The sequence below is a fragment of the Brevundimonas sp. MEB006b genome (assembly GCF_030209705.1).
GTDB lineage: Bacteria > Pseudomonadota > Alphaproteobacteria > Caulobacterales > Caulobacteraceae > Brevundimonas.
Map to the genome: position 1 here is coordinate 55,951 of NZ_JARVRL010000004.1, position 55,938 is coordinate 111,888.

Annotated in this window: 57 protein-coding genes (1 of these 57 only partly in view); 23 read left to right on the forward strand and 34 right to left on the reverse strand. The window is 67.6% G+C overall.

Annotation, left to right across the window (positions count from 1 at the left end):
• Positions 1-9 precede the first annotated feature (9 nt).
• From QRN13_RS05700 to dnaG, 3 genes are all read right to left on the reverse strand, one after another.
• Positions 10-189, reverse strand: coding sequence for a DUF2256 domain-containing protein (locus tag QRN13_RS05700; protein ID WP_055752848.1), 180 nt, complete (start codon positions 187-189; stop codon positions 10-12).
• 50 nt (positions 190-239) lie between these two features.
• Entirely contained in the window at positions 240-2,186 is a 1,947-nt protein-coding gene (rpoD, locus tag QRN13_RS05705) for an RNA polymerase sigma factor RpoD (RefSeq protein WP_284877181.1), read from the reverse strand.
• Between the two features lie 74 nt (positions 2,187-2,260).
• Complete coding sequence (gene dnaG / locus QRN13_RS05710; protein WP_284877182.1) at positions 2,261-4,120, reverse strand: DNA primase; 1,860 nt, start codon at positions 4,118-4,120, stop codon at positions 2,261-2,263.
• A gap of 110 nt (positions 4,121-4,230) precedes the next feature.
• Between dnaG and QRN13_RS05715 the strand changes: the two genes are divergently transcribed.
• Entirely contained in the window at positions 4,231-4,884 is a 654-nt protein-coding gene (locus QRN13_RS05715) for a hypothetical protein (protein ID WP_284877183.1), read from the forward strand.
• A 50-nt stretch (positions 4,885-4,934) separates the two neighbouring features.
• Entirely contained in the window at positions 4,935-5,156 is a 222-nt protein-coding gene (locus QRN13_RS05720) for a transcriptional regulator (RefSeq protein WP_335621854.1), read from the forward strand.
• Positions 5,157-5,378: 222 nt separating this feature from the next.
• Here the strand turns inward: QRN13_RS05720 and QRN13_RS05725 are convergent, their stop codons facing one another.
• Positions 5,379-6,215, reverse strand: coding sequence for an LD-carboxypeptidase (locus tag QRN13_RS05725; RefSeq protein ID WP_284877184.1), 837 nt, complete (start codon positions 6,213-6,215; stop codon positions 5,379-5,381).
• A 69-nt stretch (positions 6,216-6,284) separates the two neighbouring features.
• Between QRN13_RS05725 and QRN13_RS05730 the strand changes: the two genes are divergently transcribed.
• Positions 6,285-7,682, forward strand: a complete 1,398-nt coding sequence (locus tag QRN13_RS05730) for a UDP-N-acetylmuramate--L-alanine ligase (protein WP_284877185.1) — start codon at positions 6,285-6,287, stop codon at positions 7,680-7,682.
• Between the two features lie 21 nt (positions 7,683-7,703).
• On the opposite strand, the gene QRN13_RS05735 is transcribed toward QRN13_RS05730, so the two are convergent.
• From QRN13_RS05735 to QRN13_RS05790, 12 genes are all read right to left on the reverse strand, one after another.
• Complete coding sequence (locus QRN13_RS05735) at positions 7,704-9,068, reverse strand: sulfite reductase subunit alpha (protein WP_284877186.1); 1,365 nt, start codon at positions 9,066-9,068, stop codon at positions 7,704-7,706.
• Positions 9,065-10,171, reverse strand: a complete 1,107-nt coding sequence (locus tag QRN13_RS05740) for an FAD:protein FMN transferase (protein WP_284877187.1) — start codon at positions 10,169-10,171, stop codon at positions 9,065-9,067. Before QRN13_RS05740 ends, QRN13_RS05735 begins: the two co-directional genes overlap by 4 nt.
• Positions 10,172-10,181: 10 nt before the next feature.
• Positions 10,182-10,982: a DUF4198 domain-containing protein gene (locus QRN13_RS05745; protein WP_284877188.1), complete on the reverse strand. Its 801-nt coding sequence runs from the start codon at positions 10,980-10,982 to the stop codon at positions 10,182-10,184.
• Between the two features lie 11 nt (positions 10,983-10,993).
• Entirely contained in the window at positions 10,994-11,506 is a 513-nt protein-coding gene (locus tag QRN13_RS05750; protein WP_055752840.1) for a DUF2271 domain-containing protein, read from the reverse strand.
• An 11-nt stretch (positions 11,507-11,517) separates the two neighbouring features.
• Positions 11,518-12,195, reverse strand: a complete 678-nt coding sequence (locus tag QRN13_RS05755) for a PepSY-associated TM helix domain-containing protein (RefSeq protein WP_284877189.1) — start codon at positions 12,193-12,195, stop codon at positions 11,518-11,520.
• 67 nt (positions 12,196-12,262) lie between these two features.
• Positions 12,263-12,949, reverse strand: coding sequence for a Fe2+-dependent dioxygenase (locus tag QRN13_RS05760; protein ID WP_284877190.1), 687 nt, complete (start codon positions 12,947-12,949; stop codon positions 12,263-12,265).
• A gap of 75 nt (positions 12,950-13,024) precedes the next feature.
• Positions 13,025-15,385, reverse strand: a complete 2,361-nt coding sequence (locus QRN13_RS05765) for a TonB-dependent receptor (protein ID WP_284877191.1) — start codon at positions 15,383-15,385, stop codon at positions 13,025-13,027.
• 95 nt (positions 15,386-15,480) lie between these two features.
• Positions 15,481-16,266: a proteasome-type protease gene (locus QRN13_RS05770; RefSeq protein ID WP_055752837.1), complete on the reverse strand. Its 786-nt coding sequence runs from the start codon at positions 16,264-16,266 to the stop codon at positions 15,481-15,483.
• Between the two features lie 61 nt (positions 16,267-16,327).
• Positions 16,328-17,170 (reverse strand): transglutaminase family protein, encoded by an 843-nt coding sequence (locus tag QRN13_RS05775; RefSeq protein WP_284877192.1) that lies wholly within the window; start codon positions 17,168-17,170, stop codon positions 16,328-16,330.
• A gap of 2 nt (positions 17,171-17,172) precedes the next feature.
• Positions 17,173-18,111, reverse strand: a complete 939-nt coding sequence (locus tag QRN13_RS05780) for an alpha-E domain-containing protein (RefSeq protein WP_112863549.1) — start codon at positions 18,109-18,111, stop codon at positions 17,173-17,175.
• Complete coding sequence (locus QRN13_RS05785) at positions 18,111-19,532, reverse strand: circularly permuted type 2 ATP-grasp protein (RefSeq protein WP_017504409.1); 1,422 nt, start codon at positions 19,530-19,532, stop codon at positions 18,111-18,113. Before QRN13_RS05785 ends, QRN13_RS05780 begins: the two co-directional genes overlap by 1 nt.
• Positions 19,533-19,612: 80 nt before the next feature.
• Complete coding sequence (locus tag QRN13_RS05790; RefSeq protein WP_284877193.1) at positions 19,613-20,821, reverse strand: NAD(P)/FAD-dependent oxidoreductase; 1,209 nt, start codon at positions 20,819-20,821, stop codon at positions 19,613-19,615.
• Between the two features lie 80 nt (positions 20,822-20,901).
• Between QRN13_RS05790 and QRN13_RS05795 the strand changes: the two genes are divergently transcribed.
• The 13 genes from QRN13_RS05795 (at position 20,902) to QRN13_RS05855 (ending at position 33,044) form a co-directional block, all read left to right on the forward strand.
• Positions 20,902-21,192, forward strand: a complete 291-nt coding sequence (locus QRN13_RS05795) for a YerC/YecD family TrpR-related protein (RefSeq protein ID WP_284877194.1) — start codon at positions 20,902-20,904, stop codon at positions 21,190-21,192.
• Between the two features lie 10 nt (positions 21,193-21,202).
• The gene (hisG, locus tag QRN13_RS05800; protein ID WP_284877195.1) at positions 21,203-22,084 is read left to right on the forward strand and encodes an ATP phosphoribosyltransferase; all 882 of its coding nucleotides are present in this window, start codon (positions 21,203-21,205) and stop codon (positions 22,082-22,084) included.
• Positions 22,084-23,391: a histidinol dehydrogenase gene (gene hisD, locus QRN13_RS05805; protein WP_284877196.1), complete on the forward strand. Its 1,308-nt coding sequence runs from the start codon at positions 22,084-22,086 to the stop codon at positions 23,389-23,391. The genes hisG and hisD overlap by 1 nt, the downstream gene beginning before the upstream one ends.
• On the forward strand, positions 23,388-24,824 hold the full coding sequence (gene hisB / locus QRN13_RS05810) for an imidazoleglycerol-phosphate dehydratase HisB (protein WP_284877197.1): 1,437 nt from the start codon (positions 23,388-23,390) through the stop codon (positions 24,822-24,824). Before hisD ends, hisB begins: the two co-directional genes overlap by 4 nt.
• Positions 24,821-25,423, forward strand: coding sequence for an imidazole glycerol phosphate synthase subunit HisH (gene hisH / locus QRN13_RS05815; protein ID WP_284877198.1), 603 nt, complete (start codon positions 24,821-24,823; stop codon positions 25,421-25,423). Before hisB ends, hisH begins: the two co-directional genes overlap by 4 nt.
• Positions 25,417-26,154, forward strand: a complete 738-nt coding sequence (hisA, locus tag QRN13_RS05820; protein WP_284877199.1) for a 1-(5-phosphoribosyl)-5-[(5-phosphoribosylamino)methylideneamino]imidazole-4-carboxamide isomerase — start codon at positions 25,417-25,419, stop codon at positions 26,152-26,154. Before hisH ends, hisA begins: the two co-directional genes overlap by 7 nt.
• Complete coding sequence (gene hisF, locus QRN13_RS05825; protein ID WP_284877200.1) at positions 26,151-26,918, forward strand: imidazole glycerol phosphate synthase subunit HisF; 768 nt, start codon at positions 26,151-26,153, stop codon at positions 26,916-26,918. The genes hisA and hisF overlap by 4 nt, the downstream gene beginning before the upstream one ends.
• Entirely contained in the window at positions 26,915-27,538 is a 624-nt protein-coding gene (hisIE, locus tag QRN13_RS05830; RefSeq protein ID WP_066623899.1) for a bifunctional phosphoribosyl-AMP cyclohydrolase/phosphoribosyl-ATP diphosphatase HisIE, read from the forward strand. Before hisF ends, hisIE begins: the two co-directional genes overlap by 4 nt.
• Positions 27,539-27,586: 48 nt before the next feature.
• A complete protein-coding gene (zwf, locus tag QRN13_RS05835) occupies positions 27,587-29,047 on the forward strand; it encodes a glucose-6-phosphate dehydrogenase (RefSeq protein WP_165115448.1) in 1,461 nt (486 codons plus the stop codon).
• Positions 29,040-29,756: a 6-phosphogluconolactonase gene (pgl, locus tag QRN13_RS05840; protein ID WP_284877201.1), complete on the forward strand. Its 717-nt coding sequence runs from the start codon at positions 29,040-29,042 to the stop codon at positions 29,754-29,756. The genes zwf and pgl overlap by 8 nt, the downstream gene beginning before the upstream one ends.
• Before the next feature lies 1 nt (position 29,757).
• Positions 29,758-31,647: a phosphogluconate dehydratase gene (gene edd / locus QRN13_RS05845; RefSeq protein ID WP_284877202.1), complete on the forward strand. Its 1,890-nt coding sequence runs from the start codon at positions 29,758-29,760 to the stop codon at positions 31,645-31,647.
• Positions 31,648-31,677: 30 nt separating this feature from the next.
• Positions 31,678-32,649 carry a glucokinase gene (gene glk / locus QRN13_RS05850; RefSeq protein WP_284877203.1) on the forward strand — a complete coding sequence of 324 codons (972 nt, stop codon included), beginning with the start codon at positions 31,678-31,680 and terminating at the stop codon, positions 32,647-32,649.
• Positions 32,650-32,738: 89 nt separating this feature from the next.
• The gene (locus QRN13_RS05855; protein WP_055752822.1) at positions 32,739-33,044 is read left to right on the forward strand and encodes a hypothetical protein; all 306 of its coding nucleotides are present in this window, start codon (positions 32,739-32,741) and stop codon (positions 33,042-33,044) included.
• An 80-nt stretch (positions 33,045-33,124) separates the two neighbouring features.
• On the opposite strand, the gene QRN13_RS05860 is transcribed toward QRN13_RS05855, so the two are convergent.
• Together QRN13_RS05860 and hmgA are read right to left on the reverse strand one after the other, a co-directional pair.
• Complete coding sequence (locus QRN13_RS05860; protein ID WP_055803365.1) at positions 33,125-33,487, reverse strand: hypothetical protein; 363 nt, start codon at positions 33,485-33,487, stop codon at positions 33,125-33,127.
• Positions 33,484-34,779, reverse strand: coding sequence for a homogentisate 1,2-dioxygenase (gene hmgA, locus QRN13_RS05865; protein WP_284877204.1), 1,296 nt, complete (start codon positions 34,777-34,779; stop codon positions 33,484-33,486). Before hmgA ends, QRN13_RS05860 begins: the two co-directional genes overlap by 4 nt.
• A gap of 114 nt (positions 34,780-34,893) precedes the next feature.
• Here hmgA and QRN13_RS05870 point away from each other — a divergent pair, with 114 nt between their 5' ends.
• A complete protein-coding gene (locus QRN13_RS05870) occupies positions 34,894-35,397 on the forward strand; it encodes a hypothetical protein (protein ID WP_045811869.1) in 504 nt (167 codons plus the stop codon).
• Here QRN13_RS05870 and QRN13_RS05875 read toward each other — a convergent pair.
• Positions 35,394-35,651 (reverse strand): Lrp/AsnC ligand binding domain-containing protein, encoded by a 258-nt coding sequence (locus tag QRN13_RS05875; RefSeq protein WP_039244189.1) that lies wholly within the window; start codon positions 35,649-35,651, stop codon positions 35,394-35,396. The genes QRN13_RS05870 and QRN13_RS05875 overlap by 4 nt on opposite strands.
• Between QRN13_RS05875 and QRN13_RS05880 the strand changes: the two genes are divergently transcribed.
• Complete coding sequence (locus tag QRN13_RS05880; RefSeq protein ID WP_284877205.1) at positions 35,638-36,504, forward strand: alpha/beta hydrolase; 867 nt, start codon at positions 35,638-35,640, stop codon at positions 36,502-36,504. The two genes, QRN13_RS05875 and QRN13_RS05880, sit on opposite strands and share 14 nt — an antisense overlap.
• Before the next feature lie 101 nt (positions 36,505-36,605).
• Here the strand turns inward: QRN13_RS05880 and QRN13_RS05885 are convergent, their stop codons facing one another.
• Positions 36,606-36,962, reverse strand: a complete 357-nt coding sequence (locus QRN13_RS05885) for a hypothetical protein (protein WP_284877206.1) — start codon at positions 36,960-36,962, stop codon at positions 36,606-36,608.
• Between the two features lie 148 nt (positions 36,963-37,110).
• Between QRN13_RS05885 and QRN13_RS05890 the strand changes: the two genes are divergently transcribed.
• Positions 37,111-37,791 (forward strand): bifunctional 4-hydroxy-2-oxoglutarate aldolase/2-dehydro-3-deoxy-phosphogluconate aldolase, encoded by a 681-nt coding sequence (locus QRN13_RS05890; protein WP_055752818.1) that lies wholly within the window; start codon positions 37,111-37,113, stop codon positions 37,789-37,791.
• 14 nt (positions 37,792-37,805) lie between these two features.
• Here QRN13_RS05890 and QRN13_RS05895 read toward each other — a convergent pair whose 3' ends face one another.
• The 14 genes from QRN13_RS05895 to QRN13_RS05960 all read right to left on the reverse strand — a co-directional run bounded on the left by QRN13_RS05895 (position 37,806) and on the right by QRN13_RS05960 (position 52,550).
• On the reverse strand, positions 37,806-38,318 hold the full coding sequence (locus QRN13_RS05895; RefSeq protein WP_284877207.1) for a periplasmic heavy metal sensor: 513 nt from the start codon (positions 38,316-38,318) through the stop codon (positions 37,806-37,808).
• Positions 38,315-38,716, reverse strand: coding sequence for a hypothetical protein (locus QRN13_RS05900; RefSeq protein WP_112863530.1), 402 nt, complete (start codon positions 38,714-38,716; stop codon positions 38,315-38,317). Before QRN13_RS05900 ends, QRN13_RS05895 begins: the two co-directional genes overlap by 4 nt.
• Entirely contained in the window at positions 38,713-39,285 is a 573-nt protein-coding gene (locus QRN13_RS05905) for an RNA polymerase sigma factor (RefSeq protein ID WP_284877208.1), read from the reverse strand. Before QRN13_RS05905 ends, QRN13_RS05900 begins: the two co-directional genes overlap by 4 nt.
• Before the next feature lie 65 nt (positions 39,286-39,350).
• Positions 39,351-39,980 carry an EF-hand domain-containing protein gene (locus QRN13_RS05910; RefSeq protein ID WP_284877209.1) on the reverse strand — a complete coding sequence of 210 codons (630 nt, stop codon included), beginning with the start codon at positions 39,978-39,980 and terminating at the stop codon, positions 39,351-39,353.
• Between the two features lie 47 nt (positions 39,981-40,027).
• Positions 40,028-42,952, reverse strand: a complete 2,925-nt coding sequence (locus QRN13_RS05915; protein WP_284877210.1) for a bifunctional [glutamine synthetase] adenylyltransferase/[glutamine synthetase]-adenylyl-L-tyrosine phosphorylase — start codon at positions 42,950-42,952, stop codon at positions 40,028-40,030.
• A gap of 4 nt (positions 42,953-42,956) precedes the next feature.
• On the reverse strand, positions 42,957-44,384 hold the full coding sequence (locus QRN13_RS05920) for a sensor histidine kinase (RefSeq protein WP_284877211.1): 1,428 nt from the start codon (positions 44,382-44,384) through the stop codon (positions 42,957-42,959).
• A gap of 3 nt (positions 44,385-44,387) precedes the next feature.
• Positions 44,388-44,792: an endonuclease domain-containing protein gene (locus QRN13_RS05925; protein WP_174086556.1), complete on the reverse strand. Its 405-nt coding sequence runs from the start codon at positions 44,790-44,792 to the stop codon at positions 44,388-44,390.
• 74 nt (positions 44,793-44,866) lie between these two features.
• Entirely contained in the window at positions 44,867-45,538 is a 672-nt protein-coding gene (locus QRN13_RS05930) for a response regulator transcription factor (protein WP_017504381.1), read from the reverse strand.
• An 84-nt stretch (positions 45,539-45,622) separates the two neighbouring features.
• Positions 45,623-47,158, reverse strand: a complete 1,536-nt coding sequence (locus QRN13_RS05935; protein ID WP_284877212.1) for a Do family serine endopeptidase — start codon at positions 47,156-47,158, stop codon at positions 45,623-45,625.
• A 108-nt stretch (positions 47,159-47,266) separates the two neighbouring features.
• On the reverse strand, positions 47,267-47,773 hold the full coding sequence (locus QRN13_RS05940; protein WP_284877214.1) for a cytochrome c-type biogenesis protein: 507 nt from the start codon (positions 47,771-47,773) through the stop codon (positions 47,267-47,269).
• Positions 47,770-49,758, reverse strand: a complete 1,989-nt coding sequence (locus tag QRN13_RS05945) for a heme lyase CcmF/NrfE family subunit (protein WP_284877215.1) — start codon at positions 49,756-49,758, stop codon at positions 47,770-47,772. Before QRN13_RS05945 ends, QRN13_RS05940 begins: the two co-directional genes overlap by 4 nt.
• The gene (ccmE, locus tag QRN13_RS05950; protein ID WP_284877216.1) at positions 49,755-50,261 is read right to left on the reverse strand and encodes a cytochrome c maturation protein CcmE; all 507 of its coding nucleotides are present in this window, start codon (positions 50,259-50,261) and stop codon (positions 49,755-49,757) included. Before ccmE ends, QRN13_RS05945 begins: the two co-directional genes overlap by 4 nt.
• Positions 50,262-50,331: 70 nt before the next feature.
• Positions 50,332-51,150 carry a c-type cytochrome biogenesis protein CcmI gene (ccmI, locus tag QRN13_RS05955; protein WP_284877217.1) on the reverse strand — a complete coding sequence of 273 codons (819 nt, stop codon included), beginning with the start codon at positions 51,148-51,150 and terminating at the stop codon, positions 50,332-50,334.
• Between the two features lie 44 nt (positions 51,151-51,194).
• Entirely contained in the window at positions 51,195-52,550 is a 1,356-nt protein-coding gene (locus QRN13_RS05960) for a hypothetical protein (RefSeq protein ID WP_284877218.1), read from the reverse strand.
• 164 nt (positions 52,551-52,714) lie between these two features.
• Between QRN13_RS05960 and QRN13_RS05965 the strand changes: the two genes are divergently transcribed.
• The 4 genes in view from QRN13_RS05965 to tldD are tightly spaced (at most 60 nt apart) and all read left to right on the forward strand, a layout consistent with a single transcriptional unit that may run on beyond the window.
• A complete protein-coding gene (locus QRN13_RS05965; protein WP_284877219.1) occupies positions 52,715-53,647 on the forward strand; it encodes an ABC transporter ATP-binding protein in 933 nt (310 codons plus the stop codon).
• Positions 53,644-54,411: an ABC transporter permease gene (locus QRN13_RS05970; protein ID WP_284877221.1), complete on the forward strand. Its 768-nt coding sequence runs from the start codon at positions 53,644-53,646 to the stop codon at positions 54,409-54,411. The genes QRN13_RS05965 and QRN13_RS05970 overlap by 4 nt, the downstream gene beginning before the upstream one ends.
• A gap of 42 nt (positions 54,412-54,453) precedes the next feature.
• Positions 54,454-55,515 carry a hypothetical protein gene (locus QRN13_RS05975; RefSeq protein WP_284877223.1) on the forward strand — a complete coding sequence of 354 codons (1,062 nt, stop codon included), beginning with the start codon at positions 54,454-54,456 and terminating at the stop codon, positions 55,513-55,515.
• A 60-nt stretch (positions 55,516-55,575) separates the two neighbouring features.
• Positions 55,576-55,938, forward strand: partial view of a metalloprotease TldD gene (gene tldD, locus QRN13_RS05980; RefSeq protein WP_284877224.1) — the 5' end (the start) only. 1,068 nt of this gene lie beyond the right edge of the window; 363 of the gene's 1,431 nt are visible here — the first part of the coding sequence; its start codon is at positions 55,576-55,578; its stop codon lies beyond the right edge, outside the window.

Sequence of the window (55,938 nt, forward strand, 5' to 3'; positions counted from 1 at the left end):
GAGAGCCGTCTATCGGCGCTCTTCGGACGCGCCTTTGGCCCGGCACCGATCCGAACAGAACCGCACCTGATCCCAATCCCGCGCCCATTTCTTGCGCCAGGCGAACGGCAGGCCGCAGGCGGCGCAGAACTTTTGCGGCAGGTCGGACTTGGCCGGCGCCGTGCCGAGATTGACGTGCTTTCGGGCCATGTCGCCTGCCAAGAAAAAAGGGCGGCCCGTCAGAGCCGCCCTTGATCGTATCAGCTGTCCAGGAAGGACCGCAGTTTGCGCGACCGCGACGGATGCTTCAGCTTGCGCAGCGCCTTGGCCTCGATCTGACGGATGCGTTCGCGGGTCACCGAGAACTGCTGGCCGACTTCTTCCAGCGTGTGGTCGGTGTTCATGCCGATGCCGAAACGCATCCGCAGCACCCGCTCTTCACGCGGCGTCAGCGACGCCAGAACGCGGGTGGTCGTCTCACGCAGGTTCGACTGGATGGCGGCGTCGATCGGCAAGACGGCGTTCTTGTCCTCGATGAAGTCGCCCAGATGGCTGTCTTCCTCGTCACCGATCGGGGTTTCCAGCGAGATCGGCTCCTTGGCGATCTTCAGGACCTTGCGCACCTTCTCCAGCGGCATGGCCAGCTTTTCGGCCAGCTCTTCCGGCGTCGGCTCGCGGCCGATCTCATGCAGCATCTGGCGGCTGGTGCGGACGATCTTGTTGATCGTCTCGATCATGTGCACCGGGATACGGATGGTGCGCGCCTGGTCGGCGATCGAGCGGGTGATCGCCTGACGGATCCACCAAGTGGCGTAGGTCGAGAACTTGTAGCCGCGGCGGTACTCGAACTTGTCGACCGCCTTCATCAGGCCGATGTTGCCCTCTTGGATCAGGTCCAGGAACTGCAGGCCGCGGTTGGTGTATTTCTTGGCGATCGAGATCACGAGGCGCAGGTTGGCCTCGACCATTTCCTTCTTGGCCTGACGGGCTTCGCGCTCGCCCTTCTGCACCGTCTGGACGATGCGGCGATAGTCGTCGATCGGCAGACCGGCTTCCAGCGCCACGGCGGCGACGTCAGAACGGATAGTCGCGATCTGGCTGGCTTCGTTCTCGCTGAACTTGGTCCAGCGCACGCCCTGATCCTTGATCCGGTCCGTCCAGGTGGGGTCGAGCTCCGAGCCGAAATAGGCCTTGAGGAACTCGGGCCGCGAAATGCCGTAGCTGTCGGCCAGGCGCAGCAGACGGCCTTCCAGACCGATCAGGCGCTTGTTGATCGCATAGAGCTGCTCGACCAGCGCCTCGATGCGGTTGTTGTTCAGCTTCATCGTCTTCAGACGGTCCGAGATGGACGTCGTCAGCGCCTGATAGGCCTTCTCATCCTTGGCGCTCAGCACCTCGCCCTTCAGGCGGGCCTGAACCAGCTTGTCCTGCAGGGCGCGGAATGCGCCGAAGTCCGCAGCGATGGCGTTCAGGACGTCCATCACCCCGTCGCGCAGCTCGGCTTCCAGCGCCGAGATCGACATGCCGCCGCCATCGTCGAAGTCGTCGTCGTCGTCGTCGTCGGATTCAGGCTTGTCCTCGGCGGCCGCCTTGTCCTCGGCCTCGTCTTCCTCTTCGCCTTCAGGCTGGGCGGCGCCCGGCAGGGACGAAGGGTTCAGCACGCCATATGTAGCGTCCAGGTCGATGACCTCACGCAGCAGGATGCGGTTGTTTTCCAGCTCGTCGCGCCACACCATGATGGCCTCGAAGGTCAGGGCGCTTTCGCAAAGACCCGAGATCATTGCGTCGCGGCCGGCCTCGATCCGCTTTGCGATGGCGATTTCGCCCTCGCGGCTCAGCAGTTCGACCGAACCCATCTCGCGCAGATACATGCGCACGGGGTCGTCGGTGCGGTCATAGGCGGATTTGGCGGGCGTTTCGGCCACGGCGGTGCCGGCGGCGGCGGCGACGTCGGTGGACTGCTGCTCCTGCGCGTCCTCCTCGGCCTCCACGACGTTGACGCCCATTTCGGACAGCATCGCCAGGGTGTCTTCAATGGCGTCGGGCGTGACTTCTTCGGACGGCAGGACCTTGTTCAGCTCCTCCATCGTCACATAGCCGCGCGCCTTGGCTTGCTTGATGAACTTCTTGACGCCGGCGTCCGTCAGATCGAGCAGGGGCCCATCGGTCGAAACCTCGGTGTCCTGCGTCTCGGTCTGTGCGTTCATAGTCAGTCTGTCTCCGGCCGAGAGGGTGATCAGTCCGCCCCGGCGAAAAATACAATGCTTGGCGTGCCGTAAGGTTACGTGCCCGCGCTGTCTTCCCAAATCGTCCCGGCTTTGATCGCACGGCGAAGCGCATCCCGCTCGGCCTTCAGCCGGCGGAACGCCTCATCCTGCCCAGGCACATCACGTGCATGGGCCAAGGCGTCCTCCAACGCGGCGACCCGCGTCGAAGCGTCGAACGCCTGCGACCATCGGACCCTTGCCTCGGCGAGGGGCGCATTTGCGGCCAGGAATGGCGCGCCGGACTTTGCCGCCGCCTTCTCGACCTCGCGCACTAAGGCATCATGACCCGATTGCGCCAGATGGCGTCGCAGGGCGGCGGAGTCAAGGCTATGTCCCGACAGACGCAGGCGAACCAGCTCCTGCGCCAGTCCATCCAGCCCCTTGTCGCCGAATCCGTGGGCGGCGATCTCTTCCAGATGGTCGTCCATCCGTTCGGGGTCGTCGATGGCGCCGTGGGCCAGGGCGGCCGGCACGGGCTCGATGGCGCGAAACAGCGACTGCATCGCCTGGGCGCCCTCGGCCGTCTGGCCCAGTTTGGGCGGCGGGCCGAAACCGCGTTTGCCCTGCCCCGGCGTCCAGGGCGCGCGTTGGGGGCTGCGCGGGAACAGGGCGTCGAAACGGTCGAACAGGTCGCGGCGGTATTGTTCGGCCAGATCCTTGTCCTGGATGGCCGAGGCGGTGTTCCTCAGCCGCGCCTTGAAGCCGGCCTTGCGCTCCGGCGTGTCCAGCGGCTCCAGATCCTGTTCGCGGCGGAACAGCACCTCGGCGAACCCATGGGTTTCGGCCAGGGCCTGGCGCAGCGCGGGCGCGCCCTTGTCGCGAAGGATGTCGTCGGGATCCTGCCCGGCGCCGAGCAGCGCGAAGCGGAACGAGCGCCCTGGCTTCAGCAGCGGCAGGGAGCGTTCGATGGCGCGATAGGCGGCGCGCAGTCCGGCCGCATCGCCGTCGAAGCACAGGATCGGCTCGTGCGACACGCGCCACAGCCGTTCCATCTGCTCCTCAGTGAGAGCCGTGCCCATCGGCGCCACGGCCGGCAGGCCCGCGCGCTGGCAGGCGATGACGTCCATATAGCCTTCGACCACGATGATGGCTTGGTCGTTCTTGGATTCCGCCCCCAGGATGCGCCGCGCTTCGGGCAGGCCGTAGAGGGTCGCGCCCTTATGAAAAAGCGGGCTTTCCGGACCGTTCAGATATTTGGCGCGGTCGTCGGGGTTCATGGCCCGGCCGCCGAAGCTGACGATCCGGCCGCGCGCATCCAAGATCGGGAACATCAGACGGTCGCGGAACCGATCATAGGGCTGGCCGCCGCTTTCGGGCGAGATCAGCAGCCCGGCCTCGACCAGTTCGGCGGGCTTGGCGCCGCGCTGGACCAAGGCTTGCTTCAGCCCCTCGCGATCGTTGGGCGCATAGCCCAGGCCGAACCGCTCCCACTGATCCTCGGGCAGGCCGCGCTTGTCCAGATATTCGCGCGCCGCCTTGCCCGGCGTGCGGCGCAGGTTTGCGGCGAACCATTTCTGGGCCAAGTCCATCCAGTCCGACAGCCCTGCCCGCTTCTGCTCGCGCTCGGCCTCCTTGGGGTCTTCGGCGGGAAGCTGCATCCCCGCCTCGCCGGCCAAGCGCTGCACCGCCTCGACGAAGCTGAGCCGCTCGGTCTCCTGCAGGAAGGAAATGACGTCGCCATGCTTGCCGGACGAGAAGTCGTGGAAGAAGCCCTTGTCGTCATTGACAAAGAAGGACGGCGACTTCTCCTTCGAGAAGGGCGACAGACCGACGTATTCGCGGCCCTGACGTTTCAGCTTCACCGTCCGCCCGATCACGTCGGACGGCCGAAGGCGGGCCTTCAGTTCATCGATGAATCTCTCGTCGAAACGCACCCGCGATCCTTAAGCCCTGCGGCCCTCACAAGCGAATCGAATGAGCGCAAAACCCTCATTGACTTGACAAGTTTATATTTTAAAGTAGTCATATTGCAGGAGAGCCAAGAATGACCGATTCTTCTTCATCAGGGGACGAAGCCGACCTGGCCTACCTCAAACGATTGGCGGTAGCGGGACGCGGGCAGCCCGCCCCTTTCCTGCTCTTGATCGCCGTGTTCGGGGGCGCCTATGGCTTTGCACTGTTGGCCATCCTGATGGCCTTCGTGATCGAAGGATTCCCGCAACCCGGAACACCCGTGACGGGACCGATCTCTAATCTCGTGGGAACGTGGGGAATTATAGGATCGCACCTGATCTTTTTCGCCACCGTCGCGTGGACGATCTGGAGAACCTTGGGTCCAAACCGAGTCCGCCTTAGCCGATCCGCTACAGCGACATGGTCCGGCAGCTTCATCGCGCTGGTCGCCACCTTTGTCGTTTTCCACCTGGTTACGCGAAACGAAGCCGCGCCGGATGCGACGAAGATTGCCCAGGTCATCTGGCCGGTCGTGTTGATCCTATGGGGCGCAGCATGGTGGACCACCGCCATCGCCAGCGACCGGAGGTGGCTCATCGCCGTTGCGATCGGAAGTTTTGGCGCAGCCGCTGCCTTGGCGTGGGTCGGCACAGCGTCTTTGGCCGCCTTGGTTGTCATGTGCGCCAGTCTGATGCTTCTGGCCTTCGCTCCTGCGATGATCCTGATGCGCGAGACGCGCAGGTGACGGCCGAGCCCAGCGTCGATCCCGCCTTTTCCCATCGATTAAGAACAGGGGTGATGGCCTATCTCTCGACCGCCGAAGCCGCCGACTTCACCGAGCTCGCCCTCGCCTTGGCCGCCCCGAACAACAGCCTGTCCAGTCACCTGACCCGACTGGAAACCGCCGGCTATATTGAACTGCGACGGGGTTTTCTGGGCCGCAAACCTCGCACCCGCGTCGTCCTGACCGTCACTGGACGGGCGGCATGGGAAAGATATCTGGGCGCGTTGGGCTAAAGGACGATCAGGCGGCTCGTCCGGGCATCCCCCGATATCCGAACGAACCGCCGCATCGCAGAAGGCGCAAACCGCAGCGTCCCCCAACGCCTTGGCTAACGAAGTCCTAACGCCTCGCGGATCGGCATCTGAGGTCAGGACCAGCGTTGTGTCGAGAGGCGGGCGGGCTTACCATAGCGAATAGAGGCGAGACTGTGTCCTTTTCGTCGCGCGTTGTTCGCCTTAAGGGCGACCGAAGGGGACGACCTTATTGGCGGCGTCATGTCCGATATCGGCGCTTCCCAGAAAGGGTATGCCCGAACGCAGGCACCAGTACCGAACGATTTCCTCCGGAGTCTGGCCGAAATCGGGATCGTTTGGCGTGACGTCCGAGACCCGTCCCAGGCGAATTCCGGCCACGCGACGGATGCTGGCCTGGCTGGTCAAGTGAAACATCATCCGGTCGATCCGGTAGGCGGCCTCGGACACCTCCTCCAGCATCAGGACGTGGTCGGACAGATCAGGCTCCAGAGGCGTGCCGGTCAGTTCGTTCAGGATGGTCAGGTTGAAGGCGACGGCCGGGCGCGGATCGGTCTTCAGCGACGGCTCGATCCAGTCGGTGCGTCCGGTAGTCAGCCAGGACAGGGCGCCGCGCGCGGTCGCGTCGTCGCGCACCGAATCCGAGGCCATCGGTCCGTGCGCCAGATGCTGGAACCCCGCCTTGTACATTCCGGCCAACAGGCTGCCGGCGTCGGAATACCCCATGTAGCGCTTCTTGCGGGCGACGGCGTCCAGGCGCGGGATAACCGCATCAGCGATGCGACAAGAGCCGTATCCGCCGCGCGCGAACCAGATGGCTTCGATGCGGGGGTCGTTGGCGAACTCCACGAAGGCGTCGGCGCGCGCCCGGTCGTCGCCGGCGAAATGACCGTGTTTCAGGAAACAGGCGGGGTGGAAGACGACGGCGACATCGCGGTCGGGATGGTTCTGCGCCATCCAGGCCTCGACCGCCTCGGCGCGCTCTTTCGCAAAGCGCGAACTGGCGCAGACGACGCCGATCTTGAAACTGTTGGTGGTCACGTCCGTCTTCTTCGTCGTTTTTGCGATCCCCTACTGGCGGACCGGCCCGATCCCCTGTTCTAAGGGGGCATGAACCAAGACGCCTCCTATTTCTTCTGCGGCATCGGCGGGTCGGGCATGCTGCCCCTGGCCATGATCGTCCAGGCGCGCGGCGCCGTGATCGAAGGGTCGGACCGGGCGCTGGACCAGGGCCGTACGCCCGAGAAGTTCGACTGGCTGCGCGCCCACGGCGTGACCCTGTATCCCCAGGACGGATCGGGCGTGACCCGCGCGGATCAGACCGTCATCGCCACCGGCGCCATCGAGGAGACGGTGCCCGACATCGGCGCGGCCAGGCGCGCCGGCGCAACCATCAAGACCCGGCCCGAGCTGCTCAGTGAACTCTTCAACGACGCCCTGACCTCGGTCGGGGTCGCGGGCACAAGCGGCAAGTCCACCATCACCGGCATAATCGCCTGGATCCTGCATCAGACGGGCCGCGAGCCGACCGTCATGAACGGGGCGGTGATGAGGAACTTCGCCGACGCCGACCATCCGTTCGCCAGCGCCCTGATCGGCGGGCCCGACGTGTTCGTGTCGGAGGTGGATGAAAGCGACGGCTCGATCGCCCGCTACGATCCGACGGTGGCGGTGGTGTCGAACATCTCGCTGGACCACAAGTCGATGGAGGAGCTGCGCGACCTGTTCGGCGGCTTCACCGCGCGGGCGACGACGGCCGTGTTGAACCTGGACAATCCCGAGACGGCGGCGCTGGTCCAGACTCTGCCGGTTGGCAAGGCGATCACCTTCGGCCTGGGCGAAGAGAAGGCCGACCTGTCCGCCCATGATCTTCAGCCTCTGCCGACAGGCATGCGGTTCCGGCTGATCGAGGGCTGGAGCGAACACGACGTGGTTCTGAACGTGCCCGGCGCCCACAATGTCGCCAACGCCCTGGCGGCGCTGGGCGCGACCCGGGCGCTGGGCGTGCCGACGGCCGAGGCGGTCAAGGCGCTGGAGACCTTCGCCGGCATCCGTCGCCGCATGGAGGTCGTCGGGACGGCGGGCGACATCACCGTCATCGACGACTTCGCCCATAACCCGGACAAGATCGCGGCCACGCTGAAGACCCTGCACGCCTTCGATGGGCGGCTGCTGATCCTGTTTCAGCCGCATGGGTTCGGCCCGCTTAAGCTGATGAAGTCAGAGTTCATCGACGGTTTCGCCGGCCTGATGCGCGAGGACGACGTGCTGCTGATGCCCGAGCCGGTCTATTACGGCGGCACCACCGACCGCAGCGTGGGATCGGAAGACATCGCCTCCGGCGTCCGCGCTGCCGGCCGTCAGGCCGAGGCGCTGGCGACGCGCGCCGACTGCGGCGACCGGATCGTCGAGATCGCCAAGCCGGGCGACCGGATCATCGTCATGGGCGCGCGCGACGACACCCTGTCGACCTTCGCGGCGGAACTGTTGGGGCGACTAGGCCAGTAGCCCCATCGGCAAGGACGGGGTTCAGTATACGTCGCGGCGGTAGCGGCCGTCTTCCAGCAGGGTCAGCACCACGTCCGCGCCCAGTGCGCTTTCCAGCGCGGCATGCACGCCTTGCGACATGCCGTCCAGACTGCCGCAGACATAGACCGCCGCGCCGCGCGCGATCCAATCTCGAAGCTCGTCGGCCGCCGCCGCGACCAGATCCTGCACATATCGGCCGTCGCCCGCATCGCGCGAAAAGCTCCGGTCCAGCCGCCGCAGCACGCCTGACGCCAGCCAGGCCTGCAACTCCGCATCGAAGAAGGCGTCGTGCGCCTGGGTCCGTTCTCCGAACAGCAGCCAGGCCCCGCCCGACGCCGTCCGCGCTTTCAGATGCGCCCGCAAGCCGGCGATGCCCGTGCCGTTGCCGATCAGGATTATCGGCGTCTCGTCCGCCGGGCCGTAGAAGCTGCGGTTCGCGCGCAGGCGCATTCCGATCTGATCGCCCAGCGCCAAATCCTGCGTCAGCCATCCCGACGCCAGACCCGGGGTGCCGTCGGGATGGCGCATCAGGCGGACCAGAAACTCGACCCGGCCGTCAGACGGCAGGGAGGCGATGGAATATTCACGCGAGCCCGGCGTGACGCCGTCCCGTTCCGGCAGGCCGACCTCGGCGATGTCGCCGGCCGACCAGTCGGGCGACGCGCCTACGGGTTCGAACGCCAGATGATACGCCTCGCCGCCGGGGCTGCCGGGATTGACCAGGGTGCGTTCGACCAGCCGCCAGGGGTCGTAGGCGGCCGGGGTCCAGTCGGGGGCCGTCACGCTGCCGGTGATCTGGTTCAGCTGATGCTGCCAGTGGCGGATGGCGCCGGCCTCGCCGTTGTCGACCTCGACCATGTCAAAGAGGGGGTCGGCGCCCGCGCGTCTCAGCCAGCCGTCCACCGCATGGCCGAACCCGCAGAAACGATCATAGCTGCGGTCGCCCAACGCCAGCAGGCCGAAGCGAAGACCGGACAGGTCCGCCGCCTCGCCCATGACCTTGCGTACGAACCGGGCCGCGCTGTCGGGCGGATCCCCCTCGCCGGTCGTCGAGACGATCAGCAATGCGCGGTCCGTCGACTTCAGCGTCTGCATATCCAGATCGGCGAAAGACAGCACCCGCGCGCCCACGCCGCCATCGCCGAGAGACCGCGCCGTCATCCACGCCAGTTCCTCGGCGAAGCCCGTCTGGCTGGCGAAGGCGATCAGCAGCGGCCGTCCCTCGCCTGCGCCCGCCAGAGCATCAGACTGCGCGCGGGCTGCCGCATTGGCTCTGCGCTCCCGCCAGACAATGACGGCGATCAGGGCCAGCCAAAGCGCCAAGGCCCCGACCGCCCACAGCCAGCGCTGCGGATCGGCTGTCACCCCGGACGATCTCCGTCGTCGTCGAGCAGGGCGGCGAAGGCCGGCGACATCCGCTCGACCGGCCCGCGCTCGGTGCGTTCGACGAAATGGGCCATCAGACCCACGGCCTCGGCGTAGTCCGGTCCGTCGAACGGTCCCATAACGGTCAGGGCCGTGGCGTAGGCGTCGGCCATCATGGCCGAGGCGTGGAGGACGGTGACCGAACTCAGATTGTTGCTGACCGGCCGACCGGTCGATCCGTCGATGGTGTGGGGATACAGGCGCCCGTCATGGCGGAACGCGCGGCGATAGTCGCCGCTGGTCGCCACGGCCAAATCGAACAGGGCCGCCACAGTGTGGGGCGCAGGCGAACCCTCGACCCGCTCGATCTCGACCCACCACGGCTGGGCGTCCGGCTTGACGCCGCGCCCTTTCAACTCGCCCCCGATCTCGATCAGGTGGGAGGTCGCGCCCACGGCCATCAGGCGGTCGGACACGCGGTCCACCGCATGACCCTTGGCGATGCCGGAGAAGTCCAGCCTCATCCCCCCCATCTGCATCACCGCGCGCGCATCGCCGTTCAGCCTCAGCTTCTGCCAGCCCGACACGGTCGCAGCCGCGGCGATCTCGTCTTCGGACGGGACGGGCAACAAGGCCGAGCGCGGTCCGGGCGGGCCGAAGCCCCACAGATCGACCAAGGCGCCCAGGGTCGGATCGACCGCGCCGTTGGTCTCGTCGCCCAGCGTCATCGCCGCATCCAGCAGATCCCAGAACGGCTGGGACACCGCCCAGACGCCGGCCGGCGCGGTGTTGAAGCGGCTGATTTCGCTGGACGGCTCCCACGGGCTGAACAGGCCGACGACGGTCGCCAGTTCCTCTTCGATGGCAGACCGGATCTCTGCCTCGCCCACGCCTGGCGGAGCGATGACGCGCGCGCTCCAGGTCGTGCCCATGGTCTGGCCGACCAGCGAACGGATCAGATCGCTGGGCGGACGAGGCGGCGCGCCTTCGATTGCGGGCACGAGGACGCGGTTGTCGACGCGGTCGCCCAGAGGGGCGGCGTCGCCGATATTGACCGTGGGCGGGGCGGCGCGCGAACCGCGCGAAGGGGGAATGTCGGACATGGCCCTTCGCTTAGGGCAGGACTTCCATCGCCGCCACATAGCTGGCGTTGGAACCCAGCGTTTCACCCTGGCCTTCGGTGCGGACCGAGGCGTTCAGCCAATACATGCCGGCTTCCGGCCAGGTGATGGTGAAGGCGCCCTCGGCGTTGGTCTTGACCGTCGATTCTTCGGGGTTGTCGCGGTAACGCAGACCGCCGCGCGCCACGGTGACGTCGATGTCAGCCGCCGGCTGGCCGTTGTTCAGCAGCTTGAAGGTGGCGGGCTCGCCCACCACCAGGTCGTTCGGGTGGGTGACGGGAACCAGCTCAAGCCCCTCGCCGGTCGTCTTGAAGACGGTGTCGGAGGGGTTGTTCAGGGTAACGAAGGTCTCGATGCGGCTGGCGGTGCGGGTCGCCTGAACATTGGTCGCGCCCTCGGGCAGGCCCGCCGGATAGTCCGAGGCCGCGCCGCGCCAGCGCTTCTGTTCGCCGTTCAGGGTGTAGCTGGCCATCACTCCGTTCATGACGTTGGCGACCTTGTAGGTGCCGTTCTGGGTCAGATGGGCGTCGAAGGTCGAGCGATAGCGGCCCTGTATGGCGTTCTCGGGCTGGACCGCCGAGCCGTCCGGCGCGGTGATGGTCAGGCCGGTCAGGCGCATGGCGGCGTGATCGGGGTTGAACACCTGGTTCGACATGCCCGCGTCGAACCCGACCCATGCGTCCGTGCCCGACAGGGTCGTGGCGGTGGGCGCCAGCCAGGCGCGGTGGGCCTGGGCGGCCATGGGGGCGGCCAGCGCTGCGGCCAGCGTCAGCAGGGCGATCGTCTTCTTCATGGTCATGATCCTTAGCGAGAGACGGCGACGCGCACGGCGCCCAGTTCGGTGGAGCCGGTTCCGGCGCCGGTGTTGGCCGCGCCCCAGCGGAAGGGTACGCGCACGACTTCGCGTCCGCCCAGTTCACGGGCTGCCTCGACGACGATGTTGTACTGGCCGGGCTGAAGGTTGCGCAGGCGTGCGGCGGGCACGGTGACGGTCTGGCGGCCCGGCGCGCGCGTGGCGCCGGATACGCCGTCGGCCGGCAGGCTCATGGCCCGGCCGCCCTTGCGCCACCAGGTGCGCAAATCCTTCAGCCAGTCCTTGCCGTCGCCCTCGTTATTCCGGGTCTGCTGATACCAGACGGCCAGGGTGCGTTCGGCCGACTGGTCCGGCTTTTCGATCCACACCGCGACATAGGGGCGATGATACGAGGCGGTGTTCAGACGCGGAATCTCGACCGACACCGTCAGGTCGGCGGCCATGGCGGGCGCAGCGGCGGCCGCGAGGCCGACGGTGGTGATGACGACGGGAAGAAGGCGCATCGAAAAACTCGTCAGTGAATGAAGATCAGGGCGATGACGACAGGGATCAGCAGGCCCAGCGCCGCCAGCGGCCAGGTCGAGGGCCGACCCTTGGCGTGCAGGAACATCAGGCCCAGGCCCGTGACGGCGAAGATGACGCAGGCCGCCGCGAAGACGTCGATGAACCAGAACCAGACCACCCCGGCGTTGCGGCCCTTGTGCAGGTCGTTGAGGTAGGCGATCCAGCCGCGCGTCGTCTTCTCGTGCAGGGTCTCGCCGGTCGAACGGTCGATGGTGACCCAGCCGTCGCCGCCAGGCATGGCCAGGGCGACATAGACTTCTTCCGCCGTCGTCTCGGTCGGCTTGCCGGCGATCTCGACCTTGAGCGCCTCGGACGCCCACCGCGCGACAGCGTCGGGGACAGGATCGGTCGTCTCCTGCGGGAAGCTCGCCAGCCGCTGCAACAGGGGCGTCGGCAAGGTCGCGGTCTGTTCGACCGTCACCGGATCGCCGGGGATCGAGGCCGCATGGTTCAGGGTGATGCCGGTGACCGCGAACAGGATCATGCCGACTAGGCTGACCGCCGCCGAAATCCAGTGCCAGCTATGCAGCTGTTTCAGCCAGAACGACCGTGCGCTGTTTAGCGCCGCCTTGGGTTTGGGGCCCTTGGCTGCGGTTTCGGCCTGACGCTGTGTCGCGAGTTCGGTCACGGGCTCGCTGTGCCATTGTTGCGAACGGGTTGCAATAGCATTTAGCGACGTCGCGGAGCCTTGTCCGTCAGACTTCGGTCCAGCGCCGCAGAAGATTGTGATAGACGCCGGTCAGTTCGATCACCGCCTGATCCTTCGGTCCCCTCTCGGTCGCCACGCGCTGGGTGGCGATGTCCAGACGGAACAGGGTTTCACGATCGGCGTCGTCGCGGACCAAGCTCTGCATCCACATGAAGGACGACACCCGCGCCCCGCGCGTCACCGGCGTGACGCGGTGCAGGCTCTTGGACGGATAGAGGACCAGATCGCCAGCCGGCAGCTTGATCGCCTGCGACCCGTACATCTCCTCGATGATCAGTTCGCCACCATCGTAGTCCTCGGGCTCGGACAGAAAAAGGGTCGCCGACAGGTCGCTGCGAATGCGAATCGCCCCGCCGGTGCGGGACTGGCGGATGGCGTTGTCGACGTGCAGGCCGAACTCACCCCCGCCTTCGTAGCGGTTGAACAAGGGCGGAAAGATCGTGTGCGGCAGGGCCGCCGCCACAAACATCGGATTGGCGTTCAGCGCCTGGACGACAAGGGCGGAGACCTCCTTCGCCACGTCCGAATCCTCGGGCAGTTGAAGGTTTTTCTTCGCCGTCGCCGATTGATGGCCCGAGGTGGCGTTGCCGTCCGCCCATGGCCCGGCGTCCAGCCGCGCACGCAGAGCCGCGACCTCGGCCTTGGAGAAGACTTCCGGAATCTGCAGCAGCACGGGCGTTCTCGCTGAAAGACGAAACGGCCCCGCGGGGGATTGCGGGGCCGTCAGACTAGGCCGGGGAAGCGGCCTTTAGAAGCGCAGGTTCAGGGCCAGGATGGCCTGGCGACCTGCGGCCACGTCGGCGTGGTGAATACCGTTGGTGCGCATGATGTATTCCTCGTCCGTCGCATTCTTGACGTTCAGCTGAAGCGTCGCGCGATCCGTCAGATCATAGGCGGCGAAGGCGTCCACGCGGGTCCATTCGGGCGCATAGATGCGGTTGTTCCCGCCGCCCGCGCCGCCCTGGTTCCCGCCCAGAGATTTGGACGTGTAGTAGACGCCGCCGCCGACCGTCAGCCGGGGCAGGACGCGATAGGTGGTGAACAGACTGGCGCTGTGCTTGGGCGTATTGGCCAGCGGCAGGCCTTGCAGCGGATTGGCGCTGGCGACCGGCGGCGTGCCCGACACGACCACGGCCGCCTTGGTCAGTTCGGAGTCCATGTAAGTATAGCCGCCGAATACGGTCCACTTCGGCGTGATGCTGCCTGACACGCCCAGTTCAAAGCCGTCGACCTCGACCTCGCCTTCCTGACGGAAGATGTTGGGCTCAACCAGGATCAGGGCGTTCTTGCGGGTCAGGTGGAAGGCTGCCGCCGACAGGGCGAGACGGTCGTTCAAGACATTGGCCTTGGCGCCGACCTCGAAGCTTTCGGTGTCTTCCGGATCCAGAACGGTGTTGGCGACGCCATCGACCGTGCCCGTACCGCCCGAGGCGTTCTGGTCGCCCGCCGAAATGGTCGGCGGCGTCGAAGAGGTCGACCAGGACGCATAGACGCTGCTGTTCTGCGTCGGCTTGAACACCAAACCGACCTGATAGTTGGTGAACTCCCAGGTCTGTTCCGGAACGGCCGTATAGCCTGTTGTCGTCCAGACGCCGGCCGACTGGGTCGCGGTCGCATTCACGCCCTTGACCGAATACTGGTCCCAGCGAACGCCCAGGTTCAGGATCAGTCGCTCGGTCAGGGTGATGCTGTCGTTGGCGTAGACGCCGATGGCTTCGGTCGTGTTCGAACTGGTCGGGCCGCGGTTGATCACGCCGGTCCAGGCGTCGTCAGGGTTGGGATTATAGACCGGGGTGCAGTCGCCGGCGCCCAGCGCACTGGCCGCAGTCGGATAGGTTCCCGACACCGGCGTCAGACCGGTCGGACAGGCCGAGCCGGAGGTGGTGTAGGTCGAATAGGAGGCGTTCCTGTTGTGCTCGCGCGACAGCTCCACGCCGACGTCATAGCTGTGTTTGATCGAACCGGTGGCGAACTGGCCGAAGACATCCGTAACATTGGCCAGGGTGGTGACCGGGTTCCAGCGGGTCTTGGTGCCCCGCTTCATCCAGTAGGTCCCGTCCGCCGCGCGTCCGACATAGCCGCCGTCGCCGGGGTTGGTGACGATGTAGTCGTTCAGCGTCTGCGAATAGCGGCTGACGTTGCGGATCGTGGCGAAATCGTTGAGGCGATGCTCGGCCTTGAAGGTGAACGCATCCACCTCATTGGTCAGGTAGTCGCGCGCCTTCAGCCCATAGAAGCTGTCATAGGGCACATCCAGAACGCCGCTGTCGGTCGTGCGTGACTGGATCTTGGTGAACAGCGGAATGCCGTAATCCGGCATTTGGTCGCTGGTCATGTGGTAGTAGCTGAAGACCATCGACGACGGCGTGCCCAGGCCGGCGCCCAGGCTGATGGCCGCACCCCATTTTTCGTAGTCGACGGCGTCGCGGCCCGGCACGTCGCCCTGGGCGCCCATCAGGTTGATGCGCAGAGCGGCGGTCTCGCCCAGCGGCAGGTTCGCATCGACCGTCCCGCGCAGATAGCCGTCCGTGCCCGCGCCCGCGCTGACATTGGTGAAGGCGTTCAGCTTGGGCGATTTGGAGGCCAGGTTGATGCTGCCGCCGCCCGAGCCGCGTCCCGAATAGACGGCGTCCGGACCCTTGACGACCTCGACCTGCTCCAGGTTGAATACCTCGCGCTGTTGGCCGCCCGTATCGCGGATGCCGTCCACGAAGATGTTGTTGCCCGACGACTGACCCCGGATGAAGGGACGATCGGCCAAGGGCTGACCGCCCTCGCCTGCCCCGAAGGTGATTCCGGGGGAATTGGACAGCAGGTCCTGCAAGGACGAGGCCGAGGTCTGTTCGATGATGGCCTGGGGGATGACCGTGACGGCGCGCGGCGTGTCCACCAGAGGCGCGACGAACTCGGGGCTGACGGGGGCCGGCTTCTTGAACTGACCGTTGACGTCAATCGTGCCCAGATTGGCGGGCTGGGACTGGTCGGCCGTGACGACCACGCCGTCCTCGGCGGCCACGTCAGCGGCGATGGCGGGGGCGGCGACCAGCATGCCGGCGGCGCTGGAGGCGAACAGAAGCGAGCGAAGCGCGGCGGCGCGGGTTTCGGACATAGTCTTGCGACCTTTTGGTCTGATTTTGCGATGCGCTCGCAATAACCAGCTCCACAGGAAGGCACAAGACAATTGCGAACAAATCGCAATCTTAATTAGCCAACGGCGCTGATGCTCCTCTGAGGCGCCGACGTGTCGATATCCAACCAGGTCGGATCGGGCATGGCGCGGTGGGCGGCGGCCAGGGCTTCGGACCAGCGCCGACCCAGGTCGCGGAAATAGGGATCATCCGCCTCGATGCGACGCGCCGTGCCCGTCAGCTGGTCGCGCGGCATGACGATCAGGTCCAGCGGCGGGCCGACGGCGATGTTCGAGCGGATGGTCGAATCGAACGAAATCAGCCCCAGCTTCACCGCCTCGGACAGGGAGGTGGAGCTGTGCAGGGCGCGGTCCAGAATGGGCTTGCCGTATTTCAGCTCGCCGATCTGCAGATAGGGCGTATCGGGCCCGCACTCGATAAAGTTGCCTTGGCCGTAGATCAGATACAGCCCCATCTTGCCGCCGGCGATCTGACCGCCCAGCAGCATGGAGGCGGTGACGTTCAGCCCGTCGGCGGTCGGCGTCGGCGGCGTATTGATGCTGGCGCGCACGCTGGCCATCGCATGACCGAGAAGCTGGGCGGCGCGGAAAAGGGTCGGGGCGGTCTGTAGCGTTTCAAGCTCGGTGGAGTCCGGCAGTTTGACCCCGGCTGCGACCATGGCCAGCGCCGTCTGGGTGACCGACAGATTGCCTGCCGTCGCGACCGCCAGGATCCGCTCGCCCGGCGACTTGTAGATGTGCAGTTTGCGATAGGACGAGATGTTGTCCACGCCCGCATTGGTGCGCGTGTCGGCGATCATCGCCAACCCGTCGTCCACCAGCATGCCTACGCAATAGGTCACTTCGCTCTATTCGCTCCCCGCGTTGCGAATCCCCAGACGCTAACAGATTCGCGCGTCATGCCTATCGGGGCCATCCACTGGATTGCAGTTGTTGCTGGCTCTGTGGCACCGGCCGCACATTCAGGGCGACGGTCAGTTGCTCCTGGCCGCCGCCATAGCTCGTGCCCCGAATCGGGGTGGCGCCGCGCGCGTCCAGGCCGACCGCGACCCGGACATAATGTTCGGTGGGACAGATGCCGTTGGCGGGATCGAACCCGACCCAGCCCAGGTTCTCGACCCAGGCCTCGGCCCAGGCGTGGGCGGCGTCCTGATCGTGGCGTCCGTCCTGACGGCTGAGGTGGCCCGAAACATAGCGGGCCGGCACGCCCAGCAGGCGTGCGGCCGAGATGAAGATCTGCGAATGGTCCTGACAGACGCCGCGCTTCTGGGCGAACGCTTCGGCGGCGGTGTGGGAGGCGGAGGTCGAGCCGACCTCGAACGCCACCGTATCCTTCAGCGCGCCCATCAACTGATGCATCCGGCCCAGCGTCGCGCCCTCAGGGATGGATCGGGCGAAATCGACGATGCCGGCGTCGGCCTTGGTCATCGGGGTGTCGCGCAGATAGACGATGGGTGACAGGCGCTCGGCCTGTCCCTTCACGACGCCGCCCGTCTCGACGGTCGAGACCTCGCCGGTGACGCGGATGGTCAGGGCGTCGGTCGGCCGCTCGGTGTAGAGGCTGTGAACGATGTTGCCGAACGCGTCCTCGCTGCGCCGCAGCCGGGCGTCCACATCGGTTTCGATCCGCCAGTCGCGGACCTGCTGGCTTTCGCACGACTTGGGCGTCAGGCGCAGCATCTGGACGATGAAGCGAGCTGGCCGGGCGTAGGCGTAGCGGGTGGAATGATCGATCCGGATCCGCATGGTCAGACCAGATACTGTTCGTGGACGGCCGCAGCCAAGGCATTGTTCTCGTTCAGGAAGCCCTGGATGTATTCGTGCAGGCCGGACTGGAAGATGTCCTCGATCTTGGCCTCGTTGAACTGGCTCAGGCGATTGGAGGCCAGCCGTTGCGCCGGGCCGCGCCGGCCATAATCGGTCGCCAGCTTCTCCAGATAGCTGACGATCATGCCCTGGCACGAGGCCAGCGAACGCGGCATCTGGCGGTTCAGCACCAAGAGGTCCGCCACCAGCCAGGGCCGCACGCTTTCGCGGTAAACCCAGCGATAGGCGGTCAATGCCGAGACCTCGCGCAGAAGGGTCGTCCACTGGAAGTAGTCCAGTTGCCCCCCCACCCGTTCGCCGGGCGGCAGCAGCAGGTGATATTTAACGTCCAGCAGGCGTGCGGTGTTGTCGGCCCGCTCGATCGCCATGCCCAGTCGCAGGAACCAGTAGGCGTCGTTCCTGAGCATGGTCCGCGACGAGGCGCCTTCGACCGCCAGGGATGTCGATTTCACGAAGTCGAGGAAGTTGGTGAAGTCGTCGCGCTTGGTCGGTTCGCCCAGCTCGTTCAGACCGTTCCAGGCGCCGTTGATCGCCTCCCACAGTTCGATGGTCAGGGCGGTGCGCACCGAGCGCGCATTGGTCCGCGCCTTGGTGATGCAGGCCTTGATCGAGGTCGGATTGTCGAAGCCGAAGGCCAGATATTCCCGCACGGACTTTTCCGACACGGTCCGGCCGGTCGCATCGAAGCCGGCTTTGACCCCCGATGAGGCGATGGCCCCGGCCCAGGCGGTGACGGTGGCCTGATCTTTCGCCGGCAGGGCGGCGAGACGGATCGCCGCCTCCAGAATGCGGGCGAGAAAGTCCGCCCGCTCCATGTAGCGGCCGGTCCAATAGAGGCTGTCTGCGGTGCGTGAAAGCATCAGTTGTCCAGCACCCAGGTGTCCTTGGTTCCGCCGCCCTGGCTGGAGTTCACCACCAGCGACCCTTCCTTCAGCGCCACGCGCGTCAGACCGCCGGGCGCGACGCGCACCCCGGCCGGGCTGGACAGGACGAACGGCCTGAGATCGACGTGGCGGGGCGACAGGGCACCGCCGTTCAGCGTCGGAGCCGTCGACAGGCTCAGCGTCGGCTGGGCGATGAAGTCGTCGGGATCGGCGATCAGCTTGGCGCGGAAATCCTCGATCTCGGCCTTTGTCGAGGTCGGCCCGACCAGCATGCCGTAGCCGCCCGATCCGCCGACTTCCTTGACCACCAGTTCCGGCAGCTTATCCAGCACTTCCTTAAGGGCGTCCGGCTCGCGACAGCGCCAGGTCGGCACGTTCTGCAGGATCGCATCCTCGCCCGTGAAGAAGCGAATGATCTCGGGCATGTAGGTATAGACGGCCTTGTCGTCGGCCACGCCCGTCCCGACCGCATTGGCCAGGGTCACGCGTCCAGCGAAATAGGCGGACATCAGCCCCGGCACCCCGATGGTGGAGTTGGGCATGAAGGTCAGGGGATCGAGGAAGTCGTCATCGATGCGGCGATAGATGACATCGACGCGCTTGGGCCCCTCGGTCGTGCGCATGAAGACCGTGTCGTCATTGACGAACAGGTCCGTGCCCTGAACCAGCTCGACGCCCAGCTTGTCGGCCAGGAAGCTGTGCTCATAGTAGGCCGAGTTGAAGGGACCGGGCGTCAGCACGACGATGGTCGGGTCCGCCCCTGCCCCTGCCGGCGCCGAGGCCTGCAACGAGCGCAGCAGCATGTCGGTGTAGATCTCGACGGGCCGCACGGCGTGTTCCGCGAACAGGTCGGGGAACAGCCGCATCATCATCTCGCGGTTCTCCAGCATATAGGAGACGCCCGACGGCGTGCGGCAGTTGTCTTCGAGAACATAGAAGCCGTCCTCGCCCGTGCGCACCAGATCCACGCCCGAAATATGACACCAGACGTCGCCCGGTGGACGACGCCCCTGCATCTCCGGCCGATAATGCGGATTGGTCAGGATCAGATCGGCCGGGACAATGCCCGCCTTGATACAGTCCTGCGGGCCATAGATATCTTTCAGGAAGGCGTTGATGGCGGTGACCCGCTGCTTCAGCCCCTTTTCCAGACCGCCCCACTCGTCTGCGCCGATGATGCGCGGCACGACATCGAAGGGGATCAACCGCTCGTTGGATTCCTCGTCGCCATAGACGGCGAAGGTCACCCCCATACGGCGGAAGAAAAGCTCCGCCTGGCGCGAGCGCGCCTGCAGCAGATCGGCCGGCGCGTTTTCCAGCCACGCCGCCAGCGTCTTGTAGCTGTCGCGGATCGCACCCGATCCGCCGCCATTCATTTCGTCGAAAGCTCTCGTCATCCGCCCCCGCCGCGTTGAAGTCGCAGCTTGAACGGTCACGAACGTAAAGCGCAACAGTTTTGTTGCACTGCGGCGACGCCTTATCCGACGGCCACCGCCTTCATCGACACCGCCGGATCGGCCAGCTTGTCCACGTCCACAGGCGTCGCCTTGGCGATCAACTGTTTGCCGGCCATGAACTCGGGCGGAGCGTTGACGGCCTCGACGCAGACGATCCGGTCGCCGTTCAGATGGAAGACAGCAAAGCCCGACGCCGTCGGGTCGCCGCGCACCACCTGTCGGTCGGCGTCGAACGGCAGGCCGGCGATCTGAAGCTTGACGTCATACTGGTCCGACCAGAACCACGGCACTTCGGGCGTGGGTCCGGCCCGCCCGACGATGGCGGCGGCCGCCTGTTTGGCCTGCTCCAGGGCGTTGGGCACGCTTTCCAGCCGATGATGCACGCCGCCGTGGACCGGAATCGGTCGTCGCGTCATGTCGCCGATGGCGAAGATCGCCGGGTCGCTGGTGCGCGCCTCGGCATCCACCACCACGCCGTCGTCGCAGGTCAGGCCGGCCGATCGCGCCAGAGCGTCGCACGCCAAGGCGCCGACGCCCACCAACACCGCATCCGCCCGCACCACCGATCCGCCGGCCAGGCTCACGCCGTCGCGGGCCACGGCGACCACCTCAGCGTCGGTCAGGATTTCGACGCCGTGCGCCCGGTGCTGCGCCGTAAAGAAGGCCGACAGGGTCTCGGACGCCACCCGCGCCAGCACGCGTGGCGCGCGCTCGATCACCACCGCCTCGGCTCCCAGGGCCCGCGCCGACGCCGCCGCCTCCAGCCCCACATAGCCGCCGCCGACGACCGCCAGACGCTTGCCGGGCCCAAGGACGGCTTTCAGCCGCTCGGCGTCCTTCATCGTGCGCAGTTCCAGCAGATCGGGATGATCCCCGCCCGGAACCGGCAGCTTGCGCGCCATCGAACCGGTCGCCAGCACAAGGTTGTCGTAGGTCTCCGACGACCCGTCCTCAAAGACGACCGTCTTCGCTGCCGGATCAACCGACACGGCGACCATCGAGGGTCGGAAGTCGATGGTCTGCTCGGCGTAGAAACTCAGAGGCCGCAGCAGCAGCGCCTCCAGATCCGCCTCTCCCTTCAACCAGGCCTTGGATAAGGGCGGCCGCTGATACGGAGGCGCATCCTCCTCGCCCGCCAGCACGATGGGGCCTTCATGCCCATACTGCCGCAGGAACGCCGCGACGGAGCCGCCAGCGTGTCCCGCGCCGATGATGAGAACCTTGGTCATGACGACGCAGATAGTGCGCCACGCACGATCTGTCTCCTCCCCCCTTGACCGTTCCATCGTTACAGCATAGTGGAACGCGCATGACGACCCCGCCCGCCTGTGACGACCTGCATGACGCCCTGCTGTCGATGCAGACGCGCGCCGAGATCGACGCCTTTCTGGCCGATCTTTGCACGCCTGCGGAACTGCGCGCCTTCTCCGAGCGCTGGCAGGTCGCGCGCCTGCTCGACGCCGGCGGCAAATCCTATCGCGAGATCGCCGCAGAGGCCCATGCCAGCCCCACCACCGTCGTTCGCGTCGCCCGCTATCTGAAAGACATGCCGCATCAGGGCTATCGCCTCGCCCTGGACCGCCTGAAGAACAAGAACTGAGTATCCGAACATGAGCACCGTGCAGGGCCGGCTTCGCATCGCCGTCCAGAAATCCGGCCGTCTGGCCGACCGCAGCCTCGACCTGATCCGCGACGCGGGCCTGAAATGGGTCAAGGGTCACAACGACCTGCTTTACCGGGTCGAGAACTATCCGATCGACCTGCTGCGCGTCCGCGACGACGACATCCCCACCTTCGTGGCGGACGGCGTGTGCGATCTGGGCATCGTCGGCGAGAATGTGCTGGAGGAGGGCCGCAACGGCGGGCAGAACGCCTCGATCGTCATGCCGCTGGGCTTCGGTCGCTGCACGCTCAAGATCGCCACGCCTCCGACCCTGTCCTACGACGGCCCGGCCTCGCTGGACGGTCTGCGCATCGCCACCTCCTATCCCAAAATTCTGCGCCGCTTCCTCGACGAACGCGGGGTCAAGGCCGACATCGTCGTGATGCGCGGGGCCGTCGAGGTCGCGCCCCGGCTGAAACTGGCCGCCGCCATCTGCGACCTGGTCTCGACCGGCGCGACGCTGGAGGCCAACGGCCTGGGAGCTAAGGATACGGTTCTGGAAAGCCAGGCCGTGCTGATCCAGTCGCCCGTGGCGCCCGAGCCCGCCTTGCAGCAGCTGTTGGACAGCGTCATCGAGCGGATGGCGGGCGTGGTGTCCTCGCAAGGCGCCAAATACGTCATGCTGAACGCCCCACGCTCGGCCCTGGACGAGATCACCGCCATCCTGCCCGGCGCCGGCTCGCCCACTGTCATGCCCCTGATGGGTCGCGACGATGCGGTCGCCGTCCACGCCGTCTGTCAGGAGGCCGTCTTCTGGGAGACGCTTGAGAAGCTGAAGGCCGCCGGCGCCTCGGCCATTCTAGTTCTCCCGATCGAGAAGATGATGTGATGAAACGCATCGACTGGTCTTCCCTCGACGCCGCCGGCAAGACGGCCGCCCTCGCCCGCCCGGCCCAACGCACCGCCGGCGACGTGACCGAGGTCGTGCGCACCATCCTGGACGACGTGCGCCAGCGCGGCGGCGCGGCCGTGACCGACTGGTGCCTGAAGTTGGACAAGGCGCCGCCCCGTCGCATCGCCATCACGCCCGAGGCCGTCGCCGAGGCGCGCAACGCCCTGCCGCCCGGCGACGTGCGCGCCCTGCGTATGGCCGCCGACAATGTGCGCGTCTTCCACCAGGCGACCCGGCCCGAGGACACCCCCTTCGTCGAGACGACGCCCGGCGTGCGGTCCAAACTGGCCTGGCGTCCCATCGCCTCGGCCGGCCTCTATATTCCCGGCGGCACCGCGCCGCTGTTTTCGTCGCTGCTGATGCTGGCCATTCCGGCCGGCGTCGCGGGCGTGGGCCAGCGCGTCGCCGTGACGCCGCCGAACAAGGTCGGCGGCATCCACCCCGCCATGATCCTGGCCGCCGCTGAGGCGGAGCTGGACGCCATCTGGTTGATGGGCGGGGCCCAGGCCATCGCCGCCCTGACCTTCGGCGTCGAACTGGAGGACGGGGTCATCCCGGCCTGCGACAAGCTGTTCGGACCCGGCAATGCCTATGTGGCAGAGGCCAAGAAGCAGGCGAGCGCCCTGCCGGGCGGTCCCGCCGTCGACATGCCGGCCGGCCCGTCGGAGTTGATGGTCATCGTCGATCGCGACGCCGCGCCCGAGATCGCCGCCGCCGACCTGCTCAGCCAGGCCGAACACGATGCGGATGCGCAGGTTCTGCTGGTCTCCACCAGCCGCGCCACCATCGACTACATCCTGAGCGAGGTTGAGGTGCAGGTCGCAACCCTGCCCCGCGAAGCCATCGCCCGCGCTTCTCTGAATGAGGCCCGCGCCATCCTGGTCCGCGACCTCGACGCCGCCGCGGAAGTCGCCAACCTCTATGGCCCCGAACATCTGGCGATCCAGATCGACGATCCCGAGCCGCTGGTCGATTCGATCAAGGCCGCCGGGGCCGTCTTCGTCGGCCGGTTCGCCGCCGAGACGCTGGGTGACTACGCCGCCGGTCCCAGCCACGTCCTGCCGACCGACGGCGGCGCCCGCACCCTGGGCGGCGTCACCACCGCCAGTTTCATGACCACCATGTCGGTCCAGCTGGTGACCGAGGCCGGCGCCCGTCAGCTGGCGCCCATCGCCGCCCGTCTGGCCCGGATGGAGGGCCTGGAAGCCCACGCCCGCGCTGCCGATCTGAGGGCCGAAGGATGACCCTGCCTGCCCCTTATCCGCCGCTGGTTTCCGGCGGCGAAGGTCTGGATCGCTATCCCGACGACGCCTCCGCCCTCGCCGCTCGCATGGCCGCCGTCTATGGCGTGCCTGCCGAACAGGTGCTGCCGGTGCGCGGCCTGACCCACGGGCTGGAACTGGCCTGGCGCCTCGCCGCCCGCGACGGCGGATCGGTCGAGGCCCCGAAGGCCGAACCCTATGACAGTCTCGCCGCCATCTATCCGGCCAAGGGCGAAACGGCCCCAGAGAAAAGTATCATCGTCATCCGCGCCCTGGGCTCGCCCGAAGCCGTCGGCGAAATGGTTGCCCGCGTCGCCCCCGCCCTGCTGGTGGTGGACGAGGGACTGATCGAATTCTCCGACAGCGTCTCGGCCGTGACCGTCGTCGCCGATCAGCCGAACCTGATCGTGCTGCGCAGCCTGTCCCTGGCCTATGGATTGGCCGGCGCCCGTGTCGGCGCGGCGATCGCGCAAGCCCAGACCCTGGCGCGTCTGGCGTCGGTGCTGGAACCCTACGCCTTGCCCGAACCGCTGGTTCGGCTGGCGATGCAGGCGCTCGATCCGTCGCGGATGATCGAGACTGCCGAGCGGATCGCCTCGGTCCGGCGCGAGCGCGAACGGGTTGTGCGCGAACTGGGTCGCCAGATGCCGGTCGAACCGGGCGTCGGTCCCATCATCATGGCTCGCCCCGAGGAGCCTGCCGCCGCCCTGGCTGGTCTGAAAGCCTACGGCGTCGAGGCCGATCTGTCCGGCGAGCGTCTGCGCCTGCCGATCTCGATCAAGTCCGAGGTCAACGACCGGCTGCTCGCCGCCTTCGGCCTGACGCCGGCCAAGCGCCGGCCCGCCCGCGTTGGTCAGGCCGTGCGCGACACCAAGGAAACCCGCATCGTCTGCGCCGTCGATCTGGATGCGCCCGGTCCGGTGAAGATCCAGACCGGCGTCGGCTTTTTCGATCACATGCTGGAGCAGATCGCGGCCCACGGCGGCTTCTCGCTGCGTCTGCAATGCGAAGGCGACCTGCACACCGATCCGCACCACACGATCGAGGACAGCGCCATCGCCTTGGGCCAGGCGCTGAAACAGGCGCTGGGCGAGCGCAAGGGCATCGCCCGCTACGGCTTCGTCCTGCCGATGGACGAGGCGAATGCGACCGTCTCGATCGATCTTTCCGGCCGCCCGTATCCGCTGTTCGAGGGCACGTTCGAGACCCCCTTCATCGGCGAATACCGCACCGACCTGACCGCCCACGTCTTCCGGTCTCTGGCCGAGGCCATGGGCGCGGCCGTGCACATCAAGGTCACGGGCCAGGACGACCACCACAAGACCGAAGCCGTCTATAAGGCGTTCGGCCGCGCCTTGCGCCAGGCCATCCGGGTCGAGGGCGACGCCGTGCCGTCGACCAAAGGTGTGCTGTGACCGAGGTCGCCGTCATCGCATACGGCGCCGGCAATGTCGCCTCGGTCCGGTTCGCGCTGGAGCGGCTGGGCGCGACCGTGCGCCTGACCGACGATCCGACGGTGATCGCCGAGGCTGAACGGGTCATCCTGCCCGGCGTAGGCGCGGCCGGATACGCCATGAAGCGCCTGTCGGACTTGGGTCTGATTGAGCCGATCCGCGCCTTCCCACGCCCCCTGCTGGGTGTCTGCCTGGGTCAGCAACTGCTGTTCGGATCGAGCGACGAGGGCGACGGCGTCGATCTGCTGGACCTCATTCCCGGCGCGGTGACCCGGCTAAGGCCTGCGGGCGATCTGCCGGTGCCGCACATGGGCTGGAGCCGGTTGACGCGCGACCGCGACGACCCCTTGCTGGAGGGCGTCGCCGACGGCGCCTATGCTTATTTCGTCCATGGCTTCGTCTGTCCCGACGGACCGGCGACCCTGGCGCGCGCCGACTATGGCGGCGTCGTTCCGGCTGCGGTTCGATCCGCCAACCGCTGGGGCTGTCAGTTCCACCCCGAACGCTCGGCCGAGGCCGGGGCGACCATCCTCAAGAACTTCCTGGGCCTGTCATGCTGATCTATCCCGCCATCGACCTGAAGGACGGCGTCTGCGTGCGCCTGATGCACGGCGACTTCGCCCAGGTGACGCATTACGACCAGCAGCCGGCCGCCCGCCTGACGACCTTCGCGGCCGAGGGCGCGGAGTGGATTCACATCGTAGATTTGGACGGCGCCGAGGCAGGCGAGGCGCGTCAGCATGCTTTGATCGGTGAACTGACCCAGGCCATCGACGTCAAGGTTCAGTCGGGCGGCGGCGTGCGCAGCGCCGACGACGTGAAAAAGCTGCTGGACGCCGGCGTGTCGCGCGTCGTCGTAGGTTCCTTGGCTGTGACCCAACCTGAGGCGGTAGCGACTTGGTTGGAAACCTTCGGCGTCGAGCGCATCACCCTGGCCCTGGACGTCAAGATCGAGGACAGCGTGCCGGTCCCGGCGCTCAAGGGCTGGACCCAGTCCTCGGGCATGACGCTTTGGGAGGCGTTGGATCGGTATCCCAAGGGGACGGCCAAACACCTGCTGGTCACCGATGTCGGTCGTGACGGCGCTCTGACCGGGCCGAACCTAGAGCTGCTGGCCGAGATCCGCAGCCGTCGGCCGGATCTGGTGTTGCAGGCCTCGGGCGGCGTTTCCTCGCTGGACGACATCGCTGCGGTCAAGGCGCTGGGCTGTCACGGCGCCATCGTCGGACGCGCGCTCTACGAGAATTGCTTCACCTTGCCCGAGGCGATCGCGGCGGCCAAACGCTCGTGACGGCGCGGCGGATCATTCCCTGCCTGGACGTGAAGGACGGCCGGGTGGTCAAGGGCGTAAAGTTTGTCGGTCACACCGACATGGGCGATGCGGCCGAGCTGGCCGCCCGCTATCGCGATGCGGGCGCCGACGAACTCGTTTTCTACGACATCACCGCCAGTCCCGAGGGCCGGACGCTGGACTACGGCTGGATCAAGGACATCGCCCGACTGCTGGACATTCCGTTCTGCGTCGCCGGCGGCATTCGCAGCGTGGATCAGGCGGCGCGCTGCCTGGACCACGGAGCGGACAAGGTCTCGATCAACTCCCCGGCCTTGGAACGGCCCGAACTGATCGCGGACATGGCGGCGCGGCTGGGCAGCCAATGCGTCGTCGTCGGCGTCGATAGCCGGTTCGAAGACGGCGATTGGGTGGTCCACAAATATACCGGCGACCCCGATGCACGCCGTCATGCCGGCAAACGCACCTTGGACTGGCTGGACGAGGCGCAGAGCCTGGGCGCCGGAGAGATCGTGCTGAACTGCATCGATCAGGACGGCGTTCGGCGCGGCTATGACATCGAGCAGCTGTCCGCCGCACGGGCACGCCTGACCATCCCCCTGATCGCCTCGGGCGGCGCTGGCGCGCCCGAGCATTTCAAGGCTGTGTTCGAGCAGGCCGACGTCTCCGGCGCCCTGGCCGCCAGCGTCTTCCACACCGGCGCCATCGCCATTCCGGACCTGAAACAATACCTGGCCGACGAAGGCCTGGAGATGAGACTGTGATCGACCCGAACACCATCGACTTCGCCAAGGGCGCCGGATTGGTCCCCGTCGTGGTGCAGGACGCCGCCACGCTGCAGGTCCTGACCCTGGCCTATATGGATCGCGCTGCGCTGGACGAGACGATCGCATCCGGCGAGGCCACCTTCTTCTCGCGCTCGCGCGGGGGGCGTTGGAGGAAGGGCGAGACCTCGGGCGACCGGCTTTACGTCGTCTCCATCACGGCCGACTGCGACGCCGACGCCATCGTGTTGGGCGTCAGGCCGGTCGGAAACGCCTGCCACCTGAACCGGACGAGCTGTTTCGGAGAGGCCGACGCGCCGGGCCTGGGTCGGATCGCCAGGCTGGAGCGAACCATCGCCGAACGGGCCGCCGCCGATCCGTCCGAAAGCTGGACCGCCCGACTGATCGCACAGGGGCCCAAACGCATCGCCCAGAAGGTCGGCGAGGAGGGCGTGGAGACCGCTCTGGCCGGCGTCGCCGGCCCGGACGAGGAACTCGCCAGCGAGGCTGCGGATTTGATCTATCACCTGCTCGTTCTTCTCCATGCCCGTAACATGGTGTTTCAGGACGTGCTGGACGTGTTGGCCTCGCGAGCGGAAGCGGCCAAAGACAGCGGCTAGACCGTAAAGGCGTGCGTCCCGACAAATGGGATCATCGAGGGACAAGACATGGCGGCTCTCATTCTGTTTGGCGGCGGCGGCGATCTGGCGATGCGCATGCTTCTGCCGTCGCTCTATTTCCTCGAACACGACGGCCTGCTGCCTGAAGGGCTGAAGATCATCGGCGCCGCGCGCTCTGAAGAGAGCGCCGACGACTATATCGCCAAGGTGCACGAGGCGGTGAAGGCGCGCGCCGAGGCGGACAAGGTCTGGGACGAAGCCAGCTGGTCGCGGATGAAGGCCCGCCTGGACTATCTGGCGGTCGACGCCACCTCGCCCGAAAGCCTGAAGCCGCTGAAGGACAAGGTCGGCGACGGCGAGGTCACCTCCTTCCTGGCCGTATCCCCCTCGCTCTATGCCCGCATCGTCACGGCGATGAAGGCGGCGGGTCTGGCCGAAAAGAACTGCCGCATCGTGCTGGAAAAGCCGGTCGGGCGCGATCTGAAGTCCTTCCTCGAAATCGACGACGCCGTGGCCCACGCCTTCAGCGAGAACCAGGTCTTCCGCATCGACCACTATTTGGGGAAGGAGACAGTCCAGAACCTGATCGCTCTGCGGTTCGGCAACACGATCTTCGAGCCGCTGTGGAACAACCTGTCTATCGACCACGTGCAGATCACGATCGGCGAGACGGTGGGGGTCGGCGATCGCTGGCCCTACTATGACGAATACGGCGCCCTGCGCGACATGCTGCAGAACCACATGCTGCAGCTGCTGTGTCTGGTGGCGATGGAGCCGCCCAGCGACCTGGACCCCGACTCGGTGCGCAACGAGAAGGTCAAGGTGCTGCGGTCGCTGCGGCCCGTCACGGTGGACGAGGTCGAGCGCGTGACCGTGCGGGGCCAGTATGTGGCGGGCGTCTCGGAGGGCAAGCCGGCCAAGGGCTATGACGAGGAGCGCGGCCAGCCGTCGGACACCGAAACCTTCGTCGCCGTTCGCGCCGACATCGACAACTGGCGCTGGGCCGGCGTGCCCTTCTTCATGCGGACCGGAAAGCGCCTGCCCGAGAAGCGCACCGAGATCGTCATCCAGTTCAAGCCGGTGCCCCACTCGATCTTCGATCGCGACGACCGTGGCGAGGTTCAGGCCAACCGGATGATCATCGAGTTGCAGCCCGAGGAAGACATCTCTCTGACGGTGATGAACAAGCGGCCAGGCCTGGATCAGCGCATGCAGTTGCAGCCGATCAAGATGAGCCTGTCGTGGGGTGTAGACGGCAAATCCGCCGCCCCGCCGCGTCGCCGCATCGCCTATGAGCGGCTGCTTCTGGATGCGATGGCCGGAGACTCGACCCTGTTCGTGCGACGCGACGAGGCCGAGCAGGCCTGGAAATGGGTGGACGAGGTGTCCGAGGCCTGGGCCGAATCCGGCCTGAAGCCCGACGACTACGTCGCCGGAACCTGGGGCCCCGACAGCGCCGACATGCTGATGGCCCGCACCGGCCGCGACTGGAATACGACCGATGTCTGAGACCCCCGCCATCGAAGCCTTCGCCTCCGTCGAGGCCTGGGCCGAAGCCATCGCCGCGCGTTTGGCCGAAACTCTTGGCGCGGCCGTCCGCGACCATGGGCAGGCCCTGTTCGCCGGTCCCGGCGGTTCGACGCCCGCGCCCGTCTACCGCCGCCTGGCGGCGACCGATCTGGACTGGTCGAAAATCGCCGTGACCCTGGTGGACGAGCGTTATGTGCCCGAGACCTCGCCGGAATCGAACGCCCGTCTGATCCGCGACGTGCTTCTTCAGGAAAAGGCGGCGACGGCGCGCTTCATCCCGCTCTATACGCCCGAGATCACCGTGGACCGGGCGGCCATCGTGGCGGCCAAGGTCCTGGCCGATGCCGGCGGGCGGTTCGATGCGGTGCTGTTGGGCATGGGCGAGGATGGCCATATCTGCTCCATGTTCCCCGAAAGCCCGACGCTGAAGACCCTGCTGACCCCGACGCTGAAGCCCACGGTGCTGGGCGTGCCGCATGGGCGCGACGGCATGGCGCCGACGCTCGAACGGCTGTCGATCAACCTGCCCTATCTGATGTCTGCGGGCCGGGTGATCTTGGGCCTGAAAGGCGGCGCCAAGCGTCGTGTCGTCGAAGAGCAGGCCAAGGGCGATCCGAAGATCCAACCCATCGCCGCCCTGATCGCTGCCGGCGTTCCCCTTGAAGTTTTGTGGACGGAGGAAGGCTGAAATGGCGCTTCATCCCACCGTGGCGGCCGTCACCGCCCGCATCGTCGAGAAAAGCCGCGAGACCCGCGCCGACTACATCCGTCGCATGGACGCCGCGCGCGACAGCGGCGCCGGACGCGCCAAGTTGAGCTGCGCCAACTGGGCCCACGCCTTCGCGGGCCAGACGATCGCCGATAAGCTGACGGCGATGGACGGGTCCAAGCCCAACCTCGGCATCGTCACCGCCTATAACGACATGCTGTCGGCCCACCAGCCGTTCGAGCGCTTCCCCGACGTGGTGCGCAAGGCCGTGCGCGAGGTCGGCGCCACGGCCCAGGTCGCCGGCGGCACCCCCGCCATGTGCGATGGCGTCACGCAGGGTCGTCCCGGCATGGAGCTGTCGCTGTTCAGCCGCGACCTGATCGCCATGTCGGCGGGCATCGCCCTGACGCACGACGCCTTCGACGCCGGCCTGATGCTGGGCGTGTGCGACAAGATCGTACCGGGCCTGTTCATGGGCGCCCTGGCCTTCGGCCACCTGCCCGTCGTCTTCGCCCCCGCAGGACCGATGCCGTCCGGCATTCCGAATGCGGAAAAGGCGCGCGTCCGCGCCGAGTATGCGCAGAACAGGGTCGATCGTCAGACCCTGCTGGAAAGCGAGATCGGCTCCTATCACTCGCCCGGCACCTGCACCTTCTACGGCACGGCCAACTCCAATCAGATGATGATGGAGCTGGGCGGGCTGCACATGCCCTCCACCGCCTTCGTCCATCCCGACACCGGCCTGCGCGACGCCCTGACGGCCGCGGCGGCGAAACGGGCGGTCGAACTGGCCCGCAGCGGCGAGTGCCGCATGGCCGACGTCATCGACGAGAAGTCCATCGTCAACATGATCGTGGCCTTGCTGGCCACCGGCGGCTCGACCAATCACGCCATCCACCTGGTCGCGATGGCGCGGGCGGCGGGCGTGCTGGTCGACTGGACCGACATGGACGAGCTGTCATCGGTCACGCCGCTGTTGGCGCGGGTCTATCCCAACGGCTCGGCGGATGTGAACGCCTTCCAAGCCGCTGGCGGCGTCGCCTTCATCGCGCGTGAGCTGGCGATGGCGGGCAATATCCATACCGACGTGACGACCATCATGGGTCGCGGAATCGAGGCCTATTTCCAGGAACCGTCGATGGTGGACGGCGAACTCGTCTGGCGCGACGGCGTCCAGGAAAGTCTTGATCTCGATATCCTGCGCCCGGCGTCCAATCCCTTCGACAAGGAGGGGGGGTTGCGTCTGGTTCAGGGTGACCTGGGTCGTGCGGTCATCAAGATCTCCGCCGTCAAACCCGAGAACCGCATCGTCGAGGCGCCTGCCGCCGTGTTCGAAACCCAGGAAGATGCGCTCCAGGCCTTCCGGGACGGCAAGCTGTTCCGCGACGTCGTCGTGGTCCTGCGCTTCCAGGGACCCAAGGCGAACGGCATGCCGGAACTGCACAGCCTGTCGCCGGCCCTGTCCGTCATTCAGGATAAGGGGTTCAAGGTCGCCTTCGTCACCGACGGCCGCATGTCGGGCGCCAGCGGCAAGACGCCCGCCGCAATCCACGTCTCGCCCGAGGCCCTGGCCGGCGGTCCGCTGGCTCATGTTCAGGACGGCGACATCATCCGCCTGGACGCCGAAGCTGGCGTTCTGACCACCGTCGGCGTTCCCGACCTGACCGCCCGTCCGCTGGCCGCCCGGTCCGCCGCCAACGCCGAGGGTTCGTCCTGGGGCTATGGCCGTGAACTGTTCGGCGCCTTCCGCCATGTGGTCACGACGGCCGAGCAGGGAGCGACGGTCTGTTTCGCCCTGCCGACCGGCTCGCGCGGCAACGACGACACCCCGCCCAATCCCAACTTCGTCGATCGGACTGTGGACGCCTGATCCACCGAACCGAGCGCAGGAAACGCCCCAATGAATGACAAGACCCTTCTCGTCGGCGATGTCGGCGGCACGAACGCCCGCTTCGCCGTGGCCCGAATGGTGGACGGCAAGCCCGTGCTGGACCATCACGAGAGCTTCCCGGCCGAGACCTATCCGACCTTCCTGGAAGGCGTCGCCGCCTTCATCGACGGCTGCAAGGTCAAGCCGACCGGCGGCGTGATCGCGGTCGCCGGCCCGGTCACGGACGGCGGCATCGACCTGACCAACTCGCCCTGGCAGGTGTCGGAGAGCGAGCTTCAAACGCTGGGCTTGAAGCCCGTCAAGCTGATCAACGACTTCGAGGCCCTGGCCTGGGGCGCGCCCATCGTGCCGGAAGACCAGCTGGAAAGTCTGGGCGGCCCGGTCGACGGCGATCCGCACTGCACCGTCGCGGTGCTCGGCCCTGGCACAGGCTTCGGGGTCTCGGCCCTGGTGCGGGATGCGGCCGGCAAGGAAATGGCCATGCCGTCCGAGGGCGGGCACGCCTGCTTCCCCCCCGGCGATCCGGTCGAGGACGAAATCCTGCGCATCCTGCGTCGCCGCTATGACCGGGTGTCGATCGAGCGTCTGATCTGCGGGCCGGGCCTGCTGAACATGCACCGTGCCTTGGCCGAGATCGCCGGGCGCGAGACCCACATCGACGATCCGGCTCAGATCACTGCAACGGCCCTGGCCGATCCGAACAGCCCGTGCGGCGCGACCCTGGCCCGCTTCTGCGCCATCTTGGGCGCGGTCGCCGGCGACATCGCCCTGACCACCGGCGCGCGCGGCGGCGTCTATATCGCCGGCGGCATCGTTCCGCGCATCCTGCCCTTCATCAAGGCCAGTCCCTTCCGTCAGCGGTTCGAGCGAAAGGGCCGGTTCAAGGAGTATATGCAGGACATTCCGACCAAGGTGATCATGCATAAACACGCCGCCCTGCTGGGCGCTGCGCGGGTCGCCTTCGCCCAGTCGGAGGCCTGACGCGACGACGATCACGAAAATCTCACGGCGGCGTGAACCGAACCGTCACCGTAGCGTTTGAGAGTTTCCACCTAGGAGAGGAACCTCAAATGAAAAAGTTCGCCATCGCCGCCGCTTCGGTCTTCATGCTGGCCGGCGTCGCCGCCTGCGGTGAAAGCGCCGCCGACAAGGCCGCTGAAAAGCAAGCCGACGCCATCGAAGCGACGGGCGAAGCCCGCGCCGACCAACTGGAATCGCAAGCCGCGACCGCTCCGACCGCCGCTCAGGCCGACGCCCTGAACGCCCAGGCCGATCAGGTCGAGAAGAACGCCGACCGCAAGGCCGACATGGTCGAGCAGCAAGCCGGCAACGCTGATGGCGGCGCCACGACGGCCAACACGCCTTCGACCCACTAAGGTCTGGCCACCGACTAAATCCGTTTACGGATGGAGCAGCCCCCGTCGTTCGCGACGGGGGCTTTTTCGTGCCTGCGACCTCAGTCGATGCACAGGGTCGGGCCGGCCTTGCCGTCCTCGACCGTCGTATTGCAGCCGAAACGGTCGCTGGTCGCTTGGCAGACGCCGGTCGCCGCCGTCCCCGGAGCCACGCCGCTGTTGCCCTCGATGCGGCAGTCGCCCTGGCACTGATCGCCGTCGGTGCAGCGCTTGCCGGCGTCGGCATAGCTGATGACGCACTGCCAGGATTGCATCCGCCCGACCTGTTTCATCGTGCCGCCGCGCGTGGCGCAGGACGCGGCGTCGGCGCTCTGCATCGGCGCATCCGACGCCGCTCCCGTGGTCTGGGGCGAGCAGGCGGCGGCCAGCAGGGCGACGGCGGCGATGAGGGAAATGCGGATCATGACATCTGTCCTTTGGTGAAGCCTGACCAGACGTCGTCGTAGTCGAGCTGCATCTGCGGTGATTCCGACGCCCATTTCGTGACGCGGATCGGCATGCGCGTCTCGAACATGAAGGCCAGGGTGTTTTCGATCTTGTGGGGTTTGAGTTCGGCCTTGATCGCGCCGTCATAGCTGGCTTGATCGGGGCCGTGGCCGCTCATGCGGTTGTGCAGCGATGCGCCGCCTGGCGCGAATCCGCCCGCCTTGGCGTCATAGGCGCCTGTCACCAAACCCATGAACTCGCTCATCACGTTGCGGTGGAACCACGGCGGGCGGAAGGTGTCCTCGGCCACCATCCAGCGCGGCGGGAAGATGACGAAGTCGATGTTGGCGGTCCCCAGCGTCTCGGACGGACTGGTCAGGACGGTGAAGATCGACGGATCGGGGTGGTCGTAGCTGACGGTGTTGATCGTGTTGAACCGCGCCGTGTCATAGCGGCAGGGGGCCAGATTGCCGTGCCAGGCGACGACGTCCAGCGGGCTGTGATCGAAGGTCGTGGCCCACAGGCGGCCGCCGTATTTCTGGACGCATTCGGTCGGGCGATCCACGTCCTCATAGGCCGCGACCGGCGTTTCGAAGTCGCGCGGATTGGCCAGGCCGTTCGAGCCGATGGGTCCGAGATCCGGCAGGCGGAACGGACTGCCGTAGTTCTCGCAGACATAGCCGCGCACCGGCCCCTCAACCTCGACGCGGAAGCGTACGCCGCGCGGGATCAGGACGATGTGACCGGGCTGGGCCTCGATGACGCCGAACTCGGTGACGAAGCGATGGTCGCCTTCCTGTGGCACGATCAGCAGTTCGCCGTCGGCGTCATAGAAGACCCGGTCGGTCATCGATCGGTTGGCGACATACAGGTGAATGCCCGCCCCGGCCCCGCCGTCCGGCTCGCCGTTGCCGCCATAGGTCGTCAGCCCCTCGACCCAGTCGGTCGCAGCCTGCGGCATCGGCAGCGGATCCCAGCGCATCCGGTTGGGATTGGGCGGCGTCTCGTCAAACGGACCGGAGCGGACCCGCCCCTGATCGAAGGGGGTGTAAGGCCCATGTTGGGCTGACGGACGCAGGCGATAGAGCCAGCTGCGCCGGTTCTCGGCCCGCGGGGCGGTGAAGGCGGTGCCGGACAGCTGTTCGGCATACAGGCCCATCGGCGTCTTCTGCGGCGAGTTGCGACCCACCGGCAGGGCGCCGGGCGCGGCCTCGGTCGCGAAATGATTGCCGAAACCGGTCATGTAGGCGGGCGCGTTGGATCGCGTCATGTCGTGTCTCCCTATGCTCCCTCGTTTAGCCGTCCCCGGCGCCAGCGTCACCCTTTGCCCGTCAGGCAACAGCTTGGCGGTTGGCGCGTTGCTGTGGCCTCGCGGAGGGATTCCATGACCTATCTGACCCGGGCGGTGTTCGCCTTCGCCAGCCTGCTGCTGTTGCTGGCGGCCATGGCCCTGATCGGGTTCGGGGTGAAGGATGCGCTGCACGGCATCGGCTCGCCCGACAAGTCCGGCGCCGACGCGGTTCTGGACGTGCTGGGCTATGTCATCGTCGCCATCGCCGTCTTCGACGTGGCCAAATACATCTTCGAGGACGAGGTTCGACGCGGCAACGAAAAGCGCAGCGCGGCCGAGGCCCGGCGCAGCCTGACCAAGTTCCTATCGACCATCGTCATCGCCCTGTTCCTCGAGGCGCTGGTCGTGGTGTTCAAGACGGCGCGCGAGGACGTGGCGCAGCTGCTCTATCCCACCGCCCTTCTGATCGCCTCGGTGCTGGTGCTGGTGGGCCTGGGCGTCTTCCAGCGCCTGTCGGCCACGGTCGAGGAAAAGGTCGGCGACGACGACGAGGCCGAGGACCGCAAGGACAAGGTCAGGCGAAAGGCCGCGCCCTAGCCTTTGCTCGGCAGGAAGGGCGAGAAGGTGATGACGGTGAAGGTGTCGCGCACGTGCGGCCGCGTCTGGACCTGTTTCGTCACGAAGGTGCCGATGTCGGCGTCGCGCGGCAGGTTGAACTTGGCCAGCAAGTCGTGCTGGCCCGAGGTGGAATAGACCTCCGAGACGTTCTCGACATTGTCCACGATGTCGGCCGCCACATCGTTGGCGTAGCCCAGCTCGCATTTGATGAAGACGAAGATGGCGGTCATCATGGCGGATCAGTCCTCTGGTTCGAGGGCGCTTCTAGCGGACGAAGACGTGACGGGTAAGCCGCAAGACACAGACGCCGTGCTGGAGGCGCAATACAACAACCGCGCCCTGGTGCCCGACCATCCCGCCGTAATGGCGCGCTGGAAGGCGGGATCGGAGACCGCCCGCGCCGCCCATCCGCCCCAATTCCTGAAATACGGCCCAGGCGAGCGCGAGCGGATCGACTGGTTCGACGCCGGGGACGGCGCGCCGGTCGTGGTCTTCCTGCACGGCGGATACTGGCAGGCGCTGGATGCGAGCTGGTTCAGCTTCGTGGCTCCGCCCCTGCTGGCCCAGGGCGTCAGCGTCGCCATCCCGACCTATGATCTGGCGCCCAGCGTGCGGCTGGGCCGGATCGTCGATCAGGCGCGGGCGGCGGTCGACCTGATCCGCGGCCGAACCGGCGATGCGCCGGTCGTCAGCGGCCATTCGGCAGGCGGGCATATGGCGGCCTGCCTGCTGGCGGACGGGCGGGCCTCGGCGGCTGTCGCCATATCGGGCGTGTTCGATCTGGAGCCGCTGATCCCCACCTCGCTCAACGTCGCCCTGGATCTGAATACGGCCGAGGCCCAGGCCCTGTCGCCGATCCACTGGCCGGCGCCGGTCGGCGCGGTTCTGGACTGCATCGTCGGCGGTACGGAAAGCGAGGCCTTCGTGGATCAAAGCCGCGCCATGGCCGCACGCTGGGGCGACGCCGGGGCCGAGACGCGATTCGAGCCCCTGCCCGACCTGAACCATTTCACGGTTCTGGATCCGCTGTTCGATGCGGAGAGCACCCTGGTCAGGCGGCTGGCCGACCTGGCCCATCGACGCTGAGGGTCGATCAGCCCCGGCTGCGAAAAATAGAGTCTAATTCGTCTAATTCGTATGAAATCCCCCGCTCCCCTATCTGACAGATGGGCTTGAGCGGCGAGGCTTCAAGAGGGGCGGTCGGCGTGCCAGATGAAGACGAAGTTGCGGTGTTCGGCCCAGGTCTGACCCTCGACATGTTCGCCCGCTAGGCAGGCCGCCGTGTGATAGGGGCCTGCGCCGTCGGTGGTGCGGAACGAGACGCACAGCCGGCCGTGCTGGCGCTTCCATCGGCCCGCCTCGATGCGGCTGTTGTAGAAGTCGCCCGTCACGACGCCGTCGGGCTGGAGCGTCAGGTTCATGGGTTGGCGATAGGGCTGGGCCGGATCGGTCGCCAGATCGACGGACCAGGCGCCGTCCATGTCGGCGGCGGGCGGCGGGTCCTGAACGGTCAGAAGGGCGACGACGGCGAGGGCGGCGAACATCCCGCTTCTCCAAGAGGGGATTGAGCGAACGACGGTCCGCCTTTCGTCACACGCCGTCAAGAGAACGCCCGCGCTAACGCGGTTTGACTTGACCTTGCGTTCGCGACAGCGGAGGTCGGACGCGAACCTATCGCAGAGGAACCCGTCCATGGCCCATGATCGCGTCAGCGTGCTTCAGGCGCTTCAGACCCAGGGCGTGTGCCCGGTCTTCTATCACCCCGATGCCGAGGTCAGCCTGAACGTCATTCGCGCCTGCGCGCGTGGTGGGGCGCCGGTGGTCGAGTTCACCAATCGCGGCGACTTCGCCTGCGACCTGTTCGGCGAGATCAATCGCGAACTGATCAAGACCGACCCCAACGTCGTCCTGGGCATCGGTTCGGTCGTCGATGCGGGGACGGCCTCGCTTTACCTGAACCGGGGCGCCCGGTTCGTGGTCAGCCCCTGCCTGATCCCCGACGTGGCCAAGGTCTGCAATCGGCGCATGGTCGCCTATTTCCCCGGCTGCGGGTCGGTGACCGATATCGGCGAGGCGCACGAGCTGGGCTGCGACATCGTCAAACTGTTCCCCGGCTCGTCGGTCGGCGGACCGGACTTCGTCAAGGCGGTCAAGGGTCCGATGCCCTGGGTCAAGATCATGCCTACGGGCGGCGTCGATCCGGACGAGGCGTCGATCGCCAAATGGTTCGGCGCGGGCATCGTCGCGGCGGGTATGGGCTCCAAACTGGTGACCGATGACGCCGTGAAGTCGGGCGACTGGGCCGCCATCGAGGCGTCGGTGCGCTCGGCGGTGAACGCCGTCGCCGCGTTCCGCGCGTCCAAGAAGGGCTGAGCGCTCAAGCGCCGTCAGCGTGGCGCGCGGTCGTCCGGCTGACGGTGATCCGGCCCGTGGGCTGCGGCGCGACGGGCGGCGCCCTTACGCTGAAGGATCGGGGCCAGGGCCTTGCGCTCCTCGGGCGTCAGCGTCGCCAGCACCGCGACCGCACCGTTTTCCAGGCGCGTGCGGCCCCGCATCTCGGCGGCTCTGGACTGTTCCAGCAGGCTTTCGACCCGGGTCGCGTCCAGGGTCGGCTGACCGGCGATGTCGATGGCTTCTCGTCGGGCGGCGCGGGCCGCCTCGAAATCAGGACGCGCCGCCAGGGCCGATTCTCGCAGCGCGGTGCGCACGCGCTGGCGTACGGCCGGATCCAGATCGGCCAGCACCTCGGCCAGCGGTCCCTCGCGCCCCGGGCGGCGTTGGTCCTCTATCCGGCGTTCGATCCGGTCGCGATTGACGACATAGGTGACCCCGCCCGCCACGGCGAACAAGTTCAGGGCCACCGAGACGGCCAGGGCGATCTTCAGGCTCTTGGACGTCATCCCAACAGTTCCGTGTCATCCACGCCCGTCAGCGAGGATTGGTAAAGCACCGCATCGGCGCGCGCGTCGGCGGTCAGATGGGTGGTCAGGCCCACGCCGGCGACCACGCCCGCACAGGCCGCGGCGGCCCAACCGGCGCCGAGGTACCAGATCGCCTTACCCAGACGGCTTTTCGCCCGGGGCGCAGCCGCAAGGATGCGCGCGGTCAGGGCGGCGGACGGGACAGGTCTGGGCGCGACGTCGAGCAGAGCGTCCAGCGCGGCCGCCTGATCCAGCACCGCCTTCAGCGACGGATCGGCGGCGATCAGGCTTTCGGCGAAGGCGCGCTCGGACGCGGGCCACCGACGCAGGTCGGCGCCATAGGCATCCGCCAGTTCGTGCAACCGTTCCGCCTTCATCGTCCTTCTCCTCTAATCGACCCCGGACCGATGTCCGAAAGGGCCAGACGCAATGCGCGACGACCGCGCGACAACAAACTCTCCAGCGCCTCGACGCTGATCTCCATCAGGGCCGCTGCATCGATATTCGACAGCTCCTGATAATGGCACAGGACGATGGCCTCGCGCTGTCGGTCCGGCAGACGTTTCAGGGCCGCCGTGACCCGCACGCCCGTCTCGGCCGCCAGCAGACCGCGATCCGGCGCCGGGCCTTCGTCGGGACGCTCCGGCGGCGTGTCGGTCGGAATTTCGCGCCGACGCCTCAGCCGATCGTAACAGAGGTTCAGCGCGACCCGGTGCAGCCAGGTGTCGAACCGGGCCTTGCCGGGCGTCCATTTGGGCGCCTGACGCCAGGCCTTGAGCATCGTCTCCTGGGCCACGTCCTCGGCCTCGACCGCATCGCCCAGCATACGCTGGGCCAGCGACAGGATGCGCGGCAGCTTGCGCGAGACGAGCGTCTGCGCCGCCGCCGGGTCGCCCTGCCCCACGCGCCGCACCAGATCCTCGTCGGGGTCGACGATCGCGACCAAACCTGCCTCTTCCGCTGCTGACGAAAGGGACCGGTGCGTTCACGACGGCCGACCCCGACACCGTCTTACTCCGAAGCCGGGACGGGGGAAGCGGCTTGTTGCGCCTGGCGGGCCGCGCGGCGTTCCTGGCGATCCGCGCGTTGAGCGGACATGACCGCCCGGCGCTCATCGGCGGAGATCACGCCGTTGCGATCAGCGTCCATCTTGTCGAAACGCTCGCCCAGCTTGGCCGAGGCTTCGGCGATCACCACCGGCTCGCGTTCGCGTCCTTGTCCGCGCATGGCGCGATGCGCGCCGCCGCGACGGCCCTCACGATGACCGGCACGCTCCGCGCGCGGACCGCGATCCGGGCGTGCGGCATGGCCGGCGTCGAACTCGGCGCGGCTGATGGAGCCGTCGCCGTTCGCGTCCAGCTTGGCGAAGCGGTCGCCCGCCCGTTCGGCGCGACGCGCCTGCATCGCGGCGGCGCGTTCCTCGGGGCTGACCACGCCGTCGCGGTTCGTGTCGAGCGCGGTCAGACGCGCGATTCGCGCATCGACGAACTCGGCGCGGGTGATCTGGCGGTTCGGATCCGCGCGCGCATGATGCGGCGCGGGAGCGCCCTCGGCGGGAGCCGGTGGAACCTGTGCGGTCGCGGCGCCGGCGGCGGCGGCCAGAGCGATGACGCCCAGGCCGGTCAGAAAGGTGTTTCTCATCTCGATCATCTCCACGGGCGCGTTTGGCGTCCTTTGACATTGCCCTGTCAGGAGATTGAACGCGGCGTTGCGGATTCTCCGTCGCGGCCTGCTGGCACCGCCCGCTCGAAGGCCTTTCGCGCTCGCGCGCGCAAGTCGGTCAGCTCGGTCTTCAGCGTGTCGAAGTCCGGCGCGCCGGCGGCCTCGGCCAGGCGCAGCTGGAAGACGCTGGGCTCGCCCTCCGGATCGACCCGCCCCTCGAAGGCGGCGGCCAGAAGATGGGCCAGCCGCTGCTGCACGCGCCAGGCCTCAGCCAGGACCGGGTCGTCGTGCAGGGCCTCAAGCGTCGACAGGGTCAACGGCTCGCCGATGGCGGCCGCCTGAAGCTGGCGGAATTGGGCGGCGAACTCGGCGTCCACCTGTCCGCCCGGCGACAGCTTCAAGTCCCAGAAGCCGTGCGGGCGACGCTCGCGATCCATCAGGCTACGCATCTTTCGGATGTCGGCGGCGACATCGACGCCGGGACGCGGGCGACGCAGGGCGGACTCGATGGCGGCAGAAACCTGGGCGCCGAACTTGGGATCGCTGGCCCAGACCACGCGGGCGCGGGTCAGAACCATGAACTCCCAGGTCTCCGCCTCCTTGGCGTAATAGGCGTCAAACGCCTTCAGCCGCACCGACACCGGCCCCTTGGAGCCGGTGGGGCGCAGGCGCATGTCCACCTCATACAGGCCGCCTTCCGCCGTATGCGCCGACAGGGCCGCGATCAGCCGCTGGGTGAAGCGGGCGTAGAAGACGTCGGCGGTCCAACCCTTGATCTCGGACGTCGCCTCGGGCGGCGCCTCGTACAGGGTCATCAGATCGAGGTCCGATCCGGCCGTCATCTCGCGCGAACCGGCCTTGCCCAAGGCGACCACCGCCACCGCGCCGGGGAAGGCGCCGCCCAGCCGTTCGGTCTCGGCCAAGGCGGCGGGCGACAGGGTGCGCATGGCGGCGTCGGCCAGGGCGGCGTAGGCGCGGCCCGCCGCCTCGGCCCCCGCCCGGCCGGTCAGGGCGTGGATGCCGATGCGGAACATCTGCTCGCGATGCAGGCGGCGCACGGCGTTCATGGCCCCTTCGAAATCCTCGGTCTCGCCCGCCTCGCGCAGCATCTGTTCGGTCAGACCGGTCTCTTCGGACAGATCGACCAGGAAGCGGGCGTCCAGCACGCCGTCCAGCGCCGCCGGTTGCCGGCCCAGGGTGCGCGCCAGACGCGGTGCGAAGGCCATGACGCCCAGCACCATCTCGAACAGTTTGGGCTGGTTCAGGAACAGGGCCTGGACCTGCACGCCCGCCGCCAGGCCGGAGAAGAAGACCGCGAAACGCCGGAACGCCTCGTCCGGCGCACCGGACCGGGCCAGGGCCTCCAGCAGGCGCGGCGCCAGGCGGGTGAACAGTTCGCGGCCCCGCGCCGTGCGCGTCGCAGGAATGCGGCCGTGATGCCAGCTGCGGATTGTGTCGGCGACAGAGGGCGCCTCGGAAAAGCCCATGCGACGCAGGGTTTCCAGCGTCTCGGGATCGTTCTCAACCCCGGTGAAGACCAGGCTGCCGTAGCTGGAGTCCAGATCTTCGCCGCCCTCGAACAGTTCGCCATACCGGACGTTGACCTGCCCCAGCAGGGCCTCGACCTGGCCGTCGAAGGCGGCCAGGTCGTTCGAACCGGCCAGGGCGGCGACGGCGGCGCGGCGTTCGGCGTCCTCGGGCAGGCGATGGGTCTGCTCGTCGTCGAGCATCTGCACGCGGTGCTCCAGCCCGCGTAGCTCGACATAGGCGGTGGACAGTTCCTCGCAGACCGCTTGGGGCACATGGCGCGCGTCGGCCAGGGCCTTCAACGCCTCCAGCGTGCGCTGTTTGCGCAAAGCCGGATCGCGGCCGCCCAGGATCAGCTGCTGGGTCTGGGCGTAGAATTCGATCTCGCGGATGCCGCCGCGACCCAGCTTCAGATTGGCCCCGGCGGCCTGCAGTCCCTCGCCCGTCTTGTGGACGTGAATCTGTTTCTTGATCGACTGGATGTCGAGGACGGCCGCGTAATCCAGGCTGCGCCGCCAGATGAAAGGGATCATGGCCTTCAGGAACCGGCCCGCCGCGCGCATGTCGCCCAGCACCGGCCGCGCCTTGATGAAGGCCGCCCGCTCCCAGTTCTGGCCGACGCTCTCATAGTAGGCCAGGGCCATCGGCCCCGCGACGACCGGCGGGGTCGAGGACGGGTCCGGCCGCAGCCGCAGATCGACGCGGAAGACATAGCCGTCGCCCGTCCGCTCGGTCAGCAGGGTGGCGATCCCCTTGCCGACACGATTGGCGAAGTCCTGCATTTCCTCGCCCTCGCGCAGGGCCAGGCCCATCAGGCGCGGCTCGAAGAAGAGCGAGATGTCGATGTCGGACGAATAATTCAGTTCGTTGGCGCCATGTTTGCCCATGGCCAGGCCGAACAGGCCGGGAATAGGGCCGCGCGGATCGCCGGGCGGCGAGATCAGCCGGCCGCGCGCCCTCTGTTCGGCGGCGACCGCGCGCAGGGCGGCCCGGCAAGAGGCGTCGGCGAACAGGGACAGGGCGTCGGTGACCTGGTCCAAATCCCAAACGCCGCCCAGATCGGCCAGGGCGGTCAGCAGGTGCAAGTCGGCCTTCAGCACGCGTAGCGGGGCGCGCACCGCGTCCGGTTCGGCGTCCAGCGCGTCCGTGTCGCGAATGATCCGCTCCAGCGCCTCGGCTGGATCGGCTTCCAGCAGGCTTCGCAGATGGGCGGGGCGACGCCGCATCAGACCGGCGAGATAGGGCGAGGCGCCGGCGACAGGCTCCAGAGAGGGCCAAGCGGCGTCCAGAGTCTCGCGCCAGCCGTCGGCGTCAGCGGCTTCGGTCAGGCTTTCGTGCAGGCGGTCGGCGGCGGCGATGTTTGTGACCGGACCGGCGGGCGTGAGGCCGTAGGCCAGCGGGATCGAGGTTTCTGGATGGGCCATCAGATCATCCGCTCATCCCGGTCGAGGCCGGCGGCAGCACCAGCGCCGCCCGCAAGCCCGGTCCGAAGTCGCCGTAGGCGCCTGGACCTTCGTCCAGCACCACCCGACCGCCGTGCGCCTCGGCGACGGCGGTGACCAATGAAAGCCCCAGGCCCGATCCGGGTTCGGTGCGGCTGTTGTCAAGGCGCACGAACCGCTGGACCACCCGCTCGCGGTCCTCTTCCGGCACGCCCGGCCCGGTGTCGGTGACGGAATATTCGATCTCGCCCGACGAGCGCCGGCGCGCGCGCAGCTTCACCGCCCCGCCGGCCGGGGTGTATTTGATGGCGTTGTCGATCAGATTGGCCAGGGCCTGGGCCAGGAAGGGCTGGTTGCCTTCGATCATCAGGCCGCGCTCGACTTCAGAAGAAAAGTCGATGTCCTTGTCCTCGGCCGCCGGCTCGTAAAGCTCGGCCATGTCGGCGGCCAGATCGGCGGCGTCCATCACCTTTGGATCCGGCGCCCCGCCCGCTTGCAACCGCGCGATGGCCAGGACGGTGTTGAACGTCTTCAGCAGATGGTCGGCCTCATCCAGGGCGATGCCCAGGGCGTCGACCCCGTCGATCTTGCCGGCTTCGGCATCGATCAAGGCCACCTCCAGCTTGGCCCGCATCCGCGTCAGGGGCGAGCGCAGGTCGTGGGCGATGGCGTCACCGGCGTGGCGGATCGAGGCCATGGACGCCTCCAGCCGATCCAGCATGGTGTTCAGCCCCTGGCCCAGCTCGTCCAGTTCGTCGCCGGTGTGGCGTACGGGCGCACGGACCTTGAGGTCGCCGTCCTGCACCGACTGAACGACGCGGTTCAGCCCGGCCATGGCGTTTTCGACCCGCCGGCTGATGTAGAGACCGCCCGCAAGGCCCAGCAGCATGACCAGGGCCATGGCGCCCCACAGGGCCTGGGTCAGACGCGCCAGATAGGCTTCGATGTCGCCGATGTCCTGACCGACGAACAAATGTTCGCCGCCGGCCAGGGTGGTGATCACCCCGATGGAGCGACGGCGCTGGACCTTGCCCTGGGCGTCCGTGTCAGTCAGGCGGAAGGTCTCCCAGTCGCTGGCGCCGGCCGGCAGGCTGAGGTCGATGTCGATCGGGGATTCGGTGATGTTGCCGGTGATCGTCTTTCCGGCCTTGTCGGTCAGCAAATACAGATACGGCCCGCCCCGGATGGAGCGTTCGACCAAGGCCTGGTTCAGGGCATCGATGCCGCGCGTGCGGTGGATCGCTGTCAGGGCGCCCAGCTCGATCTCCACATCCGCCTTGGCCCGACCTTGGGCCTCCGAAGCCGAGGCGAAATAAACATAGGCCAGGATCGCCCCCGCCGCCGCCACGAACAGCGCCAGGAAGAGCAGTGTCAGCCGGAAAGGCGTGCGGCGAAGGAGGGAGGGAAGGCGCATGACTCAGGAGATATCTTCTCCCTCTCCCCGCGGGGGAGGGTGGTCGCCGCGCAGCGGTGACCGGGTGGGGCGGGCAAGGCAACGCGCGCGCACATCTTCGACGACGTGAGCCAACTGATCTCGCACCATGAGATTGTCATACCTCAAGGTCAGGAGCCCTTCCCTGGCCAAAACAGCATCGCGCACACGATCCTGCCGCATGCGATCTTCACTGAGATGAGAGCCGCCATCGACTTCCACAATCACACCCCGAGACCAACAAAAGAAGTCGAGGTAGTAGCCGCGCAAGGGAGCCTGTCGGCGAAAATGCAAATCGTCGCGTCTGAGTTCGCGTAAAGCGACCCAAAGACGCGCTTCCGATGGGGTGAGCGCCTTACGCATCGCGCGGGCTTTAGCGATGATCGCCATGTCGCCTTGCCCTCCCCACCCGGCCGCTAAGCGGCCACCCTCCCCCGAGGGGGAGGGAGAATTCCGTGCGCCGCTTAGGCCTCCAACCGATACCCGGCCCCGCGCACGGTCTGCAGCATGGCGCGGTCGAAGCCCTTGTCGATCTTGGAGCGCAGGCGGCTGATGTGGACGTCGATGACGTTGGTCTGGGGGTCGAAATGGTATTCCCAGACCTTTTCCAGCAGCATGGTGCGCGTCACCGACTGGCCGGCGTGGCGCATCAGGAACTCCAGCAGCTGGAACTCGCGCGGCTGAAGATCGATCTCGGTCGTTCCGCGATGCACGGTGCGGCCGATCAGGTTCATTTCCAGATCGCCGACCTTGAGCACGGTCTGCACCCCGCCGGTCTCACGACGGCGAGCCAAGGCCTCGACCCGCGCGATCAGTTCGGCGAAGGCGTAGGGCTTGACCAGATAGTCATCGGCGCCGGCCTTCAAGCCCGTGACCCGGTCCTCGACCTCGCCCAAGGCCGACAGGAACAGGACCGGCGTCTGATCGCCGCCCTTGCGCACCGTCTCGACCATGCCGACGCCGTCCAGGCGCGGCATCATCCGGTCCACCACATAGACGTCGTAGCCGCCCTTTTGCGACTCCAGCAGGCCAAAGGCGCCGTCCACGGCGTGGGTGACCTCATGTCCGGCTTCGGACAGGCCCCGCACCATGGCGGTCGCCGCCTCGGCGTCATCCTCGACCACCAGAATCCGCATCGAAACCCCTCCCGGAATCAAAATCGCCGCCGATGGTAGCGCATCGGCGGCGATTGACGAGTTAAGGCTTGGTCAGAATGCCGATCAGTTGCGCGGCAACTCCAGCACGACCGAAATCGCGCCGCCTCTTTGGCTACGAACCATGAGCAACACACCCGGGCGACCCGCCGCACGGGCTGCCGCAATGGCGCGCTCCAAATCGGCAGGCGACGTGACCACCTGATTGTTGGCGCGCTGAATGATCGACCCGACGGGAATGCCCAACTGAGCGGCCTTCGAACCAGGCACAGTTTCGGTCACGACGACGCCCTGCACATCATCCGCGAGACCGAAACGTTGACGCGCCGCTGCATTCAATGGCGACACCTTCATCCCTTCGACCGTCGCTCCTGACGAAAATCCTGGGACAGGAGCTTCGTCATTTCCGCCGGACGATGCAGCTAATTCTTCTTCAGAAGGTCGCTTCGCCGCGCGGATATTGATCTCCTGGCGACGCCCGTCACGGATGACGGTGAAGCGTACGCTCTGTCCTGCTTCGGTAGCGGCGACCATGCGACGCAACTCGGTCGAACCATCAATGTCGCGACCGTTGACCTGCACCACAACATCACCGACCTGGACACCCGCCTTCTGTGCAGGACCATCAGGCGTAACCTCTCCGACGTAGGCGCCTTTGGTGTTGGCTGGAAGCGCCAGCGCCTCGACGGCCCCTTTTGGAATGTCCTGAATCGCCACGCCGACGTAGCCGCGCTCTATTGACTGGCCCTGCATCAGGCGCGTGGTGACGTTTTTCGCTGTCTCCGCCGGAATGGCGAAGCCGATGCCGACCGAGCCGCCCGTGGGCGAATAGATGGCCGAGTTCACGCCGATGACGCGGCCGTGGATGTCGAAGGTCGGACCGCCCGAGTTGCCCCTGTTGATGGCGGCGTCGATCTGGATGTAGTCGTTGTAGCCCGACGGATCGATGTCGCGGGCCTTGGCCGAGACGATGCCCGCCGTGGCGGTGCCGCCCAGGCCGAAGGGGTTGCCGATGGCGATGACCCAGTCGCCCACCCGCGGCTCGGCCGTTTCTTCGAAGCTGACGTATTTGAAGTCGTTGCCCTCGACCTTGATCACCGCCAGGTCGGTGCCGGGATCGCGGCCGATCAGGCGGGCCGGCAGCTCGCGACCGTCCGACATCTTGACCTTGATCTCGGTCGCGTCGGCGACGACGTGGTTGTTGGTGACGATGAAGCCGTCCTGCGAGATGAAGAAGCCCGAACCGGCGCCTTGGGTCGTCTGCGGCTCATCATTGCCCTGACCGCCACGACCTTGCGGCGGCACGAACTGGAACGGCAGGCCGGGGATCTGGAAGGCGCCGCCCTGGGGCTGGTCCACCTTGACCGTCACGTCGATCTGAACGACGGCGGGCGAGACCTGGTCGAAGATGGTCGCGAAGCTGCTCGGCGCGCCCGGCGGAGGCGTGAAGGCGTCGCCGTTGGCCGGGACCGGGGTGATCCGGTTCACCGCCTGCGGTTCCGCGTGCGCGCCGGGCCAGTTGATGACGCCGCCGGCGGTCGCCGCCGCCGCCAGGGTCAGGCCGGCCGCGGCCCCGAGAATGAACTCCTTGCGCTTCAGCATCGTGGTCCTTGCGATCCTCTTGTCCAGCGCCAGACGGGCGCCGGTTTCGCGATTGATATAGGCCGAACCGGCTTTGCGCCAATCCCGACCGCCGATCGTTGATCTCGACTAGCGCCCGTCGTGAGGCGAGGTTGCGTCAGGATCGCGGCGAAGCTTCTCATTTCGTAGAACTTCGTCCAGCCGGCGTTCTTCTTCTGGCGTGAGGGGGACGGCCTCAACCGGACGACGGCGTGCGCGCAGGGCCAGAACGGCGGCGGCCAGCAGCAACAGGGCGAACGGGCCGAACCACAGCAGCCAGGTCCCCGCCCGCACCGGCGGGGTGAACAGCACATAGTCGCCGAAGCGCCGCACCAGATCGTCGCGCACGGCCTGATCCGAGGCGCCGGCCGCGATCTCCTCGCGGATCAGGCGGCGCATGTCGCCGGCGACGCCCGCCGGGCTGTCGGCGATGGCCTCGTGCTGGCAGACGACGCAGCGCACGTCCTTGAACAGGGCCTGGGCGCGGGCCTCCTGGGTCGCATCGGCCAAGGGGCGGTCGGGTGCGGCGGGCGGTTCAGCCGCCGTCAGCATCAGCGCCAGCACCGGCGCGGCCATTAGGACTAGCAAGCGTTTCATGGGGCCTTGCGCCGGCGCGCGCCGATCCCGAGCCGGAGACGGCGATCCAGCAGCGACAGCACCCCGCCCAGCGCCATGATCATCGGCCCCAGGAAGATCAGTCGCGCCCACGGGTTCCAGTACAGACGCACGACCCAGGCCGGCTGTTCGGGACTGCCCGCGCGTTCGCCGATCACGACATAGACGTCGTCCAGACCTCGGAAATCGAGCCCGACCTCGGTGGTGGTCTGGCCGCCGGCGGGGAAGAAGCGGCGCTCGGCCGTGACGGTTGTGGCGCGGCCCTGATCGTTCGTGGCGCGCACGGTCAGTCGGCCCTGCTCGGCCAGATAGTTCGGCCCCTCGACGACGCGCACGTCGTCCAGGGTCACCGTCCAGGGGCCGGCGGCAACGCTCTGGCCCAGTGAGACGGCGCGGGCGGCCTCGGCCTTGAAACCGGTCTCGACCACCGCCCCCAAGATGAAGACGCCCAGACCAAGATGCGCCAGAGTCATGCCCCAGGCGCCCAGCGGCAGCCCCTTCAGTCGGCGCACCGTCTCGGCCATCGAGGCGCGGAACAGGCGGGCGCGCTCGGCGACTTCCGACACCGACCCCAGGATCAGCCACAGGCCCAGGCCGATGCCGGCGGCGGCGAAGGCCTTCTTCGGCTCCCACAGGGCGTAGGCCGCCAGGGCGCCGACGATCGCCAGACCCGCCGCGACGGCCAGGCGCTGCATCGCGCCGGGCAGGTCGCCGCGCTTCCAGGCCAGCAGCGGCCCGGCCGGCAAGATCAGGAAGGCGACCATCATCAGCGGCGTGAAGGTGGCGGCGAAATAGGGCGGGCCGACCGAGATGGTCGCGCCGGACGCCGCTTCCAAAATCAGCGGATAGAGAGTGCCCAGCAACACTGTCGCGGCGGCCGCCGTCAGGAACAGGTTGTTCAAGACCAACGCGCCCTCGCGGCTGACCGGCGCAAACAGACCACCGCCCTTCAGCTGCGGCGCGCGCCAGGCGAACAGGGCGAAGGCGGCGCCGGCCGTGATCCCGAGGATGGCCAGCAGCATCAGCCCGCGCTGGGGATCGACGGCGAAGGCATGGACGGATGTCAGCACGCCCGAGCGCACCAAGAAGGCGCCCAGCATCGAGAAGGTGAAGGCCAGCAAAGCCAAGAACACGGTCCAGCCAGCCAGCGCGCCGCGTCGCTCGGTCACGACCGCGCTATGCAACAGGGCCGCGCCCGCAAGCCAGGGCATGAAAGAGGCGTTCTCGACCGGGTCCCAGAACCACCAGCCGCCCCAGCCCAGCTCATAATAGGCCCAGAACGACCCCAGAGTGATGCCGACGGTCAGGAAGGCCCAGCTGGCCAACGCCCAGGGTCGGACCCAGCGCCCCCAGGCGGGCCAGAAGGCGGTCTGCGCCCGTCCCTCGATCAGGGCCGCGACGGCCAGGGAGAAGCAGACCGAAAACCCGACGTAGCCGGCGTAGAGCAGCGGCGGATGCACGGCCAGGGCCGGGTCCTGCAACAGCGGGTTCAGCGACGCGCCCTGGAACGGCGCGGGGTCCAGACGGGTGAAGGGGCTGGAGGTGAAGACGGCGAAGGCCAGGAACAGCGAGCCCAGCGCGCCCTGTACCGCCACGGCCGAGGCCTTCAGCCCGAACGGCAGGCCGCGCGCCCGCGCCAGCGCCCCGCCGAAGACGGTCAGCACCAGACACCACAACAGAAGCGACCCCTCGTGGCTGCCCCAGGCGCCGGCGACCTTGTACAGCATCGGCTTGTCGGTGTGGCTGTTGGCCGCGACGTTGGAGACCGAAAAGTCAGACACCACGAAGGCGTAGATCAGGGCTGCGAAACTGAGCGCGACCGCCACCGCCGCCGCCAGCGCCGCGCCCTGGGCTGCCCCGGCCAAAACCGGGCTGCGCCGCGTGCGCCCGGCCGCCGAAAGCCCCGTCTGCAGGATCGACAGCGCCAGCGCTAGCGCCAGGGCGAAGGCCCCAAGCTCGGCGATCATAAGCGCGTCGGCGCGCTATCGGCCTGCGGCCTGCTTGAGCGCCTTTCGGGGCCGTCCGGCCGCCACTCGCCCTTTTCCTTCAGACGGTCTGCGACCTCGCGCGGCATATAGTTCTCGTCATGCTTGGCCAGGACCTGACTGGCGTGGAAAGTGCGATCGGCGCCGAAGGCCCCTTGCGCCACGATCCCCTGCCCTTCGCGGAACAGGTCGGGCAGGTCTCCGTGATAGACGACGCGGGTCGTGGCGGCGTTGTCGGTGACGACGAAGGCGACCACGCCGTCGCCGGTCTTTTGCACGCTGCCGGCCTCGACCAGACCGCCCAGGCGGATGTTGCGCCCCTCCGGCGCCTTGTCGGCGGTGGCTTCGGACGGCGAATAGAAGAAGGTCACGCTGTCCTGCATCGCCCACAGCGACAGGCCGACCGCCAGCGCCAGGATCGGCGCCACGGCGGCGACGACCCACAGGCGGCGACGCGCCTTCGGCGATTTGGGCAGCCAGCTCATGCGACGGACATTCCGGATTCCAGGGACGGACCGGCGGCATATACCGCCGTCGTCGCGCAGGACCAACGCGTCATTGCGCGCTGTCCTTCGGCAGTCGGCGTTCCAGATCCAGACGGCGCGGATCGGCCGGGTCGAGCGCGGCGATCAGAGGCGTCCACAGGGTGCGGGCCTCGACGGCGTCGCCGCGCCGCAACGCGGCCTCGCCCAGGAAGAAGCGCGCGCCGAGCTGGTCGGGGTCCAGTTTCAAGGCCTCGCGGAAGGCGGCCTCGGCATCGCCGCCGATCTGGTTGTCGTTGGCGACGACAAGGCTTTCGCCCAGCCGCGCCCAAGCCTGGGCGTCACGGGGGTCCAGGGCGATCAGACGGCGAAAGGCGGAGGCGGCGCCCAGCGGATCGCCGGCGGCGAACCGGGCCGCGCCCAGCATGGCCAGCGCCTGCCGATCCTTGGGCCTTTCCTGAACGACCCGCGCGGTCACGGCCGCCAATTGCGCTGGCTCCAGCCGATCCAGATTGGCGGCCCAATCGTCGACGCGCCGTTCATAGGCCTGATCCGGCAGGCCGGGCGAGCCGGTGAAGACATAGAGGCCCAGCGCGCCCGCGACCGTCACGCCGATCCCGCCCAGCACCCAGAACCGATCGCGAGCGCCGGCCACCGGGGTCGTGGTCGCCGAAACGGCAAGAAGCCGCCGCCCCGCCTCGGCGCGCGCGCCCACATAGGCCGCCTCGTCCAGCAGGCCGCGCGCCTTCAGCCGATCCAGCTCCTCGATCTCCCGCGAGCCGGCCCGGGTTTCGGCTCCGGCCGCCGGATCGGCGCCGCGTCGCGCGCCGGTCAGCACCAGCAGGGCGGCCAGGGCCGCCGCCAGTCCCGTCATTATCCAGAACACGATCATCTTCGCCGTCTAACCCATCCGCGAACGTCGGGCGAGGCGTCGTTTCAGCCCAGCCGCGCCATTTCCGCTGAGGCTGCGCGTCGCCTGACCGCGCGCGCCGCCTCCAGCGCCTCGATCACGGTCAGGAACCGTGCCGCGACCCCGATCAGACGCAGCACATGGTCGGGATTTTCGGCCTCGCCGTCCGACAGACTGTTCAGCGCCTCGTCGGACCAGGTGGAGAGGTAGTCGGTCAGGTCGGCCTTCAGTCCCGAGCGATCGGCTTCGCAGCCGAAGGTGACGGCCGCGCCGCGCAGGGCCGCCACCGCCGCCAGCAGGGCCGCCGCCGCCTCGATCGGTTCGCCCTCGGCCGGCGCCTCCAGCCAGGGCGACATACGCGTCATGCGTCCGGTGATGACCTGACGCTTCATCGGCAGGGCGGCGTGGACGGCGCTGGAGGCGGACTTCATCAGACCCGAAAGCTGGCCCGACACCTGGACCCGCGCCATCCGCGCCGCCTTGCCCCAGCTGGAATCGGGCCGCACCTGCAGGCTGAGGTCCATCTCGGCCAGCACGCCCGCGCACCAGTTCACGTCGTCCACCACGCCCAGCATCGCCGTCTCGCCCAATGACGAACGGACCACGGCGGCGATCTTTTGCACCCGCGCCTGAACGGAGGTCAGCAGCCGCTCGACGAAGACGCCCATCTCGGAATGGCTGAGGGTGATTTCACGGTCGGCGAGCCGGCTGGTCCGCGTCACGACCCGCAGCATCCGCTCGGCGTCCGCCACATGGGCGAACAGGATGTCGATCATGCGCCGCCCGCCGTCCGGCGACATTGCCAGACAGTCCTGGATCAGTAGCCGAAGCCCCGCCAGTTGATTGTCGTCGGGACGTTCCAGCCAGACCGGCAGGCGCGGCAGGGCGCTGCGGGCCAGAGGCGTCAGGTCGAAACAGCCGGCCAGTTCGACCGGAGTGGATGGGGGCTGGCCGTCGGCGGGACGCTGAAACTCGGGCCAGACGTCGCGCGGCCGGTCGCGCAGCACGGCGGCCGCCTTTGCGCACAGCCGATCGGCGGCCAGGGTCCATTCGCCGTCCACGGCCACAGCCCTGTCCAGCAGCGGCACGAAGTCCTCCTCGCCCTGCACCGCCTGGCGCCACACCCGTTTCAAGACCTGAGCCGGAAAGACCAGGGCGGGCACGCCGTCGGCGCGCGGCTGGAACAGTGGCAGCAGGGGCGCAAACGCCGTGCCGCGACGGGCGCGATCGCGCGCCTCTGTGGCGACGATGTTCGCCAGTTCGGCCGCCTTGTCGCCCTTCAGCGCCGCCACGGCTGCGCCCAGCATCCCCAGCGATGCGTCGGGACAGGCCTCGACGATCGCCGTCAGAGCGGCGTGGTGGGCGGCGGACAGGGACGGCACGAAAGCTCCTGCCAAAACTCAACTCAGGCCGGCACCGTGCGACAATCGGGTTAACAACGACTTGGCGTCTATTGAGACGGCGCCGCCACTTGAGTCAGGCGTCAGGCACGCCATATTGCCGCCACACCCGGCCGCGCCGCCGCGCGCGCCGGAAAGGAAAGCCCATGCCCGTAATTCAGATCGACGGCCTGACCAAGACCTACAAGTCGGGGCATCAGGCGCTGAAGCGCATCGACCTGACGATCAACAAGGGCGAGATTTTCGCCCTGCTGGGACCGAACGGCGCGGGCAAGACCACGCTGATCTCCATCGTCTGCGGCATCGTCACGCCCACGACCGGGACCGTAATCGCCGACGGCCATGACATCCAATCCGATTTCCGCGCCGCCCGCACCAAGATCGGTCTGGTGCCGCAGGAGCTGACCACCGACGCCTTCGAGACCGTGCTGGCCACCGTCACCTTCAGTCGGGGCCTGTTCGGCAAGGCGCCGAACCCCGCCTTCATCGAGGGCGTGCTGAAGGACCTTTCGCTGTGGGACAAGCGTGACGCCAAGATCATGACCCTGTCGGGCGGGATGAAGCGGCGGGTGATGATCGCCAAGGCCCTGAGCCACGAACCTGACATCCTTTTCCTGGACGAGCCGACCGCCGGGGTCGATGTCGAGCTGCGCCGCGACATGTGGGCCATGGTCAGAAAGCTGCGCGAGCGCGGCGTCACCATCATCCTGACGACTCACTACATCGAGGAGGCCGAGGAAATGGCCGACCGGGTGGGCGTGATCCTGAAGGGCGAACTGATCCTAGTCGAGGAAAAGTCGGCTCTGATGAAGAAGCTGGGCAAGAAGACCCTGACGCTGAACCTGATCGAGCCGTTGGCGGCCCTGCCCGCCGACCTGTCCGACTGGGACCTGACGCTGAAGAACGAAGGCGGAGAGCTGGAGTACAGTTTCGACGCCAACGCTGACGACACGGGCGTGCCGTCGCTGATCCGCCGGCTTGAGGCGCTGAACATCGGCTTCAAGGACTTGAACACCCGCCAGAGCTCGCTGGAAGACATCTTCGTCAGCCTGGTCCACCAGAACGGAGCCGCGGCATGACCTTCAACGGATACGGCGTCTGGGCCATCTATCGTTTCGAGATGGCGCGTGCGCTGCGCACCCTATGGCAGAGCGTGGTCACCCCGGTGATCACCACGGCCCTGTATTTCGTCGTCTTCGGCGGCGCGATCGGCAGCCGGATGCAGCAAGTGGACGGCGTGCCCTACGGCGCCTTCATCGTGCCGGGGCTGATCATGCTCAGCCTGTTCACACAGTCGATCTTCAACGCCTCGTTCGGCATCTACTTCCCCAAATTCACGGGGACGATCTACGAAATCCTGTCGGCGCCGGTGTCGTCGCTGGAGATCGTGCTGGCCTATGTCGGCGCGGCGGCGACCAAGTCGGCGGTGCTGGGCCTGATCATTCTGGCCACGGCGGCCTTCTTCGTGCCGCTGCAGATCCTGCATCCAGTCTGGATGATGGCCTTCTTGATCCTGATTTCGATGACCTTCAGCCTGTTCGGCTTCATCATCGGGGTCTGGGCCAATGGGTTCGAGCAGCTTCAGATGATCCCGATGCTGGTCGTGACGCCCCTGACCTTCCTGGGCGGCGCCTTCTATTCCATCGACATGCTGCCTGACGGCTGGCGCACGGTGACTCTGTTCAACCCTGTGGTCTATCTGATCTCGGGCTTCCGCTGGGCCTTCTATGGTCAGGGCGATGTGGCCATCGGCGTCAGCGTCGCCGCCACCCTGGCCTTCTTCGCCGTCTGCCTGGGCATCGTCATGTGGATGTTCAAGACCGGCTACCGGCTCAAGAACTGATCCGTCACGAAACGGGCCAGATCGCCAGCGATTGAGAAGACCATGTCCGACGACCAGAAGACCCCGCCCCAGCCCTTCGCCCGCAAGCCGGTGACCTGGGGCCGTATGCCCGCGACGACCTTCCACGTCGGGCCGGTGCCGGTCGCGCCCAATCCGCTGGACCGCATTCCCAATCCGCCGCCGCGCAAGGCCACGCCGCAACAGCAGCAGGCCTCGATCCACACCCAGAGCCTGGCCTCCGGCGTCGCGCCGGCAAAGGGTCAGACGACGCCCGCGAATCCCGCCCCGCGTCCCGCGCCTCGTCCGCAGGGGGCGAGCATCCTGGGCGGATCGCTGATTCCGACGGCGCGCCCGGCCCAAGCCCAGCCCCAACCCCAAGCTCCAACGCCGCCGCAGCCCAGGCCGCAGCCGGCCCCGGCCGCTCAACCCGATCTGACCGTCCGACCCCTGCCCGCGCCCGAGACGACGCCCGCCCCTGCGCCGAAGCCGGTCGCGGCCGAACCCGTCGCCGCCGCGCCCGCGGTCGCGGCCAGACCCGCCATCGCGCCTGCGGCTGCGCCGATCACGCCCAGCTTCGCCCGTGCCCCCGCCAAGACCTCCCGCCTACCGCTCTATGTCGGGGTCGGGGTGGTCGCCCTGCTGGTCGCCGGAGGGGGCCTGTGGTTCGCGATGGGTCCCGCCTCGACCCCGGCGGCGTCCACGCCCGCCATCGCCGCCGATACGCCTCTAACCGTCCCGCCGGCCGATACGACTCCTGCCGACGCCGCACCCGTCGGCGCGACCGAACAGCCGATGCCCGCCGCGACGACCACGGCGACGGCGCCCGCCACGGCGGCTTCCGCGCCGGCAACGACGACGACGCCGCGCGCGACGACGGCCGCGCCCCGCACGCAGACCCAGCCCCAGGCGCCGGCCGCAACGACGCAACCGACGACGCGTGCGCCGACGACGGCCACCCCGGCGCCGTCAACGCCGGCGCCGACGGTCACGACCGAGCCGCTGGTGATCGTGCCAACGGCGCCGACGCCCGCCCCGACCGCGGCACGCCCGTCGAGCAGCGATCCCGACGGTCCGGTGGTGACGCGGCCCCAGCCGCTGGACTGATCGGCGGTTTCGCGCGCCGGGGCAGGTGACGAAACGGCCTTCAGCCCCTACCTACAGGCCATGACCGTTCACGCCTCCCCGCCGCCCATCCTCGACGCCGCCGGCGTCGACACCGATGAAGCCCTGTCGATCCTGAAAACGGCCCTGGCCGGCGCCGACGACGGCGAACTGTTCCTGGAGCGGTCCGAGAGCGAGAGCCTGGTGTTCGACGACGGTCGGCTGAAGTCCGCCGCCTATGACGCGACCGAGGGCTTCGGCCTCAGGGTCGTGGCGGGCGAGACCGCCGGGTACGCCCACGCCAACGAGATTTCGGCCGCCGCCCTGCGTCGCGCCGCCGACAGCGCCGCCCTGGCCAAACAGGGGCATGAGGCCCGGGTCGCCGAAGGGCCCCGCGCCACCAACCAGAAACTGTATGGCGAGGTC

Coding starts and splice junctions, on each gene's coding strand:
- QRN13_RS05965 (WP_284877219.1), top strand. CDS start 52,715: ATGCCCGTAATTCAGATCGACGGCCTGACCAAGACCTACAAGTCGGGG.
- QRN13_RS05795 (WP_284877194.1), top strand. CDS start 20,902: ATGACGACCCCGCCCGCCTGTGACGACCTGCATGACGCCCTGCTGTCG.
- hisG (WP_284877195.1), top strand. CDS start 21,203: ATGAGCACCGTGCAGGGCCGGCTTCGCATCGCCGTCCAGAAATCCGGC.
- hisD (WP_284877196.1), top strand. CDS start 22,084: ATGAAACGCATCGACTGGTCTTCCCTCGACGCCGCCGGCAAGACGGCC.
- QRN13_RS05930 (WP_017504381.1), bottom strand. CDS start 45,538: ATGCGGATTCTGGTGGTCGAGGATGACGCCGAGGCGGCGACCGCCATG.
- QRN13_RS05730 (WP_284877185.1), top strand. CDS start 6,285: ATGAACCAAGACGCCTCCTATTTCTTCTGCGGCATCGGCGGGTCGGGC.
- zwf (WP_165115448.1), top strand. CDS start 27,587: ATGGCGGCTCTCATTCTGTTTGGCGGCGGCGGCGATCTGGCGATGCGC.
- QRN13_RS05750 (WP_055752840.1), bottom strand. CDS start 11,506: ATGCGCCTTCTTCCCGTCGTCATCACCACCGTCGGCCTCGCGGCCGCC.
- QRN13_RS05855 (WP_055752822.1), top strand. CDS start 32,739: ATGAAAAAGTTCGCCATCGCCGCCGCTTCGGTCTTCATGCTGGCCGGC.
- pgl (WP_284877201.1), top strand. CDS start 29,040: ATGTCTGAGACCCCCGCCATCGAAGCCTTCGCCTCCGTCGAGGCCTGG.
- QRN13_RS05860 (WP_055803365.1), bottom strand. CDS start 33,487: ATGATCCGCATTTCCCTCATCGCCGCCGTCGCCCTGCTGGCCGCCGCC.
- ccmI (WP_284877217.1), bottom strand. CDS start 51,150: ATGATCGTGTTCTGGATAATGACGGGACTGGCGGCGGCCCTGGCCGCC.
- QRN13_RS05895 (WP_284877207.1), bottom strand. CDS start 38,318: ATGACGTCCAAGAGCCTGAAGATCGCCCTGGCCGTCTCGGTGGCCCTG.
- ccmE (WP_284877216.1), bottom strand. CDS start 50,261: ATGAGCTGGCTGCCCAAATCGCCGAAGGCGCGTCGCCGCCTGTGGGTC.
- hmgA (WP_284877204.1), bottom strand. CDS start 34,779: ATGACGCGATCCAACGCGCCCGCCTACATGACCGGTTTCGGCAATCAT.
- QRN13_RS05885 (WP_284877206.1), bottom strand. CDS start 36,962: ATGTTCGCCGCCCTCGCCGTCGTCGCCCTTCTGACCGTTCAGGACCCG.
- QRN13_RS05920 (WP_284877211.1), bottom strand. CDS start 44,384: ATGCGCCTTCCCTCCCTCCTTCGCCGCACGCCTTTCCGGCTGACACTG.
- rpoD (WP_284877181.1), bottom strand. CDS start 2,186: ATGAACGCACAGACCGAGACGCAGGACACCGAGGTTTCGACCGATGGG.
- QRN13_RS05945 (WP_284877215.1), bottom strand. CDS start 49,758: ATGATCGCCGAGCTTGGGGCCTTCGCCCTGGCGCTAGCGCTGGCGCTG.
- QRN13_RS05910 (WP_284877209.1), bottom strand. CDS start 39,980: ATGAGAAACACCTTTCTGACCGGCCTGGGCGTCATCGCTCTGGCCGCC.
- QRN13_RS05765 (WP_284877191.1), bottom strand. CDS start 15,385: ATGTCCGAAACCCGCGCCGCCGCGCTTCGCTCGCTTCTGTTCGCCTCC.
- QRN13_RS05775 (WP_284877192.1), bottom strand. CDS start 17,170: ATGCGGATCCGGATCGATCATTCCACCCGCTACGCCTACGCCCGGCCA.
- QRN13_RS05700 (WP_055752848.1), bottom strand. CDS start 189: ATGGCCCGAAAGCACGTCAATCTCGGCACGGCGCCGGCCAAGTCCGAC.
- glk (WP_284877203.1), top strand. CDS start 31,678: ATGAATGACAAGACCCTTCTCGTCGGCGATGTCGGCGGCACGAACGCC.
- QRN13_RS05935 (WP_284877212.1), bottom strand. CDS start 47,158: ATGCTGAAGCGCAAGGAGTTCATTCTCGGGGCCGCGGCCGGCCTGACC.
- QRN13_RS05875 (WP_039244189.1), bottom strand. CDS start 35,651: ATGATGACCGCCATCTTCGTCTTCATCAAATGCGAGCTGGGCTACGCC.
- QRN13_RS05925 (WP_174086556.1), bottom strand. CDS start 44,792: ATGGCGATCATCGCTAAAGCCCGCGCGATGCGTAAGGCGCTCACCCCA.
- hisB (WP_284877197.1), top strand. CDS start 23,388: ATGACCCTGCCTGCCCCTTATCCGCCGCTGGTTTCCGGCGGCGAAGGT.
- QRN13_RS05915 (WP_284877210.1), bottom strand. CDS start 42,952: ATGGCCCATCCAGAAACCTCGATCCCGCTGGCCTACGGCCTCACGCCC.
- QRN13_RS05745 (WP_284877188.1), bottom strand. CDS start 10,982: ATGAAGAAGACGATCGCCCTGCTGACGCTGGCCGCAGCGCTGGCCGCC.
- QRN13_RS05890 (WP_055752818.1), top strand. CDS start 37,111: ATGGCCCATGATCGCGTCAGCGTGCTTCAGGCGCTTCAGACCCAGGGC.
- QRN13_RS05715 (WP_284877183.1), top strand. CDS start 4,231: ATGACCGATTCTTCTTCATCAGGGGACGAAGCCGACCTGGCCTACCTC.
- QRN13_RS05785 (WP_017504409.1), bottom strand. CDS start 19,532: ATGACGAGAGCTTTCGACGAAATGAATGGCGGCGGATCGGGTGCGATC.
- QRN13_RS05880 (WP_284877205.1), top strand. CDS start 35,638: ATGGCGGTCATCATGGCGGATCAGTCCTCTGGTTCGAGGGCGCTTCTA.
- edd (WP_284877202.1), top strand. CDS start 29,758: ATGGCGCTTCATCCCACCGTGGCGGCCGTCACCGCCCGCATCGTCGAG.
- QRN13_RS05790 (WP_284877193.1), bottom strand. CDS start 20,821: ATGACCAAGGTTCTCATCATCGGCGCGGGACACGCTGGCGGCTCCGTC.
- QRN13_RS05940 (WP_284877214.1), bottom strand. CDS start 47,773: ATGAAACGCTTGCTAGTCCTAATGGCCGCGCCGGTGCTGGCGCTGATG.
- QRN13_RS05740 (WP_284877187.1), bottom strand. CDS start 10,171: ATGTCCGACATTCCCCCTTCGCGCGGTTCGCGCGCCGCCCCGCCCACG.
- QRN13_RS05870 (WP_045811869.1), top strand. CDS start 34,894: ATGACCTATCTGACCCGGGCGGTGTTCGCCTTCGCCAGCCTGCTGCTG.
- QRN13_RS05780 (WP_112863549.1), bottom strand. CDS start 18,111: ATGCTTTCACGCACCGCAGACAGCCTCTATTGGACCGGCCGCTACATG.
- QRN13_RS05970 (WP_284877221.1), top strand. CDS start 53,644: ATGACCTTCAACGGATACGGCGTCTGGGCCATCTATCGTTTCGAGATG.
- QRN13_RS05900 (WP_112863530.1), bottom strand. CDS start 38,716: ATGAAGGCGGAACGGTTGCACGAACTGGCGGATGCCTATGGCGCCGAC.
- QRN13_RS05975 (WP_284877223.1), top strand. CDS start 54,454: ATGTCCGACGACCAGAAGACCCCGCCCCAGCCCTTCGCCCGCAAGCCG.
- hisA (WP_284877199.1), top strand. CDS start 25,417: ATGCTGATCTATCCCGCCATCGACCTGAAGGACGGCGTCTGCGTGCGC.